This is a genomic window from Mycobacterium interjectum (genome assembly GCF_900078675.2).
Classification (GTDB): domain Bacteria; phylum Actinomycetota; class Actinomycetes; order Mycobacteriales; family Mycobacteriaceae; genus Mycobacterium; species Mycobacterium interjectum.
Genome location: NZ_LT546237.1, coordinates 4,411,333 through 4,469,003 on the forward strand (window position 1 = coordinate 4,411,333; position 57,671 = coordinate 4,469,003).

Sequence of the window (57,671 nt, forward strand, 5' to 3'; positions counted from 1 at the left end):
ACAGGCCAAGGCCAGCGGAGCGACGCCGCTGCTCGGCGCCGATCAGGTGGTCGCCGCCGTCGGGGACGGGTACGCCGCGCTGCGCCCGGCCGTGCACCTGCTGGCCGAACCGGATGTCGGCAAGCTCAACGTCGAGTTGCCGTTTCCGTGCGTGTGGGTGTCGCCGTGGTCGCGCGCCGCCGGCATCGAGCCGCTGCGGCACTCATTGGTCGTCACGGCGATCACCGGCGACGACCGGCTGCTCGAGGAGCTGCTCGACGAACCGACGATCACCAACGTCTACCGCGGCCCGCACCCGACCTTCTATGCGGCGCCCGAAATCCCGCACAACGGGTTCCTGGCGGATCACCTGATGCGCAACAAGGGCTTCGTCGGCGACTAGCGCGGGAGCCGCGCCTGGTAGACCGTCAGCTCAGCTGCCGAACCCTCCCCCGGGGGCCCCGGCCGGGGTGGCGCCGTTGCCGCCGAGCTGACTGGCAGCGAACGCGGCGCCCTTGTCGATGATCTGCCCGTCGGACGCGTACGTGTCGTGCGCGGCGAAGTTCATGCCGTCGGAGCAGACCGGGTCCTCGGGGGCGCACACCTTGATGGTCTTGGGCTGATAGAGCGGACCGATCGCGACCGGGGGCTCGTTGAGGAAATTCATCGCCCGGACGTTCGGCATGCCGAACAGCACCACCGACGAGACGTGGTCGGCCACGGACGGGTCCAGCGGCTTGGGCACCGTGTTGGGATCGACGCCGTCGGGCACGGCGGCCGAGGTGACGAAGCCCATCACGGCCGCGCCCTGGGAGTAGCCGCTGAGCACCATCTTGGTGTTGGGGCAGTCGTGCGCCGTCGACACGACGTGCGCGCCGGCGTCCCTGATCCCATCGAGGCCGGTGTCCCAGTCGTTGCTGGCGGGGTAGTTGACCGGATACACGTCGAGGGACTTTCCGCCGATGCGCGAGCGCAGGTCATCGACGAACGCCTGTCCGGTCGGCCCGACACCCGGGGGCTCACCGGTGCCGCGGGCGAACACCACCTGGACGTCCGGGCACTGGGCGGAGGCTAAGGGGAGGGCAGGCGCGAGAACCGAGGCGCTGAGGCCGGCCGCCGCGACCGCCGCGGAACCAAGGAAACGAGGGAGGTGACGTGCGATCATGCCGCAATTGTGCCCTTGTAAACGGTTGCCTAAACAGAGTTTTCTCCGACAATTGTTTCAGAGCCGTAAATTGGCCCGTCGGCTCGCCTCGGGACCGGCCGGGGACCGGACGAGAAACGCCGGGCCCGGGCGCGGGGCCGGAGCCCGGTGTGGTCTGCTAGCTGTAGCTCGAGTCGAGGCGCACGGTCAAGCCAGAGCCGCACCCTCGGCGCGCAATTCGGAGTGAGTGCGGCAGCGAACATGAACGTGATAGCACAGCCCTTCCAGCGAGCCCTTGCAGCGGTCGCCGACCGGGTGGCCAATCCGGCGCGGGTCTCGGACCCCGACAAGCTGCGCGAGACCGTCGCGGGCAAGACGGTATTGGTGACGGGCGCGTCCTACGGAATCGGCGAAGCGACGGCCCGCACGATGGCCGCCGCCGGAGCGACCGTGCTCGTCGTTGCCCGGTCGGCGGAAAAATTGGAGGACCTTGCGGCGGCGATCAACGCGGGCGGCGGCCGGGCCGTGGCCTATCCGACCGACCTCACCGACGAGGCCGCCGTCGGCGCGCTGACGAAACAGATCACCGAGGACCACGGCCCGCTCGACATCGTGGTGAGCAACGCCGGCAAGTCGTTGCGCCGCTCGCTGCATGACCAGTACGACCGCCCGCACGACTTTCAGCGCACCATCGCCATCAACTACCTGGGACCGATCTGGCTGCTGTTGGGGTTGCTACCGGCCATGCGCGAGCGCGGTGCCGGGCATATCGTGAACGTCTCGAGCGTGGGCGTGCGCGTCGTTCCCGGGCCGCAGTGGGGCGCCTACCAGGCGTCCAAGGGCGCGTTCGACCGTTGGCTGCGCAGCGTGGCGCCGGAATTGCACGCCGACGGTGTGGATGTCACGTCGGTTTACTTCGCTCTGGTCCGCACCCGGATGATCGCACCCACGCCGATCCTGGGCCGGCTGCCCGGCATGTCTCCGGACGAAGCCGCCGAGGCCATCGCCAAGGCGGTCATCGAGCGGGCCCGCACCAACGAACCGCCCTGGGTGTGGCCGGCCGAGCTGGCGTCGGTGCTGCTGGCCGGGCCCGCCGAACGCGCGGCCCGGCTGTGGCACCGCCGCTTCTTCGCCGATTCCGAAGCGCGCGAGGCCCACTCGTGACCGCGTTTGCCTCCCAGGACGGCGTGGTCGCCACGGCGGCGCGGGCGCTGCTGCGCTCCGGACTGCTCGGCCCGCCCTCCCCGGCCACGGTGGTGCGGGTGATCCGGGAGGCGCGACGCGGCGGAACGAATCCCTACACGCTGCTGGGCGTCACGGCGGCTCGGTGGCCAGACCGGGCGGCCATCGTCGACGACGACGGCGCCCTCACCTACCGGGAGCTGCGGTCGGAAGCCGAAGCGCTCGCCCGCGAGCTGTCCGACGCCGGGGAGGGACCCGGCCGCGCGGTCGGCGTCATGTGCCGCAACGGGCGGGGTTTCGTCAAGGCGTTCTTCGCCGTGGCCCTGGTCGGCGCCGACGTCGTGCTCGTGAATACGGATTTCCGCATCGATGCGCTGGCCGCCGCGCTGAGCGCACACCGAATCACCACGATCGTCGCCGACGACGAGTTCACTGAGCGGGCGCGTGCCGCCTCCGAAGCCGAAGCATCGGCCGCCCTCGTCGATCCGGCGAGGGTCGATGCGCGCGACGAGGGGCCGCGACCCCCGAGACCCCGGGTGGCCGCACCCGGCCGGATCGTTCTGTTGACGTCGGGCACGACCGGCAAGCCCAAGGGCGTGCCCCGCACCCCGCAGCTGCGTTCGGCGGTGGGCGTCTGGGTGACGATCCTCGACCGCACCGGGCTGCGAACCGGTTCGCGAATCTCGGTGGCGATGCCCATGTTTCACGGGCTGGGCCTCGGCATGCTGATGCTGACGGTGGCCCTGGGCGGAACCGTGCTGACGCATCGCCACTTCGACGCCGAGGCCGCGCTGGCGCAGGCGTCGCTGCACCGCGCCGACGCGTTCACCGCGGTGCCGGTGGTGCTCGCGCGGATCCTGGACCTGCCGCAGCGGGTGCGGGCGCGAAACCCGTTGCCCTATTTGCGCGTCGCGCTGTCCAGCGGAGACCGGTTGGATCCCACCCTGGGCCAGCGGTTCATGGATGCCTACGGCGACATCCTCTACAACGGCTACGGCTCCACCGAAGTCGGCATCGGGGCGTTGGCGACGCCGGCCGACCTGCGGGAGGCCCCCGAGACCGTCGGAAAACCGGTCGCCGGCTGCCCGGTGCGCATCTTCGACAAGAATGACCGACCCGTCGGGCCGCGCGTCACGGGACGCGTCTTCGTCGGCGGCGAGCTGGCGAGCGAGGGCTACACGGAGGGCTCGGGGGAGGCCAAGGCCGTCGTTGAGAACATGACGAGCACCGGGGACATGGGCTATTTCGACAATGCCGGACGGCTCTTCATCGTCGGTCGCGAGGACGACATGATCATCTCGGGGGGCGAGAACGTCTACCCGCGCGCGGTGGAGAACGCGCTCGCCGAGCACCCCGACGTCGCCGACAACGCGGTCATCGGCGTTCCCGACGAGCGGTTCGGCCATCGACTGGCCGCCTTTGTCGTCCCGCGGCCGGGACGCAGCATCGACCCGCCGGCACTGCGGGATTACCTGAAGGGCAGGGTTTCCCGCTTTGAACAGCCCCGGGACATCAACGTCGTCGACAGCATTCCGCGCAATCCGGCGGGCAAGGTCGTGCGCAAGGAGTTATCGAGCTGAGCCGGCCCAGGCCTCAATCTGCTTGGGTTCGAGCGCTGCAACCCTCTTGGCCAGCCAATTGGGCGCCAGGACCGTCACGGCCGTGGTGCCGGCGGTCGCGCCGATCACGCCGGACCACGCGACGGGACCCAGCGGTGTACAGCCGAAGAACTGGCTGACACCGGGGGTCTGCACGATGGCGACGAGCACCCCGGCGCTGCCCAGCGCCGTGGCGATGACCAGCGGGCTGTGGCGGCGTGTCAGCAGGGTCTGTGCGAGCTGCGTGGTGACCAGTGCGGTGAGACCCATTGTCGCCGTGCGGCGTTCGGTGCCCGGGGTCCAGCGGCCGATGGCCCAGGCTGCCGTCGCGCCGGCGGCGGTGACGGCGCCGCGGGTGACGATCTGGCGCATGAGCGGCGCGTCGAGCGACGGCGAGGGTTCGGACAGCGCCGCGAGCTGGAAGGCGCGCTGCAATTCCTCGGCGTCGCGGTCCGCGACGTCCTCGTCTTCGGGCTGCGGGTACTGCGGGGTGACGGCAACCGCGAGCGCGGGAAACATGTCGGTCAGCAGGTTCACCAACAGCAGCTGACGCGTGCCCACCGGCGCACGACCGGTCCCCAGCGCGGTGCCGATGATGGTGAAGAGCACCTCACCCACGTTGCCGCCGACGAGAATGCTGACCGCATCTTTCACGCCGCCCCACATCCCGCGGCCTTCGACCAACGCGTCGATCAACACGCCAAGGTCGTTGTCGGTCAGGACGATATCGGCGGCGCCGCGCGCGGCCGACGAACCGCGACCACTCACCCCGATGCCCACGTCGGCCATCCGGATCGCGGCGGCGTCGTTGGCCCCGTCACCGACCATCGCGACGGCCTGCCCGCTGTGCTGCAGCGCGGCGACGATCTGCACCTTCTGCTCCGGGCTGACGCGCGCGAAAACCTGGACGTCGGCGGCGAGTTTGGCCCGCTCGTCCTCGTCGAGGGCGGCGAGTTCGGCGCCGGTGATCTCTCGCGCGTCCGACGGCAGGCCGAGTTGACGGGCGATCGCGCGGGCCGTCACCGGGTGGTCGCCGGTGATCAGCACCACCCTGCGACCGGCCTCCACCAGCGTCTCGATCAGTGGCCGCGCCGACGCCCGTGCGGTGTCGGCCAAACCGACGTAGCCGACCAATTCCAAGTCGTGCGCGGCGGCGTCGACGTCATCGGCATCGGTGTCCTCCTCGGTGGTCTCGCCGTCCCAGCGGCGCTGCGCCACGGCCAGCACCCGCAGTCCTTGTTCGGCGAGGCGCATCACCAACGACTCCGCGTGGTTCTGATCGGCGTCCGCATCGGCGAACCGGCAACGCGGCAAGATCTGCTCGGGCGCTCCCTTGACCATCAGCATCGGCTCCGCCGAGTTCGCGGTGCCGATCGAGGCGGAGTAGCCGCGACTGGATTCAAACGGCACCTCCGCGAGCACTGTCCATTCCGAATCACCATGGCCATCAAGGGAATTGGCGGCCGTGAGGATGGCCTCGTCGGTGGCGTGAGCGTGGCCCTGCCCGTTGTGCGGCTGGGTGCATGCCCGCGCGGCGACGCGCAGCACCTCGGCGCCCTGCGGGTCGCCGGCGTCGGGGAGCGGGCCCCGCGCGCTGGTCCCGTGCGGCACCGCGGAGACGACGCGCAGATGGTTCTCGGTGAGCGTGCCGGTCTTGTCGAAACACACCGTCTGGACCCGGCCGAGCGCTTCGACGGCGCGCGGCGTGCGGACCAGCGCCCCCCGCCGTGACAATCGCTGGGCGGCGGCGAGCTGGGCAAGGGTGGCCACCAACGGCAGGCCCTCGGGAACGGCGGCCACGGCGATGGCGACGCCGTCGGCGACCGCCTGCCGCAGCGACCCACGGTGCGCCAGCGCCAAACCGGTCACCGCGGCACCGCCGGCCAGGGTCAGCGGAAGCACTTTGCTGGTCAGTTCCCGCAACCGGGCCTGCACACCCGCGGCCGACTCGACATCCGCGATCGCCGTCAGCGCGCGTTGCGCGGCGGTGCCGGCGCCGGTGGCGACGACGATCGCCCGCGCGCGCCCGGCGACGATGGTGCTGCCTTCGAACAGCATGCTGGCCCGGTCGGAGTCGGCGGCGGCGACGGGCTCGACCTGCTTGTCGACCGGCAGCGACTCGCCGGTGAGGAAGGACTCGTCGACCTCCAGGTCCTCGGCTACCAGTAGTCGTGCGTCCGCCGGTACCACCTCCGGCGCGGCGAGGTCGATGATTTCGCCCGGGCGCAGCGATTTCGCGCTCACCGTGACCGTTCGTTCGGTCGTGCGGGCCGCCTCGAGCCGGCGGTGCGCCGTTGCCACGGTGGGGAGCACGACGCGGCGCGCGTGCTTTTCCTGCTCGGCGAACAGTTCGGCGACCGCCGCCTCGGCGCGCAAGCGTTGCACCCCGCCGGCGATAGCGTTGGCGGTCATCACGCCGGCCACCAGCAGTGCGTCGACATTGCTGCCGACGATGGCCGACGCGGCCGCACCCACGGCCAGGATCGGTGTCAGTGGATCGGCGAGCTCGGCCCGCGTCGCCGACAGCAGCCGACCCACCCGGGCCGCCGGCCCCCGCAGCGGCGCGACGACCGGGTTGTAGGACAGGTCGTCGAGAACCTGTCTCCAGGGCGCGATTCCGGGCTCGACGGCAAGCGGTCGCGTGCGGCTGGTCAGGCGGGAGTAGACGATCTCGGGGTCCAGGGCATGCCACGCGGTCAGCGGCTGCGGCGTGGGATCGGCCAGCCGTAACACCCTGCTGGCCGAGAAGGTTCCCTGTATCAACGCGGCCGCGGCCGCGGCGTTGACCGGGTTGAGCCAGCGCTGCAGGGCCAGCGGGTTGGCAGAGCCGGGATCACCGGTGACCAGCAGCAGCCCGGCCAGGGTGCTGCCGCCCTTGGCAAGGCGCACCGCGGATTCCGTCGCCTCCCGGGCCACCGGCAGCGCCGACAAGATCCGAACCGCCGCCGCCAGATCGGTGCCAGTGATGATGTCCGCGGTCCACGGCGTCGCCGCCTGCGGATCGTCGAGGGCCACACCGACGTCGGCGATGGCCAGCGCCGCCAACGTGTCCGTCGACGCGAAGTCCCGGTGCAGCGCGGTGATCAGCAATACCGGCCCGCGATCCGTCCGCAAGTCGCGAACCAGCTGCAGTAACGGGGTGCCCGGCGGGTGACTCACCGCGACGCTGGCGGTCAGGTCTTCGGTGCCGGCGACGTGACGCAACACCACCCGCGCCCCGGTCCGGGCCGCGGTCTGCAGCAGCGGGATGGCGAACGGGTCGACCTCCCATCCCACGTCGACGCTGCCGACGCGTTCGCCGTCGACCACCAGGTCGGCATGCTCGAGCCCCTGGGCGGGCATCGCCGAGGGGCCCTGCGCACGGATCCAGTGCAGCCGCGCCCCGGTGGCCGGCAACTCATCCGGGTCCGGCTCGGGTGCCTCCTCGCCGTGCAGCAGCGCGTCGGCGACCTCGTAGACCCGGTCCTCGTCCCAGCCCGGGATGTCGCCATGAGCCCGCAACACCGCGNGTTGCGCGGCGGTGCCGGCGCCGGTGGCGACGACGATCGCCCGCGCGCGCCCGGCGACGATGGTGCTGCCTTCGAACAGCATGCTGGCCCGGTCGGAGTCGGCGGCGGCGACGGGCTCGACCTGCTTGTCGACCGGCAGCGACTCGCCGGTGAGGAAGGACTCGTCGACCTCCAGGTCCTCGGCTACCAGTAGTCGTGCGTCCGCCGGTACCACCTCCGGCGCGGCGAGGTCGATGATTTCGCCCGGGCGCAGCGATTTCGCGCTCACCGTGACCGTTCGTTCGGTCGTGCGGGCCGCCTCGAGCCGGCGGTGCGCCGTTGCCACGGTGGGGAGCACGACGCGGCGCGCGTGCTTTTCCTGCTCGGCGAACAGTTCGGCGACCGCCGCCTCGGCGCGCAAGCGTTGCACCCCGCCGGCGATAGCGTTGGCGGTCATCACGCCGGCCACCAGCAGTGCGTCGACATTGCTGCCGACGATGGCCGACGCGGCCGNGCGCCGGCCGCGTCTTCGGTGCCGCCGCCGGCCAGCAGCGCGCCGGCCGCGGCGATCAACGAGGCGTTCGCCGCCTGATCGACGTACTCCTCCACCGGCCCGGCCATCGATCCCTTCGCGGTGTCGATGGCTGCGTCGATGGCCCCGCCGACCACCACGTGGGAAACCTCACCCGCGGCGGCGGCGGCCCAATTGTGCCGGGGCGCCTGCGTTTTGGGCCCCGCCGAGGAGATGACGGGAACAACCGGGGCTTGCGGCCGCTTCGGGGAGGCCAGCTCGGGCTCGCGCTCTCGCCATCGCTGCCGGTGAGCGGACGCTTCGGAGATCTGCAGGCTGCGTTGCGCCAGATCGATCAGGGGCGTGCCCACGGCATGGGTCAGCCCGTTGGCCAGCGCCGTCGAGGCGCTGAGGGCGATGTCGGTGCCGACGCGACCCAGCCGCGACTCCAGCACGGCTACCACCCGCGGCTGATGATTGAGCAGGGCGGCCGCGGCGCGCGCGCTGCGCGGCGCGACGGGCAATCGCCCCAGCCAGCCGGTGACCGCCGCACCGATCGCCGCGACGTCCATCGCCGCCGCGGTCATCGGGACCAGGATCGCCAACGGATTGCCCGGGTCGGCGAACGGCGCGGTCCGGGGTGCCGACTTCGGTCCCGTCAGATTCAGATCGGCGGCGACATGGCACACCGTGTCTCGCACCTCGTCGAGCACTGCGCCGCTGTCGGCGTCGCTGTCGAGTTCGACCACGAGCCGGCCAAGCGCGCCCTCGACGTGGGCGCCGGCCACCCCGGGAATGCGGCGAACCGGCTCCTCTACCACCGCGGCATGCTCGTGCCAGCGCGGGAAAGGCAGCAACGGGTCGAGGTCGAAATGCACCCGCCGCCCGCTCTGCCAGCGCACCGGCGGGCTGACGGCGCCTGGGGAACCGTCGGATTCAGAGCCCACGCCGATCGCCCGGCCGGTCGTGCGCCCCATCGACTGGACCACCGGGCCGGCCAGCTCCACCACCGGGCTGGCGAGCATCTGCACCGCCCCCGCCGCGCCGGCCGCGGTGGAGATACCGGCCCGCACCACCTGTGCGGCCCCGCCGGTCACGCCGGCGACGACGCCGGCCACGCCCGGAACCTTCATTCCGTCACCCTTCACATACGTCTACCGCGCCTAATGATCCTGGCGCGTCACGGGCCTGTCCACAGCGGGGCTGCGTGGACGGCACACGATGACGCCGACGAGAGCGGCGCGTCGGGATTCGCTCGGTTACCAGGGGGGTGCAAATCGCTTCCTCGCAGAAAGGTTACCGGCTCGGAGCGCGGCCAAACCTGCCGAAAGATCACGCGTCGGGCCGCGCGGTGCGCGGCATCACGATCGCAAAACCATGGCCGCCGAACCGCGTTGGTGAAAAGGGCATTTCGGGTGGCGCCAGGCAGTGGGCGCCCAAAAACACCAATGCGCGGTAGCCGTCGACCGGCTACTCGCGCATGAGCGGTGCGGAAATTCTGCTACAAGATCCGGTGGTTCGCCTTGCCGACCTGGTAGCCCGCCGGGAAAGACTTCTCGATGACCTGCAACTGGTGGTCCACCCTGGACTCGAGCTCGAGAACCACGCAGCCGTCGCCGATGGTTTTCGATTCGAGGACTATGTAGCGCTGACCACAATCGGTGATCGGGTCGCCCGAGTGCAATTTCTCGACCGGCACCGACTCCGGGGTTCCGTCCGCCTCCATCCCTGACACGTTAGGTCAATTACGTGACCGAGGGAATAGACCTCTACCGGGTGTCGGCCCCGGGCTGCTTGAAGAACACGCTGACGTGAGAGATCAGGCCGTCATCGTCCTGCTCGAAAAGGATGCATTCGGGCCACGTCGCGGCGACCCCGTCGATCTCGAACGCCTCGGTCAACTCGGCGTATGACACCCGGGAGTCGACGTGCGAGACCCGCCGCACCTCCAGCCGGTGGCCCTGCAGCGTGGTGCATACCTTGCGCAGGTAGGCGACGTAGTGTCGCTTGCCCTCGACGACGTCGCAGAACGGGCCCTCACGGACCAGGGCTTCGTCGGAGATCGTTGCGGCCAGGCCGTCCCAATCGTGTCCGGCCAGGCAGTCCAGGTAGCGCTCGACAACGCCGGCGCCGACTCCCGTCATGTGGGTGACTCCACGAAAAACACAGTAAGGCACGGCCGGGCCCCGCAGGTACGGCGTCACGGGTGAGAATGATTCGATGAGCGCACCCAGCGCACCGGAATCGCCGGCTGAGACCCCGAGTTGCTACCGGCATCCCGGGCGCCGCACCTACCTCCGCTGTAACCGCTGCGAACGCTACATCTGCGCGGACTGCATGCGCAGCGCCGCGGTCGGTCACCAGTGTGTGGAGTGCGTGCAGGACGGCGCCCGAACGATCCGGCCACCGCGGACCCGCTTCGGCGGGCGGGAGCGATCGGGCACGCCGGTGGTCACCTACGCGCTCATCGCCGTCAACGTGCTGGTGTTCATCGCGCAGATGGCGGCAGGGAATTTGGAGAAGCAACTCTCCCTGTGGCCGCCGGCCGTCGCGGACGGCCAGCTGTACCGACTGGTGACTTCGGCGTTCTTGCACTATGGCGCGACCCATCTGCTGCTGAACATGTGGGCGCTGTATGTCGTGGGACCGCCGCTCGAAAGCTGGCTGGGCCGAATGCGATTCGGGGCGCTGTACGCGCTGAGCGGGCTGGGCGGCTCGGTCCTCGTCTACCTGCTGACGACGAACACCGCGACGGCGGGCGCGTCGGGCGCGATCTTCGGCCTCTTCGGCGCCACGTTCGTGGTCGGAAAGCGGCTGGCCCTCGACGTCCGCTGGGTCGTCGTGGTCATCGTGATCAACCTGGTCTTCACGTTCGTCGCCCCCGCGATCAGCTGGCAGGGGCACCTGGGCGGGCTGGTTACCGGTGTCGTGGTGGCCGCGGCCTACGTCTACCCGCCGACGCCGCGGCGCAACCTGATCCAGGCCGCGGCGAGCGTGCTGCTGCTGGGCGTGCTGGTCGCGTTGGTCTGGTGGCGCACGGGCGTTCTCGTTGCGGAGTGGTACCAATGAGCTGGTGGGTCGCCCACACCGAACAGACGCTGAGCGAAGACGTGCCCGCGCCGCCGGACGAGGTTCGCGATTTCTACGTGGATCTGGACAACATCAAGCTCGTGCACCCGTTGATCGTGTCCGTGCAGGCCACGTCGCGCACCGAAACGCCGGACGGTTACCTGCAGGGTTACCGTGTGGTGGACCGGATCCCGTTGGGGCCGTTCACTATGCGGATCACCTACCGCGCACGGCTGCACGTCCGCGCCGAGGGCGACGTGACAACGGAGGCCGACCAGTCACCGGGGGTGCGGTTGCGCGGAACGGTGAGCTTCGCACCCAGCGACGGCGGCACCCGGATCACCGAGCGGATACGGATAACCGCACCGCGGCCGCTGGCCCCGCTCACCACTCGTGAGGCGGTCAAGGCGCACGTCGAGATGCTGGCGGGCATCCGGCGCCACTTCGAATCCCGCTAATCGCGGCTGGTGATCATGGTGGCGAACTCGATGATCCCGCGAATGTTGCGGCCGTCCCGCAGGTCCGCGAACGCCTCGTTGATCTCGTCGAGCCGGTAGTGGCGGGTGACCAGCTCATCGAGCTTCAACGCGCCGGCCTGATACAACGACAGCAGCATCGGCACGCTCGTGCGGGGATTCATCCCGCCGTACAGCGCGCCCCTGAGTTGTTTGGCCGACAGCGTCATCTCCTGCAGGACCAACGGAACCGGCGGCTCGGTGAAGGGGGTGATGCCGGTGAGCACGCATATCCCGCCCTTGCGAAGCAGCGACATCGCAAACGGGATCAGGTCGACGCGCACGACGCCGGGACTGACGACGACACGGTCGGCCATGACGCCGGCGGTGATCTCTTTCACCAACGACATCGCCTCCTCGGCGGAGGCGGCGGTATGCGTGGCGCCGAAGAACTTGGCCGAATCCCGCTTGGAATCAACCGGATCCACGGCGACGACATATTGTGCGCCGACGGCGCGCGCACCCTGCAGGGCGTTCATCCCGACACCACCGGTGCCGATCACGACAACGGTGTCGCCGGGTTCGGTGCCCGCCGATATCGTCGCCGAGCCCCAGCCGGTGCTGACACCGCACGACACGAGGGAGGCCGCGTGGAACGGAATCGCGTCGTCGATCCTGATGACGGACCGCTCCGACAGCACCGCATATTCGGCGAAGGTGCCGAGTTGGCCATACGCCAACAGGTTTTCGTCGCCGAGATGCCGGCGGCACGTGCCATCGGTGGGCATCTCCTTGGTGAACAGGCTCGCACCCACATCGCAGATATAGCTCTGACCGTTCACGCAAAACCGGCAACTGCCGCAGGCGGGAATGAACGAAAGCGCCACGCGATCCCCCGGCCGCACCGTCGTCACGCCCGGCCCCACTTCTTCGACGACGCCGGCACCCTCGTGACCGCCGAGCAGCGGAAACCAGTCCGGCGCCGGCTGACCGCTCGCGGCCAGCGCCTCCGGCGTCGGCACCACATCGCCGGTGAACAGGTGATCGTCGGAGTGACAGATTCCGGCAACGGCCATCCGCACCAGGACTTCACCGCCGCGGGGCGGGTCGAGCTCGATGTCGTGGATCTCCCAGTCCCTGCCGACCCCGCGGATCACAGCGGCACGACACCTCATTGCGACCTCCTCGACGGGTTCACGGCGCGATCCATTGCGACGTCAACGCGAACTCCGACAGATACTTCGTCGAGCTCCAGCCGCCGTCGACGACGATTGTTTGCCCATTGATGAAACTTCCGCCCGGCGAACACAAGAACGCGACGGTGCTCGCAATGTCGTCGATGGTGCCCAACCGCTGGTGCGGGGTCATCTCGGTGTTGATCTTGCGGAATCGCTCGTCCGCGAGGCGTTTCTCGACCATCGGCGTCATCGTCACACCGGGAGCGACGGCGTTGCACCGGATGCCGGATGCCCCGTACTGACATGCGATGTGCGTGGTCAACGCGGTCAGCCCGCCCTTTGCCGCGGAATAGGCGCCGCCGCGAAGCCCGCCGATGACCGCAAAAGTGGACGTGATGTTGACGATCCCCGACCCGGGCCGCATATGGGGCAACACGTCACGCGCGAGCCGAAACGGCGCCCGCAGCATCAAACCCAGGAAGTAGTCCAGGGTTTCGTCGTCGGTTTCGTCTAGCGGCTTGGGGCTGCCGACTCCGGCGTTGTTGATCAGGAAGTCGATGTGGCCCCATCGAGTGACCGCGAGATCCACGATCCGTTGCGGCGCGTCGTCGTGGGTCAGGTCGACCGCCACCGTCGCGACGCGATCCGGATCGCCGACGGATTCTTCCAGCTCGGCCAGGCGGCCTTGATCGCGGCCCGTGCCCACGATCGCCATTCCCAGCTCGGCGAGCTTAGTCGCGCATCCCAGCCCGATGCCGCTGCTGGCTCCCGTAACGATTGCGACCTGCATCTCACCCATCCTTAATCAGCGCGACGACCCGCCGCGCCCGGCTTCGCCGCGCTTGCGATCGCCGCGGAAGTCAGCGCCGCCCGGATCTGATGCTTGAGTATCTTCCCGGCGTCGTTTTTCGGGAGCGACTCCCAGATGACCACCTGTTCCGGCGCTTTGAATTTCGCGACACCCCTGCTCTCCAGGAGCGAAACCAGGCTCGCGACGTCCGGCCACGCCGCACCCGCGGGCACGATCACCGCGCAGGCCCTTTCCCCGGTGCGTTCGTCGGGTACCCCGACGACCGCAATCTCAGCGATGCCCGGGTGCGCGGCGAGCAGGTCCTCGACCTCTTTCGCAGAGATGTTCTCGCCGTTGCGGATGATGACGTCCTTGGCCCGCCCGGTCACCACCAGGTACTCGTCGTCGATCCAGCGCCCGAGGTCCCCGGTGCGGAAGAACCCCGCCGCGTCGAACGAGTCGGCGTCGTCCCCGGGGTGCCGGTAGCCCAGCAGCATCTGCGGGCCCCGCACACAGATTTCCCCGTCGCCGGGCGGCGCGGCTTCATGCTCGGCGAGCTTGATCTCGGCGATGCCGGGCCGCCCGTCGGTCGCCGCGGCCCAACCGGCTTCGTCGCGCCGGGGTGCGCCGACCGTCGCTACGGGCACCTCCGTGCAGCCGTACACCCGGGTGACCACCGCCTGCGCGAAATACCCGGCGGCACGGCGGATCAGCGCGGGCGACACGGAGGCGCCGCCGCAGATGAACACCTTCAAGCCGGGCAGCCGGGTGCCGGTGCGCTCGGCGGCGGACAACAGCTGCTGCAGAAACGGGGTAGCGCCGGCCATGTGGGTGCACTGTTCGGCATCCATCAGCGCGACGGCCGCCGCGGGATCCCAGCGGTCCATCAGAACCGCGGTGGTGCCCAGCAGCAGCGGGCATTCGAACGCGTAGATCGAGCCGCCGATGTGGGCGATCGGTGAGGGGACCAGGAACGCGTCGCCGGGAGCGATGCTCCAGCTGTCGCGGATCTGACAGATCAGCGCATGCAGCGAGTTGTGGCTGTGCAGCACGCCTTTGGCACGGCCGGTGGTGCCGGACGTGTAGAGGACCATCCGCACGGCGTCGGGATCCAGGGCCGGCAGCGTTGGCGGATCCGAGCCCGGGGGCCCCACCAGGGCCGGGTAGGGCGTGTGTAGACCGGGATCGCCGCGCACCACCACCACCTCGGGGGCCGGGCTCATCGTTGTGGTGACGCGGTCCAGCATCGCCGTGTAGTCGTGTCCGCCGAACCGGTGCGGGACGAAGACCATTGCGGTTTCGGCATCTTCGAGGATCAAGCGCAGGTCATGGTCGCGCAGCGACGGCAGAATCGGGTTCACCACCATGCCGGCCAGCGTCGCGGCCAGGTAGATGACGGCGGCCTCGTGCCAGTTCGGCAGCATGAAGGACACCACACTTCCGGCGGGCATCCGCGCCAGCAGGGCGGTCGCCAACCCGGTGGCCTCATGGTAGAGCGTGGCGCAGTCCAGCCGAGTGTCACCGTCCACCAACACCGTTCGCTGTGGCGAGGCCTCCGCAGCCGCGCGCACTGAATCGGCCAGCGTGGTGTGCACCCACAATCCACGCCGGTACGCCTCCGCCGCGAGCGCCGCGTCGTGGTGGGCCCGGGCTATCACCGCCGCTTCACCTCAGTCCGCCTGATCGTTCACGCGGCGCATGGTCATCGCATACCGAAAGCTCGACGACAGGTGAGTGTTGATCGTCACCTGAGCGACCTCGCTGTCGGAGGTCTTATACGTGCGGCGCATCTGTAGCGCCGCCGTGCCCGCCTCGACTCCGAGATCGTCGGCCAGCTCGGGCGGGAGCAGCACGGCGGCGATTTCCTGGCGCAACTCGGCGATGCTCACGCCGAACAGGTCCTCGATCAACGGAAAAATCGGCCCCGTGTGCCGTTGCAGCAGCCTGCCGACCGCGGCGAAAGTGCGGTTGATGTAGTACTCCGTTCGGCACAGCGGCACCGACGCACCGTCGGCCCGTCGGTAGCCACGCACCGACAGCCACTGCGTGCCGGCCTCCAGCCCGGTCCGAGCGGCAAGTCCGTCGTCGATCGTCACCATCTCGTTGGATTCGATGGTCAACTGCGCGCCGGCGGCGAACGCGAGCAGGTCGTCGATCGACATCGTCTCCTGCGCATAGGAACTGGACGCCGGCCGGGGAACCACGCGGGTGCCCGCGCGGGGCCGCGACGCGACGAGGTTGTCCTCGCGCAACCGGCGCAGCGCTTCGCGGACCGTGTACCGGCTGACCGCGAATCGCTCACACAACTGGTGTTCGGTTGGCAGCTGCGAGCCCACCGGATACACGCCGTCGACGATCTCCTTGCGCAGCGTGCGCGCAATCTGCAAATAGCGGTGCTCGCTGGAGAGGGCTTGCGACATCAGCGGCCGCCCCCGGATCGGCGCACTGCCAGGACGCTGCCGTCACCATCGGCCGAGACATACAGAGTCCCATCGCCGGCGGCGGCGACGCCGGCGAACGGGCCCTGCGGACCGGAAAACGGCGGCATGCCTTTCAGCGGCTTGGGCACCACACCCGGCGGGGGGCCGACCGGTAGGCCCGACGCAACGGTCTGCCGGATCCGGGTGCTCAGATCGAACGCGATCAACTCCTTCGCGCCGGCGTCGACGACGTAGAGCACGCCGTCACGCACGCAAATGCCTTGGGGGCGTTCCAGGTCGGCGACCGCGGTGTCGACCCGCGATCCGTCCACCCTGACCACCCGTCCGGCGCCGGCCTCCGCCACCAGGCAGGCCCCGTCCGAGTCCATCGCGACACCGACCGGCTCACGCAGACCGGTCGCCAGCTCGTCGATGCGACCCGAGCGCAGCGACAGCAGCCGTCCCGTGCCCAACTCCGCGAAGACCACGCCGCTCGGACTCAGGGCGACACCATAGAGCTGGTCGAAACCATCGGCCAGCACGTCGCTTTCGCTCGCCTCCGGCCGGTAGCGGGCGACCTGGCCGCCCGACGTCGTGACGACGAACTCGCCGGGTCCGCTCGATACGACTCCGCGCAGGAATCCGGGATAGCCGGGGCTGAACAACATTCCCACGGTGTGCAGGGAGCCGTCGGGCAGGGCGGCGTAGAAGCACGTGCCGTCGGCGATGTACAGCCGGCCGTCGTGGCCCACCGCCAGGTCCATCGGCCAGTTGAGGCCGCCCGGCAGCACGGATCGCGTTGTGCCGTCGGGCGATATCTCGGTGATCTCGCCGGTGAAGTTGGAGACGAACAACCGGTCGCCGACGAAGGTGCAATTGTCCAGCCCGGGATTCAGCTGGGCGAGCAGACGCCGTTCGCCGCTGCGCGGATCGATGCGCAGCACCTGTCCGTTTGCCACCTGCGTCGAGACGATCTGGCCCTGCGCGTCGAACTTGACCGAGTCGGGCACGCCGAGATCGCTTGCGACACAGTCCGGCTCGCCGCCGTCGGGGTCTACGCGCCAGATCGCATTGGCGCCCATCACCGGGAAGTACAGCAGGCCATCCGGCCCGACCTCCATCGCGTTCGGTGACGGTACGTTCGCCAGGAGCACGCGTGGCGGTCCACCCGCCAAGTCGAATTCCAGCAGCCGCCCACCCTCGCGGCATTCACCGACGAACAAGCGGCCCCGGTGGAAGGTGATGCCGTTGGCCGACGGCACGTCGTCGCGCAGCACTCGCGTTCGGCCGCCGGTGTCGCGCACGCTGACCCGGCCGTCCATCACCTCGGTCGCGTAGAGGTTGCCGGCGGCGTCGAACGCGACGTCGTCGGGCGCGACGATGTCGCCGCCCTTGGGGCTGGCGGTCATCAGCTCCCCGGTGCGGTAATCCAGCGCGCTGATCTGGCTGCCGGTCACCTGGGCGATGTAAATGCGACCGTCCGGGCCGGTGCGCACGCCATTGGCGCCGAACAGCCGGCTGGGCGCGCTGACCCGCTCGATCTCCCAGCCCTCGGTCACATCCGGTGGCTGCGCCGCCGCACAGCGCGAGGGCTGCGTCGAGCTGGCCCGTGAAATGGACATGCCCTGCCGAGGTCCTTCCGTCAGCCGATTGAGCTGGACGTTATCAACTCCACTTAGTCCAGACAATAGCTGTCAACTCCTCGAGGTCTCGGCCTTGACAGCCAGCTCGACCGATGGGAATAGTGTTCTCCAAGGGACAGAACGCCGTATTTTGTCCAGACAAACTTGCGGTTCGTGGCGGCCGGCGTTGTCTGAGGCAGGGAAAGCAGGGCATGGACGATCGCGAGGATTTTCTGCGGCTCCGCGGTCGCATCGTGGTGGTTTCCGGCGCCGGCGGTGGCGGCATCGGTACGACCGTCACGGCAATGACGGCCCGGGCGGGCGCCACCGTGATCGCGGTGAGCCGGTCGAAGGAAAATCTCGACGAGCACGTCGCACCGTTGGCCCACGAGGGCCTGGCGGTCGTCCCCGTCGCGGCGGACGCGTCGACCGACGAAGGCATCGCCGCGGTCATCGACCGGGCACGGCGGGTCGACGGCAGCCTGTACGGTCTGGTCAATGTCGCGGGCGGCGCCGAGCCGTCGACGTGGATGCCGTCGACCCGGGTGACGCGCAGCGACTGGCGCAAGATCTTCGCCGACAATCTCGAGACCGCGTTTTTCATGAGCCAGGCCGTCGCGGCGGAACTCGTCGAACAACAGCTTCCGGGATCGATCGTGTCGATCTCCTCGATCAGCGGCATGAACACCGCGCCCTTTCACATCGCCTACGGGACCGCCAAGGCCGCCATCGTTGCGATGACGCGCACCATGGCGCTCGAGCTGGCGCCGGCGCGGATCCGGGTGAATGCCGTGGCGCCCGGCGTCACCGAGACCGCGGCCTCACGCACCTACGTCGACGAGGACCCGGATCGGGACAGGCAGGCCATCGCGATGGGCCGGCGCGGGCGCCCCGAGGAACAGGCCGGCGCGATCCTGTTCCTGCTCTCGGAGTTGTCCAGCTACATCACGGGCCAGACGCTGCTGGTCGACGGCGGGCTCGACCTGAGATGGAGCCATCTCGCCGCCGACAACACCTCCTTGTTCCTCAAAGACGAGTCCTTCCGCGCCGCCATGAGGAGGATGTGATGACCGATCTGGCCAAGGATGTGAAATCACCGACGGCCGAGGAACTCTCGAGGCCGATGACGGTCGGCGTCGAGGCATACATCAGCGAGGACTACGCCCGCGCCGAGCGCGACAAGCTGTGGCGAAAAGTCTGGCAACAGGTGGGCCGCGTCGAAGAGCTGCCCGAGGTGGGCAGTTACCTGACCTACGACATTCTCGACGACTCGATCATCGTCGTGCGCAGCGCCGAGAACGAATTTCGCGCACACCACAACGTCTGCATGCACCGTGGCCGGCGGCTGATCGATACACCGCAGGGCGCGAAGAACGCCCGCGGGCGCGCCCGCAAGTCGTTCGTCTGCGGTTTCCACGGCTGGACGTACGGCCTGGACGGGGCGTGCACGCACATCCGCGAACAGCAGGACTGGCAGGACGCGCTGACTCCCGACAACACCCATCTGCACCCGGTCAAAGTCGACATTTGGGGCGGTTGGCTGTGGATCAACATGGACCCCGACTGCGAGCCGCTGGCCGACTACCTGTTTCCCGCCGCGAAGATCCTCGACCCGTTCGGGCTGGAAAACATGCGCTTCAAATGGCGCAAGTGGCTGTCCTTCGACTGCAACTGGAAGGTCGCGTTGGAGGCCTTCAACGAGACCTACCACGTCTACACCACCCACCCCGAATTCAATAAGTTCGGCGAATTCAAGGGGTGGGCCAAGGCGCAGGGAAAGCACAGCAACATCGGCTATGACGCCCCCGACGATCTCGCGGCCACCAAGTCCAAGATCCGTCTTGGAACCGGCGCGGATCCCCGCGTATCGACCGCGGAGATGCAGATCTACACGATGGAGGAAACCAACACTTCCACCACCGAGACGCTGGTGAACGCCGCCAAAAGGCTGGTCGACGAACTGCCCGAGGGCACACCGGCCGACAAGGTCCTCGAGCACTGGCTGGCGTCCGCGCGCCGCGACGACGAGGCCCGCGGCGTGATCTGGCCGACGATTCCGTCCGACATCCTCGGGCAGGCCGGCACGGCGTGGCAGATCTTCCCGAACTTCCAGATCGGTCAGGGGCTGACGGTTGCGCTGTGCTATGGCGCCCGGCCCGATCCCAGCTATAACCCCGACAAGTGCATCTTTGAGGTGTCGGTTTTCGAACTGTTTCCCAAAGGCGAAGAGCCCCAAACGGAGTGGGAGTACACACCGGTCGGCGACCCGCGGTGGCGCTCGGTCTTGCCCCAGGACTTCTCCAACATGGCGGCGGTCCAGCAGGGCATGAAATCGCTCGGCTTCCCGGGCACCAGGCCCAATCCCTATCGAGAGCGAAGCACCGTCAACCTTCATTACCAACTCTCGAAGTACATGGGTACCGGCGAACCGCAGGAGCTTTAGTGCCGATCGCGAGCGCGGCGCCGGCGCCGCGCGCCGCGGGTCGGCCCCATCAGGTTGAGGAGACACATGCCAATGTTCGATAGCTGCGGGCCCACGCAGACGCCGGACGACATCGATATCGACGCGCTGCGCAAAAAGTATTTGCACGAGCGCGATAAGCGGCTGCGCCCGGAGGGCTCGAAGCAGTACTTGGAACTCAAGGACGACTTCGCCGAATTCGCCGAGGTCGATCCCCATACCCCGGTCACCCCGCGCACGCCGATCGACGAGGACATCGACGTGGCGGTGCTCGGTGGCGGCATCACCGGCCTGCTGGCCGGCGCGTACCTGAAGAAGGCCGGCGTCGAGGACGTGCACATCATCGAGATGGGCGGGGACTTCGGCGGGGTCTGGTACTGGAATCGCTTCCCGGGAATCCAGTGCGACAACGACGCCTACTGCTACATCCCGATGCTGGAGGAACTCGGCTACCTCCCGTCGAAGAAGTTCGCCGACGGCGCCGAGATCTACGAGCACTGCCGCCGCATCGCCAAGCATTTCGGGCTCTACGACGGCGCCATCCTCTCCACCCAGGTCCGCGCGGCGCGCTGGGATGAGACGATCAAGCGCTGGCGGTTGCGCACCAATCGCGGTGACGACATTCGAGCCCGGTTCGTGGTGATGGCGCAAGGCTCGTTCAATAGGCCGAAGCTGCCGGGCATCCCCGGGCTCAAGGATTTCACCGGGCACATGTTCCACTCCGCTCGCTGGGATTACGACTACACGGGCGGGGACGCCAACGGCGGACTGCATAAGCTGTACGACAAGCGGGTGGCGCTCGTCGGTACCGGTGCGACCGGCGTGCAGCTGGTTCCGCACCTGGGCCGAGACGCCCAGCATCTCTTCGTGTTTCAACGGACGCCGTCGTCGGTGGACGTGCGAGGCAACGAGCCGACGGACCCGCAGTGGGCGGCGTCGCTGCAGCCGGGCTGGCAGGAGCAACGCAAGCGCAACTTCCACCGCTGGTCACCGTTGGGGGAAGGTGCGGTGTTCGACGAGCCAGACCTGGTGTGCGACTTCTGGACCGAACTCGGGCGCAACCTGACCGCGCGGATCGCGGCCACCGACGATCCCGCCTCGCTGACCGTCGAGCAGGTCATGGCCATCCGCGAAGAAGAGGATTACAAGGTCATGGAGCGCTTGCGGCGGCGCGTCGATGAACTCGTCGACGACCCCGAGACCGCCGAGGCCCTCAAACCCTACTACCGGTTCATGTGCAAGCGGCCCTGCAGCAACGACGAATACCTTCCGACGTTCAACCGCCCCAACGTCACGCTGGTTGACGTGTCGGAATCCAAAGGCGTGGAACGGCTCACCGCGAAGGGGATCGTCGCGAACGGCATCGAGTACGAGGTCGACTGCATCATCTTCGCCAGCGGTTTCGAGATCACCACGGACATCAGCCGCCGGTACGCAATCGACGTGATCGAGGGCCGCGAGGGCCTGTCGCTCTTCGATCACTGGCGCGAGGGCTACAAGTCGCTGCACGGGATGACCAGCCGAGGCTTCCCCAATCAGTTCTTCACCGGATTCATCCAGGGCGGCGTGGCCGGGAATACCACCGCGATGCTCGAGCAGCAGGCCGAGCACATCGCCTACATCGTTTCTGAGGCCATCGCGCGCCGCGCGGTCACCGTCGAGCCGAGCCAACAAGCTCAAGACGATTGGGTCAGGACGATCCGCGAATCCTCGATAGACGCCACGGAATTCGCGGTTTCCTGCACTCCCGGCTATTACAACAATGAGGGCGGCGGAGGCGGCGAGGGCATCCGCTCGGCCATCGGCGATCCCTTCATGCCCGGCTTCTACGTGTTCGACGACCTGCTCAAACACTGGCGGGCCAAAGGCGACCTCGACGGTCTGGTGCTTGAGGACCTCGATGGCTGACTTGAGGTCCTTGGATTTCGACGGCAGGGTAGCGGTGGTCACCGGGGCTGGCCGGGGGCTCGGGCGCTCCTACGCCATGCTGCTGGCGTCGCGCGGCGCGAAGGTCGTCGTCAACGATTCAGGGGGTGGCCTCTCCGGTGACGGCACCGATGCCGGCCCGGCCGACAATGTGGTGCGTGAGATCCTCGCTGCCGGTGGTCAAGCCGTCGCGAGCACCCATTCGGTGGCCACCGCGGGGGGTGGCAAGGCGATCATCGACGCGGCGCTCGATACGTACGGCCGCGTCGACGTCCTCATCCACAACGCAGGCAACGTCCGCCGCGGGTCGCTGAAGGAGCTGAGCTACGAGGATTTCGACGCAGTGCTCGACGTCCACTTGCGCGGCGCGTTCCACGTTGTGCGGCCCGCATTCCCGGTGATGTGCGAGGCGGGCTACGGGCGCATCGTGCTGACCTCCTCCATCGGCGGGCTGTACGGAAACCAGGACGTGGCCAACTACGCCGCCGCGAAGGCCGGCGTGATCGGCCTGTCCAATGTCGCGGCCCTCGAAGGCGCGGCCGAGGGCGTGAGGTGCAACGTGATCGTGCCGGCCGCGGTGACAAGGATGGCCGCCGGTATCGACACGTCGGCCTACCCGCCGATGGGTCCGGAACTCGTCGCGCCCGTGGTGGGTTGGCTCGCGCACGAAAGCTGTTCGGTGACCGGGGAGGTATTCGTCGCGCTGGCGGGCCGGGTGGCGCGGGCGGTCATCGCCGAAAGCCCCGGCGTGCACCGGCCGGCCTGGACGGTCGAGGACGTCGGCGAACACCTCGATGCGATCCGAAACATCGCGGCGCCGTTGGTTTTTCCGGCGGTGCCCGACGGGCACCACCAGCACATCCGCTACAGTTTCGAGCTCGCGCGGCGCTCCAGCGAGCGGGGCGTGCTGCATGGCTAGCCGGGCGGGCACCGGACCGCTGGCCGGTTTGCGGGTCGTCGACCTCACCGCAATGGTGATGGGGCCGTACTGCACGCAGATCATGGCCGACATGGGCGCCGACGTGATCAAGGTCGAACCGCCCCAGGGCGACAACACCCGGTACATCTCGGTCGGCCCGGTTCCGGGGATGAGCGGGGTGTTCGTCAACGTCAACCGCGGCAAGCGCAGCGTCGTGCTGGACCTGCACACCGACGCCGGAACGCAAGCGCTGCGCGCGCTTATCGAGACTGCGGACGTGTTCATCCACTCGATGCGGGCCAAGGCGATCGCCAAGCTCGGCTTCGCCTACGACGACGTCGCCGCGATCAACCCGGCGATCATCTACACCAATTGCTACGGGTACGGGCGCCGCGGACCCGAACGGGACCGGCCGGCCTACGACGACACCATCCAGGCCGAGTGCGGCCTGCCCGCGGTGCAACAGCAACTTACCGGCGAGGCCGACTATGTCGGAACGATCATGGCGGACAAGGTCGCCGGGTTGACGGCGCTCTACGCGACGACCATGGCGTTGTATCACCGCGAGCGCACCGGCGAGGGGCAAGAGGTCGAGGTCGCGATGTTCGAAACCATGGCCTCGTTCATCCTCGTCGAACACGCCAACGGCGCCCTGTTCGACCCGCCCCTGGGGCCGGCCGTCTATCCGCGGACGGTGGCGCCCAACCGCCGCCCGTATCGCACCAGTGACGGCTACATCGCCGCGCTGATTTACAACGACAAGCACTGGGACGCCTTCATGAACGCCGTGCGGCCACCGTGGGCCAGCCAGCTGTATTCGACGCTGGAACAGCGCGCCCAACAGATCGACACCATCTACGGATTGGTCGCCGAAACGATGAAGCAGCGCTCGACGCGCGAGTGGCTGGAGCTGTTTGGAGAACTCGAGATACCCGCCGCACCACTGAACACGCCCGGCGCGCTGTTCGACGATCCACATCTGAACGCCGTCGGCATGTTCCAGACCGTGGACACCCCACACGGGCCGGTGCGCTTCCCGGGCGTACCCACCTGGTTCTCCCGGACACCCGGTCGCGTTGCCGGGCCGGCGCCGGAACTCGGCGCGGACACCGCACAAGTGCTCGAAGAGCTCGGTGCGAGCGTGGTGCCTCCAGCTCGCGATGGAAAGGAATTTTGACCATGGGCGTGCCCGTCTACAAGCGCATCCTCGACCTGTTCGAGGCCGAGGGTGTGAACACGTTGTTCGGCATCCCGGACCCGAACTTCGTGCACATGTTCACCGAGGCCGACGCTCGCGGGTGGTCGGTGGTCGCGCCGCATCACGAACTGAGCGCGGGATTCATGGCCGAGGCGGCGTCGCGCATCACGGGCAAGCCCGGCCTGTGCATCGGCACGCTCGGCCCGGGCATGGCCAACATCGCCGGAGCGATCCAGTGCGCGCTAGTGGAGAACTCGCCGGTCATCTTCCTCGGCGGCCAGCGCGCCCGCATCACCGAGCGCCGGGTCCGGCGTGGACGCATCCAATTCGTGCGTCAGGAGCCTCTTTTCGCACAGTCCGTCAAGTACAGCGCGTCGATCGAGTACGCCGACCAGACGGATGAGATCGTCCACGAGGCGATCCGCCGGGCCATGTCCGGCACGCCCGGCCCGGCCTACATCGAGTACCCGTCGCACGTCATCCTGGCCGAGCTCGACGTGCCGGATCCGCTGCCGCCCAACCGGTACCGACTCGTCAACCAGACCGCGGGCGGGCGCGAAGTGACCGAAGCGGCGCAGCTGATCCGCGCTGCCGAGAGCCCGATCCTATTGGTCGGGCACGGGGTCCACACCTCGCGCACCGGCGCGGCGGTCAGGGAGCTGGCCGACCTCATGGCTTGCCCGGTGATCCAGACCTCCGGCGGCACCTCGTTCATCGAGGGCCTCGAGGATCGCACCTTCGCCTACGGATTCTCGCCGGCGGCCGTTGAGGCGGTGGTGAAGTCCGATCTGTGCGTCGCGCTCGGCACGGAGCTCGGCGAACCGAGCCACTACGGCCGGACCCGCCACTGGGCGCAGAACGACGCAACGCGCAAATGGGTTCTGGTCGAACAGGACCCGGTGGCCATCGGCGTCAACCGCCCCATCGACGTTCCCCTGGTCGGTGACCTTCGCGGTGTGGTGCCCCAGCTGGTGGAAGCGTTGCGGGACACCCCGCGAAAGGCATCGGTCGATCTCGACCGCTGGATCAAGGAGGATGCGGCGGAGCTGGCCCAGCTCGCCGAGAACGCGCCGGCGGGCCGGACGCCCGTACACCCGGCACGCTTCGTCGTCGAGGCCACCAAAGCGTTCCCGAAGGACGGCATCCTGGTGCGCGACGGTGGCGCGACCGTCATCTTCGGTTGGACCTACTCGCAGGCCAAACCGCGCGACGTCATCTGGAACCAGAACTTCGGCCATCTCGGCACCGGCCTGCCGTATGCGGTCGGCGCTTCGGTCGCCGACGGTGGTAAGCGCCCGGTGATGCTGCTGACCAGCGATTCGGCGTTCCTCTTCCACATCGCCGAGTTGGAAACCGCTGCGCGGCAGAAGCTGCCGCTGGTGTGCGTGGTGGGTGTCGACCACCAGTGGGGCCTCGAGGTGGGAGTCTACAAGCGCACCTTCCCCCAGCCGTCGCCGCAGCCCGGCGTGCACTGGAGCAAAGACGTCCGCCTCGACAAGGTCGCCGAGGGCTTCGGCTGTTACGGCGAGTACGTCGAGAAGGAGGACGAGATCGGCCCCGCGATCGAGCGGGCCTACGCTAGCGGCAGGACCGCCGTCGTCCACGTCTGTATCGATCCGAAGGCCAATTCCGAGGAGATGCCAAAGTACGACGAATTCCGTACCTGGTACGCCGAGGGCACCCAATAGGAAAGGGATCATCTCATGCGGGAATACCTCAAGTTCTACATCGACGGGCGCTGGGTAGACCCGGTGCGGCCCAACACCTTCGACGTCGAGAATCCGGCGACCGAGCAGGTCTCCGGAAAGATCTCGCTCGGCTCGGCCGCCGACGTCGACGTGGCGGTCAACGCCGCCCGGCGCGCCTTCGCCGGCTGGTCTCAAAGCAGCCGCGAACAGCGCCTCGACCTGCTGGAGGCGATCCTCGCCGAATACGGCAAGCGTGCAGGCGATCTCGCCGACGCGGTCACCGAGGAAATGGGCGCGCCGCCCTCGCTGGCGGCTGGTCCGCAGGTCCAACTCGGGCTCGGTCACCTGGTGACGGCGATCGACGTGCTGAAGAACTTTCCCTTCGAGGAACAACACGGGGCAACCCTGATCGCCAAGGAGCCGATCGGGGTCTGCGGGCTGATCACGCCGTGGAACTGGCCGCTGAACCAAATCGCGGTCAAGGTGTATCCCGCGCTGGCCACGGGCTGCACGATGGTCCTGAAACCGTCGGAGGTGGCGCCCTTCTCGGCCCACATCTTCACCGAGATTCTGGACGCCGCGGGCGTGCCGGCCGGTGTCTACAACCTGGTCAACGGCGACGGGCCCGGCGTCGGCGTGGCCCTGGCGAGCCATCCCGACGTCGACATGGTGTCTTTCACCGGATCCACGCGCGCCGGGGTCGAGGTGGCCAAGAACGCCGCCCCGACGGTGAAGCGGGTGACGCAGGAGCTCGGCGGCAAGAGCCCCAACATCGTGCTCGACGACGCGGGCTTTGCCGACAGCGTTCGCGCCGGCGTGCTCAACATGATGCCGAACTCCGGGCAGAGTTGTAACGCGCCGTCGCGCATGCTGGTCCCCAATACGCGGATGGCCGAGGCCATCGACATCGCGCGTGGTGTTGCCGAACAGGTCAAGGTGGGCAGCACGGGCGACAAGACCGCGATCGGACCGGTGGCGTCGAGAGCGCAATTCGAGAAGGTGCAGCGCCTGATCCAGCAGGGCATGGACGAGGGCGCGACCGTCGTCGCCGGCGGCCCGGGCCGCCCGGCCGGGCTGAACACGGGGTACTACGTCAAGCCGACCGTCTTCGCCGGCGTCACCAACGACATGACGATCGCGCGCGAGGAGATCTTCGGTCCGGTGTTGTGCATCCTCGGCTATGACGACATCGATCAGGCCGTGCAGATCGCCAACGACACCGATTACGGTCTGGCCGGCTATGTGTCGGGCGCCGACCTCGACAAGGCCCGGGAGGTGGCCCGCAAGATCCGCGCGGGCTGGGTGACCATCAACCATGCGTTCGATATGAACGCGGCGTTCGGCGGCTACAAGCACAGCGGCAACGGCCGAGAGTGGAGCGAGTTCGGGTTTCACGAATATTTGGAGGTCAAGAGCACCTTGGGCTACGCGCCCTAAAAGGGCGCGCCTGGGGCACCCGTCCTCGCGTGTCTTCTGCTGAATCCGGCTGCGTCGCAATTAGGCTTGCTCCGATCACGAGGAGGGGCAGCGACGTATCGGCATCAACTTTGGCGCCGGGCGACAGGTCGGTAAGGGCGCGTTAACGGCGGACACCGAGCCGGGCGGGAGACACCCCGCGCCGGCGCGTTGTGCTCCGCGGCCACGGTGGGTAGCCCCGGTGCGCCGCGCCGGCCGGCTCGCAATCTGGGATCAACCGGACCGGCGCAGCGGGATTCCGGCGCTGGACGGGCTGCGCGCAATCGCGGTCGCGCTGGTGCTCGTCGGCCACGGCGGCATCCCCGGCGTGGGCGGCGGCTTCATCGGCGTCGACATCTTCTTCGTCCTCAGCGGGTTCCTCATCACCTCGCTACTGCTGGACGAGCTCCGGCGCACCGGTCGCATTGAGCTGACCGGCTTTTGGATCAGGCGCGCCCGACGGCTGCTGCCGGCGTTGCTGCTGATGGTGCTCAGCGTGGGCGCGGCCCGCGAGCTGCTTCCCAGCCAGTCGCTCACGGGGCTACGCGACGACGCGATCGCGGCCTTCCTCTGGGTGGCGAATTGGCGGTTCGTGGCCCAGAAGACGGACTATTTCACCCAGGGCGCCCCGCCATCGCCGCTTCAGCACACCTGGTCGCTGGGGGTGGAGGAGCAGTATTACTTCGTCTGGCCGGTGCTGCTGATCGCGGTGACCCTGGTGTTGGCCGCGCGCGCGAAGCGCTACTTCAGGCGGGCCACCGTCGGCGGGGTGCGGTTCGCCACCTTTGTGATCGCGACGCTGGGGGCGGTGGTTTCCGCGGCGGTCACCATTCTCCTTGCCTCCGACGGCGCGCGGGACCGGATCTATTTCGGCACCGACACCCGCGCGCAGGCCCTGTTGACCGGCTCCGCGGCGGCGGCTCTGCTGGTGCGGGATTGGCCGTCGATGAACCGCGGCTGGTGCCTGGTCCGCACCCGCTGGGGACGGCGGGTGGCACGCTTTCTTCCCCTGCTCGGCCTGGCCGGCCTGGCGGCGGCGTCCCACTACGCGACCGGTGGCGCCGGCGAGTTTCGCCATGGCCTGCTGATCGGGGTGGCCGTCGCGTCCGTCCTCGTGGTCGCCCCGGTGGCGATGGAGCAGCGCGGGGCAATCGCCCGCATGCTTGCCCTGCGCCCCTTGGTGTGGCTGGGTACCATCTCCTACGGCGTCTACCTGTGGCACTGGCCAATCTTTTTGGCGCTCAACGGCGAACGTACCGGATGGTCGGGGCTGCCGCTGTTCGCCGCCCGGTGCGCAGCCACCGTGGTGGTCGCCGCCGCGTCATGGTGGCTGATCGAACAACCGATCCGGCGCTGGCGGCCGGCGCGGGTGCCGCTGTTGCCGCTGGCGGCGGCTACCGTGGCCAGCGCCGCCGCGATGACGCTGCTGGTGATCCCGGTGGGCACCGGACCCGGCCTGCGCGAGGGCCTGCCGCCGGGTGTGTCGGCGGTCGCCGCGGTCTCTCCCTCGCCACCCGCCGGCGGCCGCCCGGCGCCCCGCGATCCGCACCGGCCGTTCACGGTTTCAGTGTTCGGCGATTCGATCGGGTGGACCTGGATGCACTACCTTCCGCCCACACCCGGGTTCGCCTTCCTCGACCACACCGTCATCGGCTGCAGCTTGGTGCGCGGCACCCCGTACCGGTATATCGGCCAAACCCTTGAGCAGAGACCGGAATGCGACGGCTGGCCCATCAGATGGTCGGCCCAGGTCGGCCAGGACCAGCCGGACGTCGCGCTGCTGATCATCGGGCGCTGGGAGACGGTCGATCGCGTCAACGAGGGTCAATGGACACACATCGGCGATCCCACGTTCGACGCCTACCTCAACGGCGAACTCGAGCGGGCGCTCAACATCGTGGGGTCCACGGGTGTCCGCGTGGTGGTGGCCACCGTGCCCTACAGCCGGGGCGGCGAAAAGCCGGACGGTCGCCTGTATCCGGAGGATCAACCCGATCGCGTCAACCTGTGGAACAGCATGCTGCGCAAAACCGTTGCCCGCCACCCAGGGGTGCAGATCCTCGACCTGAACAAGAAGCTGTGCCCCGATGGCGTCTATACCGCCAAGGTCGACGGCATCAAGGTACGCAGCGACGGCGTGCACCTCACCCCAGATGGGGTGAAATGGCTGACGCCATGGCTCGAGGAATCCCTGCGATAGCGGTTAATCGCCAGTGCGGCAGCTGATTTCCATGCTGTCGCTCTCCCGGACGGAGAAGTTGAAGCTCACATACCCGTTGTCCGGGTTGCGAACCCGGTCGAGGTAGGGCCGCATGTCCGCGGCACTGGCGTTGTCGGCGACGATCAGTGCGCCCGTCGCGAGGCGCGGTTGGAGCAGCTCGAGCACCGGCAGGTAGAGGTCCTTCCACCCGTCGAGCAGGACGAACTCAACGGGTCCGTCGAGGTTGTCCAGCGTGGTCAGCGCGTCACCCTCGAGGATGGTGATGACGCCATCCAAACCGGTCTCGGCGAATGTCTGCTTAGCCGCGGCGATCTTGGGGGCGCTGAGCTCGGTGGTCACCACCCGGCCGGCGCCGTTGTCGCGCACCGCGGACGCCAGGTGCACGGCGGAGATTCCGAAGGACATGCCGAATTCGACGATCGTCGCCGGCCGGGTGGCGCGTACCAGCGCATACAGCAGGCGGCCGGCTTCCGGCGTGACGGGGATGTAGAACTCGCTCATGGCGTCGGCGCGCTCCTGCGCGCTCATCGGGCGGTCGAAATCGCCAACCCGCTCCCGCAACCGCGACATCTGATCTTTCGTTTCGGCGTACATCCGGTCGAGCACCGTCGCGACGGTGGGCGCCTGCAAAGTATTGGCCATGCTGTCGAGGGTAGGCCTCGGCCGACGGGCCGACGGAGGGTCCCGGCGGGCGTGGGTTAACGCAAACCGACGTCAAGGTTGCGTAAACGCGTTTGACGAGTACGAGGGCTGCCATGCAAGATGGACAAGCAAGCACCTCGGTAGGTGAGGCGTCTGCATGGATACAGGCCACTGACCCCGAACGTCGAGAGACGCCCCGGGTCAGGACAGCTCTTCCCGGACCCAAGGGTTGAGCCCAAGTGGCTTCCGGAACTAGGAGCGAATCGCAAGCGCGGCGAAGCCGGGCGAGACGGGTCGCGACCATCGGTTATGTTCCGGATACGCCGTGCAGTGCCGAAGCTCCGACGAGAGGGGTGCGGCCGGCGGTCTGCCGCCGGCCATTCGTGCCTCTCCCGTGCAGGTGAACGCGATGACACCCGCGTGTGTCCCGGCCGTGAGGAGGTGAGGGCGAGATGAGTCCCGGCGACAGTCCCTATCCGAATTCCGTCTTGTCCCGATCCGGTTCCGGCATTCCTTTCACCGCCTGACTTCTCGGGTGCCCGTGCGACCCTGCGCGTGACAACGCGTTGCGGGCGTCGCTGCGGATGCCATGAGCCGATCGGACTTGCGTCAGGAGAAGATCATGGCTTTTGGTGTTACACAGCGTCTTTCCAATGTTTCTCGGCTGCGCGGCGGGTCGATGCTGCGTGCGGGTCGGCAATTTGCGACCAAGTTGGCCGCGCGCAGCGCACTGACTCCGCAGGAACGCGCCAACCTGTACGTCTCGCGGATGCCGATCGCGGTGGTCACGGCCTCGCTCGGCGGGCATCCGTCGGACCGGCCCGCCGACCACCGGTGACCAGCTCGATCCCGACCCGCGGGGGTGTGAGGGAGCAGGCCGTGCTGGATTCCGCGCACGCCGGCGACATCGTCGGTGCGTTCGGCCGCATCCGGCGTGACGGCGCCGGCGCGCACGGGCCCGCCGCGGGGGGCTGGGCGCGCCTGCGGACGTTGCTCGTCATCACCGGTCCTGGCCTGATCGTCATGGTGGGCGACAACGACGCCGGCGGCGTGGCGACCTACGCGCAGGCGGGGCAGAACTACGGGATGGGCCTGTTGTGGACGCTGGCGATGCTGATCCCGGTGTTGTACGTGAACCAGGAAATGGTGCTGCGGCTGGGGGCGGTCACGCGGGTCGGTCACGCCCGGTTGATCTTCGAGCGCTTCGGCAAGTTCTGGGGCGCCTTCAGCGTCGGTGATCTGCTGATCCTCAACGCCCTGACCATCGTCACCGAATTCATCGGTGTATCAATGGCGCTCGGCTTTTTGGGCTGTCCCAAGGCGGTCGCCATCCCGGCCGCCGCGGTGTTGTTGTTCGCCGTGGTGGCCGGGGGCTCGTTCCGCCGCTGGGAAAGCCTGATGTTCCTGCTGATCGCGGTGAATGTGCTGATCATTCCGATGGTGCTGATGGTGCATCCCGCGCTCAAGCAAACAGCGGCCGGGCTGATGCCACAGTTCCCGGGTGGGCCCAATTCCACGGTCCTGCTGTTGGTCGTCGCCATCGTGGGCACCACGGTTGCGCCGTGGCAGCTGTTCTTTCAGCAGTCCAATGTTGTGGACAAGCGCATCACGGCCCGCTGGATCGCCTACGCGCGAGCCGATTTGGTGATCGGCATCGTCGTCGTGATGGCCGGGGCGACGGCCTTGATGGCGGTGACGGCGTTCGGGTTCGCCGGCACCGCCGGCGTCGGTGGTTTCACCGACGCCGGGGCGGTCGCGTCGGGGCTGGCCACGCACCTCGGTAGCACGGTCGGGTCGCTCTTCGCGATCATCCTGCTGGACGCGTCGCTGATCGGGGCCAACGCGATCGGGCTGGCCACCACCTACGCCATCGGCGATGCGTTGGGCAGGCGGCACTCCCTGCATTGGAAGGTCAGCGAGGCCCCACTGTTTTATGGTGGCTACGCGTTACTGCTCGCCGTGTCCGCCGCAATCGCGTTCAGCCCCGACCACATCCTCGGACTGGTGACCCAGGGCGTGCAGGCCCTCGCCGGCGTCCTGCTGCCCTCGGCGACCGTGTTTCTGGTCTTGCTGTGTAACGACCGCGCGGTGCTCGGCCCGTGGGTAAACACGGTGCGGCAGAACATCGTCGCGTGGACCATCGTGTGGTGTCTGGTGCTGTTGTCGCTGGCGCTGACGGCGACGACTTTCTTTCCGGGCCTTTCCACGACCACCATCGAGGCCGGCCTGGCCGTTGGCGCGGCGACCGGCATCGTGGGCGGCGCCGCCACGATCGTCGCCGGCCGGCGAGACCGGGACCGGCGCGACGCCGAGGCGATCGTGGGGGCACTCGGCGGTGCCCTGGATCCCGAGGAGGTCGACGAGCTCGACGACGCCCCGTCACTGACGCCCGCCGAACGGCGCGCCGTCCGCCGACAGGACCGGTCGAGGTGGCAGACTCCCAACCTCGCCACGCTTCCCCGGCCGCGCCTGTCGCCGTCCCGTCGGGCGGGACTGCTCACCCTTCGCGGTTACCTGGTGGTGGCGGTCGTATTCGTGATCGTCAAGATCGTGCAGGCCGGGATGGCCTGATGCGCGGTGACTAAGGCGAACCGTTCGGCAGCAGAACGATTTTCCCGCGGGTGTGCCGCTTCTCGAGTTCTTCGTAGGCTTCGGCGACCCGATCGAGCGGATAGGTCGCGGCGACCTCGAAATCGATGGCGCCGGTGACGATCAGGTCGGCCATCTCGGAGAGCACCTCCGGGGTCGACGCGTCGGCGCTGCCTTCGGTCTTGGCGCCGACCTCGGCGGCCTTCTGGAACGCGATGATCGTGTCGATGCGCTCGGGCGCGACACCGAGATCCACGGCGAGTTGGACGTACTCGGGGCCGAACAGGTCGATGAACGCGTCGATACCGTTCGGTGCAGCCTCTCGCAGCCGATCGGGCAATCCGTCCCCGTACGCGATCGGGGTGACGCCGTGGGCACGCAGCCAGTCGAAGTTGGCGGGCCCCGCGATGCCGAGCACCCGGGCCTTGCGCAGGACCAGCAACTGCACGACAAGGCCCCCGACCCCGCCCGCGGCGGCCGAAACGGCTACGGTCTCGCCCGGTTGGGGGTCGACCGCACGGACGGCGGCGTACGCGGTCACACCGACCACGTAGAGCGAACCCGCGGTCTCCCAACTCATTTGGGCAGGTTTGCGAATCAGTTGATCCACCGGGACGGCGGTATGGGTGGCGTGGCTGGACCGGCGGAAGCTGAACCCCAGCACCTCGTCGCCGACGGAAAACTCCGTCACTCCGGGTCCTGCGGCGATCACGACGCCCGCGAGGTCGCTGCCCTCACCGGAGGGAAAGGTGGCGGGGAACATGTCGTGCAGCGCGCCGGTTCGGATGGCGGCTTCGCCGGGATTGATCCCGGCGGCGCGAACCTCGATGACCACTTCGCCCGGGCCCGGCGACGGCATCTCCACGTCCGCTACGTACAAGACGTCACGGCCCCCGTAACGATCGAACCGTACGGCGCGCGCCACCGCAGATCTCATCGTTCCTCCCTACCCTCGCGCAATCGCCCGCCCCCGCCAGCATAGGCGCGAACCTGAGCCGACCGGCGGGTATGTGCGGGCCGCCGCGCGCCGTCCCGCCCTTGTTCCCGTCGGCATTTCGCAGTAGCGTCAGGCGGCCGACTGTGGATCGACGCGGGAGGAACGCCATGGAGCTCGCCAGGATTGCCGCCGCTTGGGCGGTCGCCAGCATGGTGGTCGGCACCGTCGTATCCGGCTGCGGCAACGACCAAAAGGCGTCGACGCCCACGTCCTCGACGACATCGGGTGCCGTCACTTCATCGAGCGGTTCGAGCATGGTGACGGCTCCTTCGCAGGGCCAGCCCACCGATTACAGTTCCTTGCTGATCAAGCCCAGCGACATCGGCGGAGACTTCAAATCCCCCCAGCCCCCCGTCCTGAATCCCAACAATGCGACCGGTGTCGCACAGCTTTTCGCCAATCCCGACAACAGCCGCCGGATCGGCGACACCATCCTGATCGTCGCCGACCCCGCTGTGGCGAAGACGGGCATCGAGAACACCAAGGCCAACTATGCGGGGAAGGTCAGCGGCACGTGGCAGCCGGTCGACGTCGGCTCCAACGGATTCATGATTTCCGGTAACTCGCCGGACAACTCCCAAGCGGTGACGGTGTTGCTGTTCAGCGAGGGCCGGGCGGTCGTCAACATCGAATTCGACAGCGCGCCCAATGATCCGATCGATCCGGCCATCGCGATCGATGTCGGACGCAAGCAGGACGCCGCAGTCAAAAGCGGGTTGCCCAGCTAGCGTCGCCCTGGTGCTCGGCGGGCCTCAGGCCACGACCTGGATGGGGTCGCCGACGTTGACCTGGTTGAAATACCATGCGGCGTTGTCCGGGCTCAGGTTGATGCATCCATGGCTGACGTTGGTGTGGCCCTGAGAGTCGACCGACCATGGGGCCGAGTGCACATACACGCCGCTCCAGGTGACCCGGACCGCGTATTGCGCCGTGATCTTGTATCCCTCTGGGGAACTCAGCGGGATGCCAATCGTCCGCGAGTCCATCACCACGGTGCGATCCTTCTCCAGGGCGGTGAAGTTGCCGATCGGTGTCGGGCGACTGGGCTTACCCATCGACGCAGGCATGGTGCGCAGCACCTCGCCGTTGCGGCTGACGGTGAAGGTGTGCCCGGACAGGCTGGCGACACCGAGTAGTTCGTCGCCGGTGTCGAAGCCCGTCGTCAGGGCCTGCACACCCGCCGAGACGTGGGTGTGGGCGGGCCAGTAGTGGTTCGGAACCCACTGGACGACGTCGTTGCGGACCCACTCGAAGTGTCCCGGTGTATCGCTCGGCGACCAGACGTGGATGGTCCGTTCGGCGGCACCGCGATCGGTGACCGGCGCGGTGAACGTGACGACCAGTGGGTGCGCCACGCCTACCACCGCCCCGTTAGCGGGCGAAACCGAGGCAACTGCAGGGACCGGCTCGGGCAGGGGGACGGACGCCACGCCGCGTGCGGAGCTCCCCAAGGCGCCCATCCCGGCAATCGCTACCATAACGAACAGATAACGAAACGCTCGGTGCATGGCGCTTACCCTTTGCGATGGTTCAACTGACACAACGATATTCTACTGGCTGTCGACTCATTGCGGTTTTCAGCAAACATCCGTGGCTTCGCTGGGTCGCCACGGCAGCGGCGCGTTCGCCGGATGAGCGGAAGCAGGACAAGGGCAAGCACGGCAAGGGGCGGACATGATCGCAGACGATCGCTATACGCGTCCGAGGGCGGATACGGCGGCCCTGCTCCTTATCGACGTGCAGCGCGACTTCATAGATGCCCCCCGGCACGCCCGGCGATGATGCCCCGATGCCGGTTGCGGGCACGCGTGCCGCGATACCGGCGATGGCGAAGTTGGCGGCGGCGTTCCGGCAACGGGGACGGCCCATCGTGCACGTCGTCCGGCTCTATCTGCCGGATGGGTCGAACGTTGACCTGGTGCGGCGCCGATCGATAGAGGCGGGCGCTCGAATTGCCGTGCCCGGCAGCGCCGGTTCGCGGATTGTCACGGAACTCTTGCCCAAATCTGTTGACGTGGACCACGATCTGCTCTTGGCCGGCGGTTTCCAACAGGTGGGTGCCGCCGAGCACGTGATGTACAAACCGCGGTGGGGCGCATTCTACGGCACCGCCCTCGAGCGGCATCTGCGCGAGACTGGCAGCGACACCGTCGTTTTCGGGGGCTGCAACTTTCCCAACTGCCCTCGCACGTCTATCTTCGAGGCGTCCGAACGCGACTTCCGGCTTGTCCTGGTGTCCGACGCGATCTCCGGCCTCTATGAGCGCGGCGTCGCGGAATGCCGTGCTATCGGAGTGGACGTGCTGGGCTTGTCGGAGACACTCGATTGGCTGGGGTGCTAGGCGCGCGTTAGCCTCAGCGGAGTCGGTGCCCGAAGGCCGAGCCCGAACAAAGAGGAGTGCGGGTGCTTTTCCGTCAACTGGAGTACTTCGTTGCGGTCGCCCAGGAGCGCCACTTCGCCCGGGCGGCCGAGAAGTGCTACGTCTCGCAGCCCGCGCTGTCCGCCGCCATCGCCAAGCTCGAGCGGGAGCTGAACGTCACGCTGATCAATCGCGGGCACAGCTTCGAGGGCCTCACCCCCGAGGGGGAGCGATTGGTCGTGTGGGCCAAACGGATTCTGGCCGAACACGATGCCTTCAAGGCCGAGGTGCACGCCGTGCGATCCGGCATCGCAGGAACGCTTCGGCTGGGTACGGTGCCGACCGCCTCGACGACGGCGTCCCTGGTACTCTCCGCGTTCTGTTCGGCGCATCCGCTGGCGAAGGTGCAGATCCTTTCCCGGCTGGCCGCCACCGAGCTGTACCGGCGCGTGCGCGAGTTCGACCTGGACGCCGCCATCGTGCACACCCCCACCGATGACCCTCACGACGTGAACCTGGTGCCGCTCTATGAGGAACACTATGTGCTGCTCTCGACGGCGAACATGTTGCCCGCCGGGGCATCGACGCTGACGTGGCCCGAGGCGGCGCAACTGCCGCTGGCGCTGCTCACCGCCGACATGCGCGACCGCCAGATCATCGATGAGGCCTTCGCCGGCCACGCGATCACCGTCACCCCGCAGGTCGAAACCGACTCTGTTGCTTCGCTATTAGCGCAGGTGGCCACCGGCAACTGGGCGTGCATCGTCCCGCATACCTGGCTCTGGACCTCGCCGCTGGGCGCGGAGATCCGCGCGGTCGAGATGGTCGAACCGGTGCTCAAGGCCGAGATCGCGCTGGCCACCAACTCTTCCGGCCCCGGCTCACCCGTAGCGCGTGCGCTAAGTACATGCGCTCAGGAGCTGGCGCTGGGCGAATTCTTCGACGCGCAGTTGTTGGGCATCACGCGCCGGCGCTGATCGGGGGTGTGGCCGCGCTGGTCGGGTTGAGGCTCGCCAGATGGCCGCTTTCCACGCCGGCCGCCGGGTCGAGCTCGCAGTCGACGACCGACGGCCCGCGGGAGACGATCGCCTCGGCCAGCGCCGCCCGCAGCTCCGCCGGTGTGGTGACGTGATATCCCTTGCCGCCGAACGCCTCCGCGATGAGCCCGTGGCGCGCCCGCGCGTTGAGCACCGTCGGCGCGGGATCGCCGCCCATGGGCGCTTCGTCGCCGCGGTACACCCCGCCGTTGTTGAGGATGACCACGGTCACCGGCAGGCGGTGTCGGCAGATCGTCTCGACCTCCATGCCGGAGAACCCGAACGCGCTGTCACCTTCGATCGCGACGACCGGCTGGCCGGTCTCCACCGCGGCGGCGATGGCGTATCCCATGCCGATGCCCATCACGCCCCAGGTGCCCGTGTCGAGCCGGCGCCGCGGCAGCTCCATGTCGATGACGTTGCGGGTCAAATCCAGCGCATTGGCGCCCTCGTTGACCACGTAGACTTCCGGGTTTTCCCGCAGCACAGCCCGAATTGCACCCAGCGCGTTGTAAAACCGCATGGGGTGGGGGTTTTCGGTCAGACGCTCACGCATCTTGGCCTCGTTGCGGGTCCTGCGCTCGGCCAGCTCGTCGACCCATTCCACCGGCGCGACGAGCGGATGCGCGGCCACCGCGTCGCACAGCGCCGACAGCACCGAGCCGATGTCGCCGGACAGCGGCGCCGCGATCGGCCGGTTGCTGTCGAATTCCGCCGCCGCGATGTCGACCTGAATGAACTTGGCGTCGGCGGACCATTGCGGCGACTCCCCGTGGCCGAGCAACCAATTCAGCCGGGCGCCCACCAGCAAGACCGCGTCCGCGCGGGCGATCGCCAGTGAGCGGGCGGCTCCGGCCGACTGCGGGTGCGAATCGGGCAACAGCCCCTTGGCCATCGACATCGGCAGGAACGGAATCCCGGTGGTCTCCACGAACTTCCGGATCACGTCGTCGGCCTGCGCGTACGCGGCTCCCTTGCCGAGCACGATCAGCGGCCGCCGCGCCTGTCCGAGCACCTGCAGCGCGCGGTCGATGGCTGCTGGCGCCGGCAGCTGCCGGGGCGCGGGGTCGACGACCCGCCAAATCGTGCCGGCCGCGGCGGAGGCGTCCATGGCCTGGCCCAGGATCTCGCCGGGAATGTCGAGGTAAACCCCGCCCGGCCGCCCGGAGGTCGCCGTCCGGATGGCGCGTGCCACGCCCCGGCCGATGTCCTCGATCCGGCCGATCCGATATGCCGCCTTCGCGAAAGGCTTTGCGGCGGCGAGCTGATCGAGGTCCTGGTAGTCACCGCGCTGCAAATCCACCATCGCCCGGTTGCTCGAGCCCGAAATCTGGATCATCGGGAAGCAGTTCGCGGTGGCGTTCGCCAGGGCGGGCAGCCCGTTGAGGAAGCCGGGCCCGGACGTGGTGAGGCACACGCCGGGGCGCCGGGTGAGAAACCCGGCGGCGGCGGCCGCGTTGCCCGCCGAGGTCTCCTGCCGAAAGCCGATGTAACGGATTCCCGATGCCTGAGCGGTGCGGGCGAGGTCGGTGATCGGGATGCCGACGATGCCGTAGATGGTGTCGACGTCGTTGGCCTTCAGCGCGTCGACGACGAGATGGAAGCCGTCGGTCAAGCGAGTCGCGTCGCCGGAAGATGCCGAAACGGTGGACATGGTGGCGGCCTCCTTGTGAGCGTGATGCCGGGTTTGCCCGTGACTGCCTACGCCATCACTGTTGTGCCGGTGCGCGCGACTGTCCAAGACTAAGCCGCTATGCAGCGATTCACGCCGTCTATCGATAGCCCCCACTTATCGATAGTGAGCGGATCGGTATTGGACGGACACCCGTGTGTCACGGCATGGTGCCAGCAGGAGCTTTCACACGCGACGAAAGGGGTTGGGCGATGAGGACGAGCAATCACGTTGTCACCGGTCTGGTCGAGGTGGCGGCGGGCCGGCAGCCGGACGCACCGGCGCTCGTCGTCACGCCCGATCGCCTACCGGTGAGTTACCGCGACCTGGTTCGACTGGTTGACGACCTGGCCGGGCAGCTGAAGCGGAATGGACTGCGGCCCGGTGATCGCGTCGCGCTGCGCGCCGGCAGCAACGCCGAGTTCGTCGTCGCCCTGTTGGCCTCGCTGCGGGCCGAGCTGGTCGTGGTCCCGTTGGACCCGGCGCTGCCGGTCAGCGACCAGCGCTCCCGAAGCGAGGCGGTGGGCGCGCGGGCGGTGCTGGTGGACGGTGACGGGCCCGGCGACGAGCGGGAACCGGCCCTGCGCCGGTGGCCGATCGCGGTGACGGTCGGCGGTGAGGGCACGCCGGCGGTGCACCTTGACGCCGCGAGGCCGCCGGAGCGAGACGTCTCGACGCCCGCGGGGCTGCGCGACGACGACGCCATGATCATGTTCACCGGCGGAACCACGGGGGTGCCGAAGATGGTCCCGTGGACGCACGACAACATCGCCAACTCGGTGCGGGCGATCGTCGCCGGCTACGGGCTGGGGCCCCAGGATGCGACGGTGGCGGTGATGCCGCTCTACCACGGTCACGGGCTGATCGCCGCATTGCTGTCCACCCTGGCGTCCGGGGGCACCGTGCTGCTCCCGGCTCGTGGGCGGTTCTCGGCGCACACCTTTTGGGACGACATCGACGCCGTCGGAGCCACCTGGTACACCGCCGTCCCGACGATCCATCAGATCCTGTTGGAGCGCAGCAGGACTGAGCGGCGGGGAAGCGAACGTGCGACGCTTCGGTTCATCCGCAGCTGCAGCGCCCCCCTCACCCGGGAAACGGCTCAGTCGCTGCACGAGACGTTTGCAGCGCCGGTGGTGTGCGCGTTCGGCATGACCGAGGCGACCCATCAGGTGGCAACAACGGGCATCGGCCAGACCGAAAACCCTGCCGCCACAGGTGGTCTCGTCGGCGGGTCGACCGGGCCGGAGATCCGGATCGCGGGGCCCGACGGCCAGCCTCTGCCGACGGAAGCCGTCGGCGAGGTCTGGTTGCGCGGGCCCACCGTGGTGCGCGGCTACCTCGGCGACCCGGCGATCACCGCCGCCAACTTCACCGACGGGTGGCTGCGCACAGGCGATTTAGGCTCGCTGTCGGCGGCCGGGGACCTGATCATCCGGGGCCGGATCAAGGAACTGATCAACCGGGGCGGTGAGAAGATCTCGCCGGAACGCGTCGAGGGCGTGCTGGCCACCCATCCCAACGTCCTGGAGGTGGCCGTGTTCGGGCTGCCGGACAAGATGTACGGGGAGACGGTGGCCGCGGTGATCGTTCCGCGGGAATCGCCGGCGCCCACCCCGGCCGAGCTCGCGGTGTTTTGCCGCGAGCGCCTCGCGGCCTTCGAGGTGCCCGCCACCTTCCGGGAGGCCGGCGCGCTGCCGCATACCGCGAAAGGCTCGCTGGACCGCCGCGCCGTGGCCGGCCAATTCGGGGGTGGGGCCTAAGCCCGTCGAAGGCCCGTCGAAGTCCCGTGGAACGCCGACACGCGCCGATCGATTGTCACGCCGTGGTTTTCACGCGGGCGGCCGCGGTTTCCGGCATGGGTTCGTAGCGGGCGAAGGAGCGGGTGAACGACGCGGCCCCGTGCGAGAGCGAGCGCAGGTCGATCGCGTAGCGGGTGAGCTCGACCTGAGGCACCTCCGCCTTGACCACCGTGCGTTCGTGGCCGGCGGTGTCGCTGCCGAGCACCCGGCCGCGACGTCCCGACAGGTCGCCCATCACCGCGCCGACGTAATCGTCGGGCACCAGCACCGAGATCTCATCGATCGGCTCGAGCAGGGCCACCCGTGTCGCCGCCGCCGCCTCCCGCAGCGCCAGCGCCCCCGCGGCCTGGAACGCGAAGTCCGACGAGTCCACGCTGTGCGCCTTGCCGTCGAACAGCGTGACCCGGATGTCCACGACCGGGTAACCGGCGTGCACGCCCTTTTCCATCTGGGCGCGCACACCCTTTTCGACGCTCGGGATGAACTGGCGCGGCACCGACCCGCCGACCACCTTGTCGACGAACTCGAACCCCGTGCCCTCCGGCAGTGGCTCCACCTCGATGTCGCACACCGCGTACTGGCCATGCCCACCCGACTGCTTGATGTGGCGGCCGTGCCCTTTCGCCTTGCCGCCGAACGTTTCCCGCAGCGGGACGCGCAGGTCCACCGTGTCCACGGTGACGCCATACCGGTGGGCCAACGCCTCGAGGACGACGCCGGCATGGGCCTCACCCATGCACCACAGCACGATCTGGTGCGTTTCCTGGTTCTGCTCGATCCGCAGCGTCGGGTCCTCGGCGGCCAGCCGTCCCAGTCCGACCGACAGCTTGTCTTCATCGGTCTTGGCATGCGCCTGAATGGCCACCGGCAGCAGCGGCTCCGGCATCGTCCAGGGCTTGAGAACCAGCGGCTCGGACTTGTCCGACAGGGTGTCGCCGGTTTCGGCGCGGCTCAGCTTGCCGATGGCGCAGATGTCGCCCGCCACCACGGCGGCCGCGGGGCGCTGCTGCTTGCCGAGGGGAAAGGACAGCACACCGATCCGTTCGTCCTCGTCGTGATCGGGGTGCGAATTCCCGTTCCCGTTGGTCCCGCCGAAGAACGACGCAAAATGGCCCGACACATGAACCGTCGTGTCGGGCCTGATGGTCCCGGAAAAGACCCGGACCAGGCTCACCCTGCCGACGTAGGGGTCCGACGTGGTCTTCACCACCTCCGCGAGCAACGGCGCGCCGGCGTCGCAGGCCAGCGTTGCGTGCGTGGCGCCGTTCGGCGTGAAGACCTCCGGTAGCGGGTGTTCCATCGGAGATGGGAATCCCCGCGTGGCGACCTCCAGCAGTTCCAGCGTGCCGACCCCGGTGCCGCTGCACACGGGGATGACCGGGAAAAAGGAGGCCCTGGCGACGGCCTTCTCCAGGTCGGCGATGAGCACCGCCTCGTCGATCGACTCCCCGCCCAGGTAGCGCTCCATCAGGGACTCGTCCTCGGACTCCTCGATGATCCCCTCGATCAGGGTGCCCCGCGCTTCCTCGATCCGGTCGGCGTCGGACTCGTCCGGCGGCTGGATGGTCCGCTTGCCGTCGGAGTACAGGTAACGCTGCTGCGACAGCAGACCGATCAGGCCGTCAGAGGTCGGCAGGTACAGCGGTAAGACCTTGTCGCCGAACGCGCTTTGCGCGGCGGCCAGCGCCTCTTGATAGTTCGCGCGCGCGTGGTCGAGCTTGGTGATCACGACGGCGCGGGGCATCCCGACCTGGCTGCATTCCTGCCAGAGCGACTTGGTCGGCTCGTCGACGCCCTCGTTCGCCGCGATCACGAACAGCGCGCAATCGGCGGCGCGCAGGCCGGCGCGCAACTCGCCGACGAAATCGGCGTACCCGGGCGTATCCACCAGGTTGATCTTGATGCCGTCGTGCGAAAGGGACGCGACGGCGACGCCCACGGAGCGTTGTTGCCGGATCTCGGCCTCGTCGTAGTCGCAGATCGTGCTGCCGTCGGTGACCGAGCCCGCGCGGGACAGCACGCCGCCGGCGACCAGCAGGGCCTCGACCAGGGTGGTCTTGCCGCCGCTCGAGGGACCCACCAGGACCACGTTGCGAACGTCGCCCGGACCGTTCGCGGTGGGGGCGGCCCCCGCGCCCTGGGACGCGTTCGCCTTGTCCGCCATAACTTTCCTCCAGTTCTGCAACGCTGCGGCGCGCTGTGGCGCGGTGTGGCCTGGGCCACAGGACGCTGCAAGCAACTTTTCCCCCAACTGCCGCCCAACACAAGGCCACCGGCCGGCCACAATTGAGGCTGTCGGCCTCGGCCGCGTCAGGCGTGCCAGCTGGACCAGCGCCGCACCGTGACCGCGATCACCGGGCCGTCCAACGAAACGGACTGGTACTGAGGGTATTTGGCGCGCAGCAACCGAAACCCGGTCGCCATCGGCTCGCCGGCGGCGTGAATCGCGGCGACGCCGTCGGCCCGGACCCACCACAGCTGCGCCCAGTCGTCGTCGTAGTGGTCGACGAGCAGGCTGACCTGGGGATTGCGCTCGATGTTGGCCAGGCGCCGCAGCCGCCGCGTGGCCTTGGGCTTGGCGTCGACGGCGGTGTACACGACGTCGGGGTCGCCGCGCGAATCGTCGACGGCGAACACCACCGGCACCAGGTGCGGCGCGCCCCCGGGCGTGGCCGTGGCCAGCCGGGCTATCTGGGATTGTGTGAACCTGACCTTCGGGTCGAATTCGCCCACGCTGTCAGCTTAAGGGCCGGACCGAGGGGTTACGTTTGACCGCATGCCGGCGCAGACCCGCGACCGCACGCTCATCGACATGGTCGGCGACGTCAGCCTGCACCTCACCCACGCGATCACGCGGCCCGGGGGCCTGAGCGGGGCCGGGTCAAACAGGGACTGACCACGGTCCCGCATAGCTATCTGCATTACGGTTATACGGATTGAGTTGTGTCGCCCAGACGCGGAGGCTGGGCCGATTCTGGTTCTGATCGCGAAGCAGGAGGTGACGGGGATGGGCAAATGGCACCACCGCTCAGTTCGGTGGTCATGGTTGGTCAGCGTGCTGGCCGTGATCGGCCTGGGCCTGGGCCTGGCCACGGCGCCGGCGTCCGCCGCACCTCCCGGGCCTTCCCACGGCCGGCCACTGGCACCGCTCGACCCGTCGGGCATCGTCGGCCAGGTAGGGCCGCAGGTCGTCGACATCAGCACCAAGTTCGGCTACAACAACGCGATCGGCGCGGGGACCGGCATCATCATCGATCCGGGCGGCGTCGTGCTGACCAATAACCATGTCATCTCGGGCGCCACCGATATCAGCGCCTTCGCGGTCGGCAACGGCCAGACCTACGCCGTCGACGTGATCGGTTACAACCGGACCGCGGACGTCGCCGTCCTGCAACTTCGCGGTGGGGGCGGCCTGCCCAGCGCCAACATCGGTGGCGGTGTCTCGGTCGGCGATCCGGTCGTGGCGTTGGGCAACGCCGGGGGTCAGGGCGGAACTCCCAGCGCGGTGGCCGGCAAGGTCGTCGCGCTCAACCAGACCGTCTCGGCCACCGACACGCTGACCGGCGCCGAGGAGAACCTGGGCGGGTTGATCCAGGCCGACGCCGCGATCCGGCCCGGTGACTCGGGTGGGCCCATGGTCAACCAGGCCGGGCAGGTGATCGGCATGAACACCGCAGCCACCGACAGCTACAAGATGTCCGGCGGTCAGGGCTTCGCCATCCCGATCGGCACCGCGATGGGGGTGGCCGGGCAGATCCGGGCAGGTGCCGGCTCGAACACGGTGCACATCGGCCCGACGGCCTTCCTCGGCCTGGGCGTCACGGACAACGGCGGCAACGGCGCGCGGGTCGAACGCGTGGTCGGCAGCGGTCCCGCGGCGGCGGCCGGCATCTCGGCCGGCGACGTCATCACCGGGGTCGACAACACGCCGATCACCGGGGCCACCTCGATGACGGATGTCCTGGTCCCACACCACCCCGGCGACACCATCATCCTGCAGTGGCGCGCCAATGCGGGCGGCGACCGCAGCGGACCGGTGACGTTGGTCGACGGGCCGCCGGCCTGATATCCGCGCGGATAATGCCCGCCTTCCGCCCAGTCTGGCTGCGGCACAGCGTGATTCGTCCCCTGGTAGCGGCGGTGATTCCCGATGTGCCGCGTCGGGTACACGTGGCATCGTGGAATTGATGAACGACGCACGAGACGCTGTCGAGCACGATCCAGCCGCGGGAAGTCACGTCGAAGACGGCGTGGTCGAGCACCCGGACGCCGAGGACTTCGAGAACGCCGCCGCGCTGCCCGCGGACCCGACGTGGTTCAAGCACGCGGTTTTCTACGAAGTCCTGGTCCGCGCGTTCAGTGACGCCAACGCCGACGGGCAGGGCGACCTGCGCGGCCTGCTGGACCGCCTGGACTACCTGCAATGGCTCGGAATCGACTGCATTTGGCTGCCCCCGTTCTACGACTCACCGCTGCGCGACGGCGGCTATGACATCCGGGACTTTTACAAGGTGCTGCCCGAATTCGGGACCGTCGAGGACTTCGTCGCGCTGCTCGACGCGGCTCACGAGCGGGGGATCCGGGTGATCACCGACCTGGTGATGAACCACACCTCGGAGTCGCATCCCTGGTTTCAGGAGTCGCGGCGCGATCCCGACGGGCCGTACGGCGACTACTACGTGTGGAGCGACACCAGTGAGAAGTACACCGACGCCCGCATCATCTTCGTCGACACCGAAGAATCGAACTGGACGTTCGACCCGGTGCGCCGCCAGTTCTACTGGCACCGGTTCTTTTCCCACCAGCCCGACCTGAACTATGACAACCCGGCCGTCCAGGAGGCGATGATCGACGTCATCCGCTTCTGGCTGGGCCTGGGCATCGACGGGTTCCGGCTGGACGCGGTGCCCTATCTGTTCGAACGCGAGGGCACCAACTGCGAGAACCTGCCCGAGACGCACGCGTTCCTCAAGCGCGTGCGCAAGGTCGTCGACGACGAGTTCCCCGGCCGGGTGCTGCTGGCCGAGGCCAATCAGTGGCCGGGCGATGTGGTCGAGTACTTCGGCGACGCCAGCACCGGCGGCGACGAATGCCACATGGCGTTCCATTTCCCGCTGATGCCGCGCATCTTCATGGCGGTCCGCCGGGAGTCTCGGTTCCCGATCTCGGAGATCATGGCGCAGACGCCGCCGATCCCCGACATGGCTCAGTGGGGGATCTTCCTGCGCAACCACGACGAGTTGACGCTGGAGATGGTCAGCGACGAAGAGCGCGACTACATGTACGCCGAGTACGCCAAGGACCCGCGGATGAAGGCGAACGTCGGCATCCGCCGCCGCCTGGCGCCCCTGCTGGACAACGACCGCAACCAGATCGAGCTGTTCACGGCGCTGCTGCTGTCGCTGCCGGGCTCGCCGGTCCTCTACTACGGCGACGAGATCGGCATGGGCGACGTGATCTGGCTCGGGGACCGGGACGGTGTGCGCACCCCGATGCAGTGGACACCGGACCGCAACGCCGGGTTTTCCACCGCCAACCCGGGCCGGCTCTACCTGCCGCCCAGCCAGGACCCGGTCTACGGCTACCAGGCCGTCAACGTGGAGGCCCAGCGCGACACCTCGACGTCCCTGCTCAACTTCACCCGGATGATGCTGTCGGTGCGCGGGCGGCACAAAGCTTTCGCGATCGGCAATTTCGAGGAGCTGGGCGGGTCGAACCCCTCCGTGCTGGCGTTCGTGCGCCAGGCGGGGGACGGGGTCGACGGCGGAGACGTCGTGCTGTGCGTGAACAACCTGTCGCGGTTCCCCCAGCCGATCGAGCTGAACCTGCAGCACTGGAGCGGCTGCACGCCGATGGAGCTGACCGGCCACGTGGAGTTTCCCCGCGTCGGTCACCTGCCCTACCTGCTGACGCTGCCGGGACACGGGTTCTACTGGTTCCAGTTGTCCCCCGCTTGTGAGGAGAACGCATGACTGTCCCTTCTGGGGGCCCCGCCAGGCTGCCCTGGTCTGAGTGGCTGCCGCAACAACGTTGGTACGCCGGACGCAACCGGGAACTGTCGAGTGCCGAGGCTGCCGTCGTCGTCCCGCTGCGGGAGGACCTCGACCTGGTGCTCGTCGACGTCGACTATGTCGACGGCTCGGCGGAGCGCTATCAGGTGATCGTCGGGTGGGATTCCGCGCCGGTCTCGGAGTACAGCACCGTGGCGACCATCGGCGCCGCGGACGACCGGACCGGCTTCGACGCGCTGTACGACGTCGACGCGCCGCGGTTCCTGCTCTCGCTGATCGACTCCGCGGCCGCCCGCGGTGCGTCCGGCGTCGAGGTGGCGTTCGCCAAGGAACCCGGTGTCGAGCTGCCGCTGGACGCGATGCCGCACGTTTCCGACGCCGAGCAGAGCAATAGCAGCGTGATCTTCGATCGGCGTGCCATCTTCAAGGTGTTCCGCCGCGTCAGCAGCGGCATCAACCCCGACATCGAGCTGAACCGGGTGCTCGGGCGCGCGGGCAACCCGCACGTGGCCCGGTTGCTCGGCACGTACGAGATGGTGCCGCCGGACGACGATGTCTGGCCCCTGGGCATGGTGACCGAGTTTGCGTCGAATGCCGCCGAAGGCTGGGCCATGGCCACCGCCAGCATCCGGGATCTGTTCGCGGAGGGCGACCTGTATGCCCACGAAGTCGGCGGCGACTTCGCCGCCGAGTCCAACCGGCTGGGCGAAGCCGTGGCCTCCGTGCACGCCACGCTCGCCGAGTCCCTGGGGACGGCCGAGACCACCTTCCCGGTGGACACGGTGCTGGCACGGCTGTCGTCGACCGTCGCGAAGGTTCCTGAACTCGAGGAGTACGCGGCGACGATCGAAGAGCGGTTCGGCAAGCTCGCCGGCGAGACGGTCACCGTGCAGCGCGTGCACGGCGACCTGCACCTCGGGCAGGTGCTGCGGACCCCGGAGAGTTGGCTGTTGATCGACTTCGAAGGGGAGCCGGGGCAGCCGCTCGACGAGCGGCGGGCGCCGGACTCGCCGTTGCGCGATGTTGCCGGCGTCCTGCGCTCCTTCGAGTACGCCGCCTACGGGCCACTGCTTGATCAGGGTGGCGACAAGCAACTAGCTGCCCGAGCCCGGGAATGGATCGAGCGCAACTGCGCGGCGTTCTGCGACGGCTACGCGGCCGTGTCGGGGATCGACCCGCGGGATTCGGCGCAGCTGCTGGCCGCCTACGAACTCGACAAGGCGGTCTACGAGGCCGGTTACGAGGCGCGGCACCGGCCGGGCTGGCTGCCGATCCCGCTGCGCTCCATCGCCCGGCTGACCGCCGCCTAGGTCGAAGGTGGCGACCCGCCGCGCCCGGCTTCGCCGCGCTTGCGATCGCCTGGATGCGGCTGCGCGGACGGGCCGTGTCTGACAACATGTCCCGCGTGGGGAGTCGGATATTCAATAGCGAGTCGAGGTTGTCGTGGGTGCTCGCCGGGCTGGCCGGCGTGCTGGGGGCGACGGCGTTCACCCATTCCGCCGGCTACTTCGTCACGTTCATGACGGGAAATGCCCAGCGGGCCGCGCTGGGCTATTTCCGCGGCGACGTGCTGCTCTCGGTGACGGCGGCGCTGCTGCTGGTGTGTTTCGTCGCGGGCGTGGTGATCGCGTCGGTGTGTCGACGGCACTTCTGGGTGGCGCATCCGCACGGTCCCACCGTTCTCACGACCTTCAGCCTGCTGGCCGCCACCGTGGTGGACGTCCTCGATGAGGGATGGGAAGAAAATCTCCTCGACTTCGCACCGATTATGTTGGTGGCCTTTGCGATTGGCGCGTTGAACACCTCGTTCGTCAAGGACGGCGAGGTGTCGGTGCCGTTGAGCTATGTGACCGGCACCCTGGTCAAGATGGGCCAGGGTATCGAACGCCACATCGCCGGGGGAACGGCGGCGGACTGGCTCGGCTACTTCCTGCTGTTCACCAGCTTCGTCCTGGGCGCCGTGGCCGGCGGCGGCATCAGCCTGGTCGTCAACGGCACCTGGATGCTGGTGGTCGCCACGGCGGTGTCCGCGTTGACCACCGGGTACACGTACTTCCACCAGGACCGGCGGGCGTTGTTGAACGACCGGACAGAGAAAAAGCATCGGCAGTAGCGCTGACCGGTGCGCTACTGCCGATGCTGGCTCGGAGGGTTTAGGCCGCCGGTTGCGCTGGTGCCGCCGGCTGGGCGGTGGTGTTGACGGCGTTGAGGACCTGCAGGATGTCCGGCTTCATGGCGACCAGCTGCTGGTTCCAGTAGGGCCACGAGTGGGTCCCATTGGCCGGGAAGTTGAACGTCCCGTTGCGACCGCCCGCGGCCACGTAGTTGTTCTGGAACTGCTGGTTGGTGCGCAGCGTCAGGCCCTCCAGGAACTTCGCCGGCATGTTGTCGCCGCCGAGGTCGCTGGGCGTGCCGTTACCGCAATACACCCAGATCCGGGTGTTGTTGGCGACCAGCCGCGGAATCTGGACCATCGGGTCGTTGCGCTTCCACGCGGGGTCGGAGGACGGGCCCCACATGCTGTTGGCGTTGTAACCGCCCGCGTCGTTCATTGCCAGACCGATCAGGGTCGGCCACCAGCCCTCGGACGGGTTGAGGAAGCCCGAAAGCGAAGCGGCGTAAGGGAATTGCTGCGGGTAGTACGCCGCCATTATCAGCGACGAGCCGCCTGACATCGACAGGCCCACCACGGCGTTGCCGAACGGTGACAACTGCTTGTTGGCCTGCAGCCAAGCGGGCATCTCCTGGGTCAGGAACGTCTCCCACTTGTAGGTGTAGTTCTGGCCGTTGCCCGAGGACGGCTGGTACCAGTTGCTGTAGAAGCTGGACTGGCCGCCGACCGGCATGATCACCGACAGGCCGGACTGGTAGAACTCCTCGAAGGCGGGGGTGTTGATGTCCCAGCCGTTGTAATCGTCTTGCGCCCGCAGGCCGTCGAGCAGGTAGACCGAGTGCGGTCCGCCCCCCTGGAATTGGACCTTGATGTTGCGGCCCATCGACGGCGACGGCACCTGCAGGTATTCCACCGGCAGACCGGGCTTCGAGAACGCCCCCGCGGTAGCCGAGCCGCCGCCGGCGGCGATCAGGCCGGACAACAGGGCGGCCCCGGCAGCCGCGATAGCCAGCCGGCGCGGCGCACTCGCTGCTGCGCCACGCAACTTCCGCACCTCTTCGAAGAACGACATAGCTCCCTACCCATCCCAACTTTCATCTGCCGCATGACGCGGGCGATTTCGTTCGCCAGCGCAGTGAAACACAGGGGGAGGGCGCAATTCGTGCGTCGCGGCCGCGGGAGTAGATCGCGGTTACCTAACGATTGGGCCTCGGCGCGGAATCGTCACATTCAGGTCACGGTTGGCGCCTCGGGACAACTAAGCGACCAGGCGTCGTAAAAGCGTTGATGCCGTGGCGATTCCGACCACCGCAGCCACCACCAACACCACGACGTCGACCGGATTGAACGGGGTGCCGATCAACAGCGCCCGCAGCGCGTCCACCTCGTAGCTGAGCGGGTTGACCTTGCTCAGCGCGTGCAGCCAGGAGGGCATCACGTCGACCGGATACAGCGCGTTGGACGCGAAGAACAACGGCATGGTGATGGCTTGCCCGATGCCCATCAGGCGATCGCGACTGAGGACCAGGCCGGCCAGGGTCATCGACAGGCAGGCGAAGAACCCGGCGCCGAGCATGACCACGGCCATCGCCGCCAGGATCCGCAGCGGATTGACGGTCAGGCCGACGTTCATCAGGTAGGCCAGCGCCATCACGCCGACGACCTGGGCGACCGATCGCACTCCGGCCGCGAACGCCTTCCCGGTGATCAGCGCGGATGCCGGAGCCGGCGTCACCATGAGCTTGGCCAGCACTCCGGCATCCCGATCCCAAATGATCTGTATGCCATAGAAAATCGAGATGAACAACGCCGACTGGGCGATGATCCCCGGCGCCAGGAAGGCGAGATAGGACACCCGTCCCGTATGGATGACGTGCAGCTTGCTGAAGGTCGTACCGAAGATCAGCAGCCACAGCGCGGGCTGCACCATCCGGGTGACGAGCTCGGTCCGGTCGTGCTGCAGCTTCTGCAGTTCGACGATCGCGAACGCGCCGATGCGCGCCAGGGTCGCCTGGACGCGTTGCCATCCGCGCGGGGCGCGAACCAGGGTGGCCGCGGGGGCCTTGCGGGCGCTATCAACTGGCACGGCTGGCAACCTTTCTGCTGGACCGGATTTCACGGAAAGACGCGGAAGCTTCCGACTCCTCGGAGAGGCCCGATGCCGCGTAGTGGCGGAACACATCCTCGAGCGTGGCGCCCGGCGACACCCGCGATTTCAGCTCGGCGGGCGTGCCCACGGCGCGCAACTTACCCCGGTGCATCAGCGCGACCCGATCACACAGCGCGTCGGCCTCTTCCATGTAGTGGGTGGTGAGCAGCACGGTCATGCCGAACTGGGCCTGCATGCTCTGTACCTGCCGCCAGACGCCGTCCCGGGCGATCGGGTCCAGCCCGACGGTCGGTTCGTCGAGCACCAGCAACGACGGCCGGTTCACCAGCGCCTGGGCCACCTCGAGGCGGCGCACCATGCCGCCGGAATAGGTTCCAGCGCGCCGGTCGGCCACGTCGAGAAGCTCCATGGCCTCCAGCGCCAGCGCCACCCGCTCGGCCCGGCAGGCGCGCGGCACGCCGTACAGGCGAGCGAACCATTGCACATTCTGCCGGCCCGTCAAAGACGGCTCGATCGAAAGTTGTTGCGGGACATAACCGATGTTGCTGCGGATGTCCACGGTCTGATTGTGGGCGTCCATGCCGAAAATGCGCAGTTCGCCCTGCTGCACCGGCGTCAGGGTGGTGAGCATGCGGACCAGCGTCGTCTTTCCCGCGCCGTTGGGCCCCAGCAGGCCCATGGTCTCGCCGGGCCGGACCTGCAGCGTCACGTCGTCGACCGCGCTGAACTGGCCGTAGCGGTAGGTCAGGTTTTGGCAGTCGATCGCCATCGGCAGTCGTTCGCTCATGATCGCCGCTCCTGTAGTCGTCGGGTCATCGTGTCAAGGACCTCCAAGCCCTTTGCCAGGGAGTCGATTTGGTCGTCATCGAGTTCGCCGAGCACGTCCGACAGCAGTGCCCGCCGCGCGGCCCGAGACGCGTCGACGAGTTGCTGGGTGGGCTCGGCGAGCCGCAGCCGGCCGACGCGGCGGTCCGTCTCGCCGACGGTCCGGATCAGCAAGCCGTTGCCGACCAGCTTGGAAACCAGGGTGGACGCGGTGTTGGGTACCAGGCCGAGCTCCGCGGCGGCGACGCTGACCGAGATCCCCGGTCGCCGGCCGACGAGCCACAGCAGCTCCGCCTGCGCCTCGGACAGCCGGGCGGAGTCCAGCCCGCGGCCGGCCGAGCGGCGAAGTTGCCGGCGAAACCTGCCCACGACGCCGAAAACCTCGGTGACCAGATCGGTGCCCACGGTCGCTGCGGCCATATACCTCTGTTTACGAGCTAAATATGTGTGCAGGCTGTGTGGGGGCTAGCTCCCAGCTACTTGTCGAGGAAATGCAGGACGACGTCGGCCAGCTTCCCGTTTACGACCTGGGCCGTCATGTAGCTGCAGTGCGGTTGCCGGCGACGATCCGTCGGCGACCCCGGATTGAGCAGGCGCAGGCCCGTTTCTGTCGTCGTGTCCCAGGGGATGTGGCTGTGACCGAACACCAGCACGTCGCTGTCCGGGTAGAGGCGCGACATCCGCGCGCCGCGCCCGGTCGCCGCCCCCGTCTCGTGGACCACGGTCAGGCGCAATCCGTCCAGCGTGGCGTCGGCCCGCTCCGGCAGCCGCGCCCGCAATGCCGGCCCGTCGTTGTTTCCCCAGCAGGCGATCAGCCGCGCGGCCCTGGATTCCAGGTCGTCGAGCAATTCCGGCGATACCCAGTCGCCGGCGTGCACGACGACATCGGCGCCGGCAACCTCGTCCCATACCCGCGCGGGCAGGTCGCGGGCGCGCCGGGGAACGTGGGTGTCGGCGATCAGCAGCAGCCTCACACAGTCATCTTGCGCTACCGCTAGCCGTCCTGGCTGCGGGCTTCAGCGCCCGTTTCGCCGGCATCGATGGCATCGTCAGGACCGGACGCCCCGACGTACGAGCCGTCCTCGCCCTCGGCGGCACGCGACCGAGCCTCGTGCGCTTCGGGTTCTACATCGTCCTCGGCTCGGTGACCCTTGTTTTCCGGCATGGGATCCAGGTTCCCCGCGCAGCGGCGTGCGAAACGGCCACGATCCGGCTCCGATAGGGTGCATGCGGGCATCGTCAGCACCCCGAGGAGAACCAATGCGCACCTTCGATTCAGTGGCCGACCTCGCCGCCGCCACGGGCGAACAGATCGGGCAGAGCGACTGGGTGACCATCACCCAGGAGGACGTCAACCTGTTCGCCGACGCGACCGGCGATCACCAATGGATCCACGTCGACCCGGAGCGGGCGGCGGCCGGTCCGTTCGGCACGACCATCGCCCACGGTTTCATGACCCTGGCGCTGCTGCCGCGGCTGCAGCACGAGATGTACACCGTCAACGGCATCAAATTGGCAATCAACTACGGCCTGAACAAGGTTCGCTTTCCCGCCCCGGTGCCGGTGGGCTCCCGGGTGCGCGCGCAAAGCTCGCTGGTCAGCGTCGATGACCTCGGCGACGGCGCCGTGCAGGCCACGGTGTCGACCACCGTCGAGATCGAGGGTGCCGCCAAGCCGGCGTGCGTGGCCGAAAGCATCGTCCGCTACATCTCCTGATCGAGATCACCGGCAGCCGCGAAATATCAACTGTTGCTACGTTTTCCGGGGCGTGTCGTCGCAGATGTTTATGTGTCGCGAATGGGGACGCGACGCGAGGGCCTAAAACTCGGCGATCGAGTGTTCCAGGCGCTCGGCCAGGCGGGCCTGGGCCTCGGCGCGCCGGGTCGGGATGTGCTGCGACGGGAAAGGCGTTGCCACCGGCTGGTATTCGCGCAATGTGCGGCGCGCCACCGTCATCTTGTGCAGCTCGGTGGCTCCGTCCGCGATGCCCAGCGACTCGGCGGCCACCATCATCTTGACGAACGGCATCTCGTCGGAGACGCCGAGCGCGCCGTGCAGGTGCATGGCCCGCTGCACGACGTCATGCAGCACCTGCGGCATCGCGACCTTCACCGCCGCGATGTCGCGGCGCACCTTCTGGTAGTCGTGGTGCTTGTCGATGAGCCACGCGGTGCGCAACACCAGCAGCCGGAACTGCTCGATCTGGATCCAGCTGTCGGCGACCTTCTCCTGGGTCATCTGGAAATCGGACAGCCGACCATGCCTGGTCTTCCGCGACACGGCGCGCTCGCACATCATGTCAAACGCGCTGCGCGCCAACGCGATTGTGCGCATTGCATGGTGGATGCGGCCACCCCCGAGCCGCGTCTGAGCGATCATGAATGCCTGGCCCTCGCCACCCAGCACGTGGTCGGCCGGCACGCGGACATCCGTGTAGCGGACGTAGCCGTGGCTGGCCCGCTTCGAGGACTCGGCGCCCACGCCGACGTTGCGCACGATCTCGATGCCGGGGGTCTCGGCGGGAACGATGAACAGCGACATCTTGTCGTAGGTCCGGGATTCGGGGTTCGTGACGGCCATCACGATGAAAAACGACGCGTGCTTGGCGTTCGTGGAAAACCACTTCTCCCCGTTGATCACCCAGTAGTCGCCGTCACGGGTCGCGGCCGTGACGAACTGGCCGGGGTCGGAACCCCCCTGCGGTTCGGTCATCGAATAGCACGACGTGATCTCGCCGTCGAGCAGCGGTTGCAGGTAGCGGGCCTTCTGCTCATCGGTGCCGAACAGCGCGAGGATCTCGGCGTTGCCGGAATCGGGGGCCTGGCAGCCGAACACCGACGGTGCCCAGCGGGAGCGACCGAGGATCTCGTTGAGCAGTGCGAGCTTGACCTGGCCGAAACCCTGGCCGCCGAGGTCGGGCCGCAGGTGCGCGGCCCACAGTCCCTGGTCCTTCACCTGCTGCTGCAATGGCCGCAGGATGGCCATCATCTCGGCGTTCTTTTTGTCGTACGGGTCGAGCGCGACGAGATCGAGTGGTTCGAGTTCGTCCGTCATGAATTTTTCGACCCAGTCCAGCTTCGCCTGGTATTCCGGGTCCGTTTCGAAGTCCCACACCGTGGCCAACCGTTCCCCGGCGCAGCGCCGCACCGGACTCGTTGATAACGCCACCTCATCCTAGATGGCGGCGGCGCAGGATCAGCCTTCGCCGCGGGTCTCGATGACGCGCTCGGCGATGTCGACGAGCTTCGTCTGGCCCTCCTGCGAGAGGGCCCGCAGCATCTCGAAGGCGCGCACATCGTCCACGCCGTAGCGTTCCATGATGATGCCTTTGGCCTGGCCGATGCGGTCCCTGCTCGACAGCGCCGATTCCATCTGCTGCCCGTGGCGCCCGGCCATGATCGCCGCGGCTGCATGCGCGGCGAACACCGACCCGATCGTCTCGGCGTCGGTGTCCCATGCATCGACTTTGAAACTGAACAGGTTTAGCGCGCCGGCGGTGCGGTCCGCGGTGTACAGCTTGAACGACAGACTACTGAGAACGCCATGTTCAACCGCCGCGGGCGCATATCGGGGCCAGCGCGGCTCATCACGCATGTCGTCAGATCGCACAATGGTCTGTTTGAGCGCGGCGTCCGCACAGGGCCCTTCGCCGAAATCGTGCTGCAGCTTGTCGAGCTGCGCGGCCAAGCCGTCCGTATCCGCAAGGGATTCGAAGTCCCCACCCTTTTTCACAAGCAGCACTCCCGCGACGTCAGCTCCCGGTATCAGCTTTACCGCCGTGGCCGTGACGTCGGCGAGAACCTGCTCGAGCGGGCGAGGCGCGGCCATCTCGCGGGAAAGCTGCGCCATGCGCTCAGCCAGCTCGTGCCTGAAGTTCGGGCTTGAAAGATCCATGGGACCCGATTCTGTTGCGATCTGTCGGTGGCTTTGACCCAGCCCAATCTAGGCACGAATCAACGTCGCGGCAAAAATCGTCGGGGCCGAAATTGCCGTGTTCGGCGTTTCGCCACATAGCTCACGGGTACCCGCCGTCGACCAGGAATATCTCAACCCCGCAGGGGAGGCCCAATGTTCGTGCACAACAAAGATCTTCAATTCGAGGTTCGCGTCGACCGGCCGGATCCACGCTTTGCGACGTTGCTGCAGGAGCAGTTCGGCGGCGCCAACGGCGAACTCAAGGCCGCGATGCAGTACTTCACCCAGGCGTTCGCCCTGCGGGGGAAGAACCCCAAGATGTATGACCTGTTCATGGACATCGCCACGGAGGAACTCAGTCACCTCGAAATGGTCGGCTCCATGATCACGATGTTGCTCGACGGGCTCAACGACAACTTGAAGATCGCCAACGAGAAGTGCGACTGGATGCCCGCGGTGGCCAGCAACGACGGTCGCGAGCAGATCATTCATCAAGTTGCGGTCAACCCGCTGTATTTCGCGCTGAACGGGGGAACGCCCGACGTGAGCAACTCGCAGGGGGTGCCGTGGATGGGGTCCTACGTCAATGCCAATGGCGATCCGACGGTGGACCTGCGCAGCAACCTGGCCGCCGAGTCCCGGGCGAAGATCGTCTACGAATACCTCAAGCAGTTCACCGACGATCCGGGTGTGCAGGACACCTTGTCCTTCTTGATGACCCGCGAAGTCACCCACTACCAGCAGTTCACCGCCGCGCTCAACGAACTGCCGGTGAACTTCCCACCGGGGCAGTTGCCGGCGGACCCCCGCTTCCAAAACGTCGCGTTCAACATGTCCGACGGTGGTGGCGAGTCGATTCGCGGACCCTGGAATCAGGGACAGGGCCCGTGGCCCGAGGGCATGGAGTGGGAGTACGTGGAGAGGCCGGAGCAGCAGTGGCTGGGCGGCACCGCTCGCCAGAACAAGGGCGCCGAGCAGAACCCGTCGGGGTCACCCGCCATCAACGCCGAGAAGCCGTTCACCCACGAACAGCGAACTCCCACAAGCTGATTGGATGCAAAAGGCCGGGTGTCGATCCGTTTCGACGCCCGGCCTTTCGCTTGGCCCCGAGTGCACCTGCGGGTCCGGCGGGTTGTCCCCCATGCCTTGCCTTACGGGGGATTGCCTGCGAATGCCCCGGTGGGATGTGTTGAAACGCAAGGGAAGGCGGGTTAAGAGCCTGGAGGATCCTTCAGTGCAGTTTGGGCAAGACGTTGGTGCGGTAGAAGTCGATGGCGGTGATGGGGTCATCCTGCGGGAAGTGCAGAAACGGTACGGCTCCGGCGTCGAGGACCTTCTGCGCGGCTTCGACGTGCGGGGCGGGATCGGTGCCGACCGTCCAGTTGCCCAGGACCTTGTCGATCGGATTCGACTGCGCGGCGCGTTGGATCTCCACGGGATTGGGTTGATCGACGGCCCCGGCGGTGAAGCGCCACAGGGTGGCGGCGCGGGTGGCCTGGCTGTTGTCCCCGACCACGGCGAACAACTCGGCGCGCTTGCCCATGTTGGCGGGATCGCGTCCGGCGGCCCGGGCGCCGGCGCCGAACGCGGCCAACAGCTTCGGATTAATGACATCGCGTGCCTGGGTGATCCAACCGTCGCCGTATTGGCCGGCCAGCTTTGCGCTCTTGGGGCCGCTGGCGGCTACGAAGATCGGCGGCGGAGTGGCCGGGACGTCGTAAAGCTTCAGGGAATTGGTCTGAAAGTAGCGGCCGGCAAAGGATATTCGTGAACCGCTCCACAGTTGCCGGATCATTTCGATCGCCTCGATCAGCCGATCGTGTCGCTCGCGGTAGTTGCCGTAGGCGTTGGTGGCGGCCTGCTCGTTGAGTCGCTCGCCGGTGCCCAACCCCAGAAACACCCGGCCCGGGCTGAGGATGGCCAGGGACGCGAACGCCTGGGCCACCGTTGCCGGGTTATAGCGATAGGTCGGGCAGGTCACCCCGGTGCCGAACGAGATGCGGCTGGTGCCGTTGCCGACCAGGGCCAGGGTCAGCCACGGAAACATCGAGTGCCCCTCGTTGTCCTGCCACGGCTGGATGTGGTCGCTGGCCCAGGCGTACTGGAAGCCGGCCTGCTCGGCGGCCTGCGCCTGCGCCACCAGCTGATCGGTGCGGAATTGTTCGTGCGAGAGGACGACCCCCACACCCCTGCCCGCCGGTGGGGGAGCGGTGGGCTTTTGACCGGATCCCGATTTGCGGCAGGCTTCCGACAGCCCGGCGGGGCCGAGCGCTCCCGCGCCGGCGGCCATTCGCC

47 protein-coding genes, 3 pseudogenes and 1 riboswitch (1 of these 51 running past the window's edge) are annotated in these 57,671 nt (G+C 68.0%); of the genes and pseudogenes, 25 read left to right on the forward strand and 25 right to left on the reverse strand.

Going from position 1 to position 57,671, the window contains the following annotated elements:
- Positions 1-382, forward strand: a pseudogene (locus BN4348_RS55890) (aldehyde dehydrogenase); the annotation flags it as partial.
- 30 nt (positions 383-412) lie between these two features.
- Here BN4348_RS55890 and BN4348_RS55895 read toward each other — a convergent pair.
- Positions 413-1,144, reverse strand: coding sequence for a cutinase family protein (locus BN4348_RS55895; protein ID WP_066917255.1), 732 nt, complete (start codon positions 1,142-1,144; stop codon positions 413-415).
- 240 nt (positions 1,145-1,384) lie between these two features.
- On the opposite strand from BN4348_RS55895, the gene BN4348_RS55900 reads away from it, so the two are divergent.
- Positions 1,385-2,287, forward strand: a complete 903-nt coding sequence (locus BN4348_RS55900) for an SDR family NAD(P)-dependent oxidoreductase (RefSeq protein ID WP_066917256.1) — start codon at positions 1,385-1,387, stop codon at positions 2,285-2,287.
- Complete coding sequence (locus tag BN4348_RS55905) at positions 2,284-3,885, forward strand: AMP-binding protein (protein ID WP_066917257.1); 1,602 nt, start codon at positions 2,284-2,286, stop codon at positions 3,883-3,885. The genes BN4348_RS55900 and BN4348_RS55905 overlap by 4 nt, the downstream gene beginning before the upstream one ends.
- Here the strand turns inward: BN4348_RS55905 and BN4348_RS55910 are convergent.
- From BN4348_RS55910 to BN4348_RS55930, 3 genes and pseudogenes are all read right to left on the reverse strand, one after another.
- Positions 3,874-9,035 (reverse strand): annotated as a pseudogene (locus BN4348_RS55910) (HAD-IC family P-type ATPase). The gene BN4348_RS55905 and the pseudogene BN4348_RS55910 overlap by 12 nt on opposite strands.
- Positions 9,036-9,403: 368 nt before the next feature.
- Complete coding sequence (locus tag BN4348_RS55925) at positions 9,404-9,628, reverse strand: hypothetical protein (protein ID WP_066917259.1); 225 nt, start codon at positions 9,626-9,628, stop codon at positions 9,404-9,406.
- A gap of 43 nt (positions 9,629-9,671) precedes the next feature.
- Entirely contained in the window at positions 9,672-10,046 is a 375-nt protein-coding gene (locus tag BN4348_RS55930) for a nuclear transport factor 2 family protein (protein WP_066917260.1), read from the reverse strand.
- Positions 10,047-10,122: 76 nt separating this feature from the next.
- Between BN4348_RS55930 and BN4348_RS55935 the strand changes: the two genes are divergently transcribed.
- Together BN4348_RS55935 and BN4348_RS55940 are read left to right on the forward strand one after the other, a co-directional pair.
- Entirely contained in the window at positions 10,123-10,971 is an 849-nt protein-coding gene (locus BN4348_RS55935) for a rhomboid family intramembrane serine protease (RefSeq protein WP_084454656.1), read from the forward strand.
- A complete protein-coding gene (locus BN4348_RS55940; RefSeq protein WP_066917262.1) occupies positions 10,968-11,429 on the forward strand; it encodes an SRPBCC family protein in 462 nt (153 codons plus the stop codon). The genes BN4348_RS55935 and BN4348_RS55940 overlap by 4 nt, the downstream gene beginning before the upstream one ends.
- Here BN4348_RS55940 and BN4348_RS55945 read toward each other — a convergent pair.
- From BN4348_RS55945 to BN4348_RS55965, 5 genes are read right to left on the reverse strand one after another with little or no spacing between them, the layout of a single operon-like run.
- Entirely contained in the window at positions 11,426-12,583 is a 1,158-nt protein-coding gene (locus BN4348_RS55945) for an NDMA-dependent alcohol dehydrogenase (protein ID WP_066917263.1), read from the reverse strand. The genes BN4348_RS55940 and BN4348_RS55945 overlap by 4 nt on opposite strands.
- Before the next feature lie 37 nt (positions 12,584-12,620).
- Positions 12,621-13,403, reverse strand: coding sequence for an SDR family NAD(P)-dependent oxidoreductase (locus tag BN4348_RS55950; protein WP_084454657.1), 783 nt, complete (start codon positions 13,401-13,403; stop codon positions 12,621-12,623).
- Positions 13,404-13,405: 2 nt separating this feature from the next.
- Complete coding sequence (locus tag BN4348_RS55955) at positions 13,406-15,052, reverse strand: AMP-binding protein (RefSeq protein WP_066917264.1); 1,647 nt, start codon at positions 15,050-15,052, stop codon at positions 13,406-13,408.
- Positions 15,053-15,064: 12 nt separating this feature from the next.
- A complete protein-coding gene (locus BN4348_RS55960) occupies positions 15,065-15,814 on the reverse strand; it encodes a GntR family transcriptional regulator (protein WP_066917265.1) in 750 nt (249 codons plus the stop codon).
- The gene (locus tag BN4348_RS55965) at positions 15,814-17,436 is read right to left on the reverse strand and encodes a Vgb family protein (RefSeq protein WP_066917266.1); all 1,623 of its coding nucleotides are present in this window, start codon (positions 17,434-17,436) and stop codon (positions 15,814-15,816) included. Before BN4348_RS55965 ends, BN4348_RS55960 begins: the two co-directional genes overlap by 1 nt.
- Positions 17,437-17,648: 212 nt before the next feature.
- Between BN4348_RS55965 and BN4348_RS55970 the strand changes: the two genes are divergently transcribed.
- The 8 genes from BN4348_RS55970 (at position 17,649) to BN4348_RS56005 (ending at position 29,283) form a co-directional block, all read left to right on the forward strand.
- Complete coding sequence (locus BN4348_RS55970) at positions 17,649-18,503, forward strand: SDR family NAD(P)-dependent oxidoreductase (protein ID WP_066917267.1); 855 nt, start codon at positions 17,649-17,651, stop codon at positions 18,501-18,503.
- Positions 18,503-19,879 (forward strand): aromatic ring-hydroxylating oxygenase subunit alpha, encoded by a 1,377-nt coding sequence (locus tag BN4348_RS55975; protein ID WP_066917268.1) that lies wholly within the window; start codon positions 18,503-18,505, stop codon positions 19,877-19,879. Before BN4348_RS55970 ends, BN4348_RS55975 begins: the two co-directional genes overlap by 1 nt.
- A 66-nt stretch (positions 19,880-19,945) precedes the next feature.
- Positions 19,946-21,805, forward strand: a complete 1,860-nt coding sequence (locus BN4348_RS55980) for a flavin-containing monooxygenase (RefSeq protein ID WP_211145785.1) — start codon at positions 19,946-19,948, stop codon at positions 21,803-21,805.
- The gene (locus BN4348_RS55985; RefSeq protein ID WP_066917270.1) at positions 21,798-22,742 is read left to right on the forward strand and encodes an SDR family NAD(P)-dependent oxidoreductase; all 945 of its coding nucleotides are present in this window, start codon (positions 21,798-21,800) and stop codon (positions 22,740-22,742) included. The genes BN4348_RS55980 and BN4348_RS55985 overlap by 8 nt, the downstream gene beginning before the upstream one ends.
- Positions 22,735-23,919 (forward strand): CaiB/BaiF CoA transferase family protein, encoded by a 1,185-nt coding sequence (locus tag BN4348_RS55990; protein WP_066917271.1) that lies wholly within the window; start codon positions 22,735-22,737, stop codon positions 23,917-23,919. The genes BN4348_RS55985 and BN4348_RS55990 overlap by 8 nt, the downstream gene beginning before the upstream one ends.
- Before the next feature lie 2 nt (positions 23,920-23,921).
- Positions 23,922-25,628: a thiamine pyrophosphate-binding protein gene (locus tag BN4348_RS55995; protein ID WP_066917272.1), complete on the forward strand. Its 1,707-nt coding sequence runs from the start codon at positions 23,922-23,924 to the stop codon at positions 25,626-25,628.
- A 15-nt stretch (positions 25,629-25,643) separates the two neighbouring features.
- A complete protein-coding gene (locus BN4348_RS56000; protein WP_066917273.1) occupies positions 25,644-27,065 on the forward strand; it encodes an aldehyde dehydrogenase family protein in 1,422 nt (473 codons plus the stop codon).
- Between the two features lie 220 nt (positions 27,066-27,285).
- Positions 27,286-29,283, forward strand: coding sequence for an acyltransferase family protein (locus BN4348_RS56005; protein ID WP_066917274.1), 1,998 nt, complete (start codon positions 27,286-27,288; stop codon positions 29,281-29,283).
- Between the two features lie 3 nt (positions 29,284-29,286).
- Here BN4348_RS56005 and BN4348_RS56010 read toward each other — a convergent pair whose 3' ends face one another.
- The gene (locus tag BN4348_RS56010) at positions 29,287-29,946 is read right to left on the reverse strand and encodes an O-methyltransferase (protein WP_066917275.1); all 660 of its coding nucleotides are present in this window, start codon (positions 29,944-29,946) and stop codon (positions 29,287-29,289) included.
- A 129-nt stretch (positions 29,947-30,075) separates the two neighbouring features.
- A riboswitch (M-box (ykoK) riboswitch) is annotated at positions 30,076-30,306 on the forward strand.
- Between the two features lie 262 nt (positions 30,307-30,568).
- Here BN4348_RS56010 and BN4348_RS59770 point away from each other — a divergent pair.
- Positions 30,569-30,784 (forward strand): hypothetical protein, encoded by a 216-nt coding sequence (locus BN4348_RS59770; protein WP_142308771.1) that lies wholly within the window; start codon positions 30,569-30,571, stop codon positions 30,782-30,784.
- The gene (locus BN4348_RS56015; protein WP_066917276.1) at positions 30,781-32,517 is read left to right on the forward strand and encodes an NRAMP family divalent metal transporter; all 1,737 of its coding nucleotides are present in this window, start codon (positions 30,781-30,783) and stop codon (positions 32,515-32,517) included. The genes BN4348_RS59770 and BN4348_RS56015 overlap by 4 nt, the downstream gene beginning before the upstream one ends.
- A 10-nt stretch (positions 32,518-32,527) precedes the next feature.
- Here the strand turns inward: BN4348_RS56015 and BN4348_RS56020 are convergent, their stop codons facing one another.
- Together BN4348_RS56020 and BN4348_RS61960 are read right to left on the reverse strand one after the other, a co-directional pair.
- Positions 32,528-33,472 (reverse strand): NADP-dependent oxidoreductase, encoded by a 945-nt coding sequence (locus tag BN4348_RS56020; protein ID WP_066917277.1) that lies wholly within the window; start codon positions 33,470-33,472, stop codon positions 32,528-32,530.
- Positions 33,420-33,788 carry a hypothetical protein gene (locus tag BN4348_RS61960; RefSeq protein WP_235852827.1) on the reverse strand — a complete coding sequence of 123 codons (369 nt, stop codon included), beginning with the start codon at positions 33,786-33,788 and terminating at the stop codon, positions 33,420-33,422. Before BN4348_RS61960 ends, BN4348_RS56020 begins: the two co-directional genes overlap by 53 nt.
- A 1-nt stretch (position 33,789) precedes the next feature.
- Between BN4348_RS61960 and BN4348_RS56025 the strand changes: the two genes are divergently transcribed.
- On the forward strand, positions 33,790-34,260 hold the full coding sequence (locus BN4348_RS56025) for a hypothetical protein (RefSeq protein ID WP_235852828.1): 471 nt from the start codon (positions 33,790-33,792) through the stop codon (positions 34,258-34,260).
- A gap of 24 nt (positions 34,261-34,284) precedes the next feature.
- On the opposite strand, the gene BN4348_RS56030 is transcribed toward BN4348_RS56025, so the two are convergent.
- Entirely contained in the window at positions 34,285-35,040 is a 756-nt protein-coding gene (locus BN4348_RS56030; RefSeq protein ID WP_066917279.1) for a L,D-transpeptidase, read from the reverse strand.
- Positions 35,041-35,284: 244 nt separating this feature from the next.
- Between BN4348_RS56030 and BN4348_RS56035 the strand changes: the two are divergent.
- Positions 35,285-35,873, forward strand: a pseudogene (locus BN4348_RS56035) (cysteine hydrolase family protein).
- Positions 35,874-35,935: 62 nt separating this feature from the next.
- On the forward strand, positions 35,936-36,868 hold the full coding sequence (locus BN4348_RS56040; RefSeq protein ID WP_066917359.1) for a LysR family transcriptional regulator: 933 nt from the start codon (positions 35,936-35,938) through the stop codon (positions 36,866-36,868).
- Here BN4348_RS56040 and oxc read toward each other — a convergent pair.
- Positions 36,852-38,582 (reverse strand): oxalyl-CoA decarboxylase, encoded by a 1,731-nt coding sequence (gene oxc, locus BN4348_RS56045; RefSeq protein WP_066917280.1) that lies wholly within the window; start codon positions 38,580-38,582, stop codon positions 36,852-36,854. The two genes, BN4348_RS56040 and oxc, sit on opposite strands and share 17 nt — an antisense overlap.
- A 230-nt stretch (positions 38,583-38,812) precedes the next feature.
- On the opposite strand from oxc, the gene BN4348_RS56050 reads away from it, so the two are divergent.
- Positions 38,813-40,363, forward strand: a complete 1,551-nt coding sequence (locus tag BN4348_RS56050) for a FadD7 family fatty acid--CoA ligase (RefSeq protein ID WP_066917281.1) — start codon at positions 38,813-38,815, stop codon at positions 40,361-40,363.
- A 55-nt stretch (positions 40,364-40,418) separates the two neighbouring features.
- On the opposite strand, the gene BN4348_RS56055 is transcribed toward BN4348_RS56050, so the two are convergent.
- Entirely contained in the window at positions 40,419-42,566 is a 2,148-nt protein-coding gene (locus BN4348_RS56055; protein ID WP_066917282.1) for an elongation factor G-like protein EF-G2, read from the reverse strand.
- A 146-nt stretch (positions 42,567-42,712) separates the two neighbouring features.
- The gene (locus tag BN4348_RS56060; protein WP_066917283.1) at positions 42,713-43,135 is read right to left on the reverse strand and encodes a TIGR03668 family PPOX class F420-dependent oxidoreductase; all 423 of its coding nucleotides are present in this window, start codon (positions 43,133-43,135) and stop codon (positions 42,713-42,715) included.
- 274 nt (positions 43,136-43,409) lie between these two features.
- On the opposite strand from BN4348_RS56060, the gene BN4348_RS56065 reads away from it, so the two are divergent.
- The 4 genes from BN4348_RS56065 to BN4348_RS56080 all read left to right on the forward strand — a co-directional run bounded on the left by BN4348_RS56065 (position 43,410) and on the right by BN4348_RS56080 (position 48,526).
- Positions 43,410-44,468, forward strand: a complete 1,059-nt coding sequence (locus BN4348_RS56065; protein WP_066917284.1) for a S1C family serine protease — start codon at positions 43,410-43,412, stop codon at positions 44,466-44,468.
- Between the two features lie 121 nt (positions 44,469-44,589).
- Entirely contained in the window at positions 44,590-46,374 is a 1,785-nt protein-coding gene (gene treS, locus BN4348_RS56070) for a maltose alpha-D-glucosyltransferase (protein ID WP_066917285.1), read from the forward strand.
- Positions 46,371-47,723, forward strand: a complete 1,353-nt coding sequence (locus BN4348_RS56075; protein WP_066917286.1) for a maltokinase N-terminal cap-like domain-containing protein — start codon at positions 46,371-46,373, stop codon at positions 47,721-47,723. Before treS ends, BN4348_RS56075 begins: the two co-directional genes overlap by 4 nt.
- A gap of 86 nt (positions 47,724-47,809) precedes the next feature.
- A complete protein-coding gene (locus tag BN4348_RS56080; RefSeq protein ID WP_276002720.1) occupies positions 47,810-48,526 on the forward strand; it encodes a YoaK family protein in 717 nt (238 codons plus the stop codon).
- Positions 48,527-48,566: 40 nt separating this feature from the next.
- On the opposite strand, the gene ag85C is transcribed toward BN4348_RS56080, so the two are convergent.
- The 6 genes from ag85C to BN4348_RS60600 all read right to left on the reverse strand — a co-directional run bounded on the left by ag85C (position 48,567) and on the right by BN4348_RS60600 (position 52,626).
- Positions 48,567-49,598, reverse strand: coding sequence for a diacylglycerol acyltransferase/mycolyltransferase Ag85C (gene ag85C, locus BN4348_RS56085; protein ID WP_066917287.1), 1,032 nt, complete (start codon positions 49,596-49,598; stop codon positions 48,567-48,569).
- 186 nt (positions 49,599-49,784) lie between these two features.
- Complete coding sequence (locus tag BN4348_RS56090) at positions 49,785-50,612, reverse strand: ABC transporter permease (RefSeq protein WP_066917288.1); 828 nt, start codon at positions 50,610-50,612, stop codon at positions 49,785-49,787.
- Positions 50,602-51,423 carry an ATP-binding cassette domain-containing protein gene (locus tag BN4348_RS56095; RefSeq protein WP_066917289.1) on the reverse strand — a complete coding sequence of 274 codons (822 nt, stop codon included), beginning with the start codon at positions 51,421-51,423 and terminating at the stop codon, positions 50,602-50,604. Before BN4348_RS56095 ends, BN4348_RS56090 begins: the two co-directional genes overlap by 11 nt.
- Positions 51,420-51,881 carry a MarR family winged helix-turn-helix transcriptional regulator gene (locus tag BN4348_RS56100; protein WP_066917290.1) on the reverse strand — a complete coding sequence of 154 codons (462 nt, stop codon included), beginning with the start codon at positions 51,879-51,881 and terminating at the stop codon, positions 51,420-51,422. The genes BN4348_RS56095 and BN4348_RS56100 overlap by 4 nt, the downstream gene beginning before the upstream one ends.
- Before the next feature lie 56 nt (positions 51,882-51,937).
- On the reverse strand, positions 51,938-52,435 hold the full coding sequence (locus BN4348_RS56105) for a metallophosphoesterase family protein (RefSeq protein ID WP_066917291.1): 498 nt from the start codon (positions 52,433-52,435) through the stop codon (positions 51,938-51,940).
- 20 nt (positions 52,436-52,455) lie between these two features.
- Positions 52,456-52,626 carry a hypothetical protein gene (locus tag BN4348_RS60600; protein ID WP_167670488.1) on the reverse strand — a complete coding sequence of 57 codons (171 nt, stop codon included), beginning with the start codon at positions 52,624-52,626 and terminating at the stop codon, positions 52,456-52,458.
- A gap of 95 nt (positions 52,627-52,721) precedes the next feature.
- Between BN4348_RS60600 and BN4348_RS56110 the strand changes: the two genes are divergently transcribed.
- Complete coding sequence (locus BN4348_RS56110; RefSeq protein ID WP_066917292.1) at positions 52,722-53,177, forward strand: MaoC family dehydratase; 456 nt, start codon at positions 52,722-52,724, stop codon at positions 53,175-53,177.
- 102 nt (positions 53,178-53,279) lie between these two features.
- Here BN4348_RS56110 and BN4348_RS56115 read toward each other — a convergent pair whose 3' ends face one another.
- Both BN4348_RS56115 and BN4348_RS56120 read right to left on the reverse strand, forming a co-directional pair.
- On the reverse strand, positions 53,280-54,575 hold the full coding sequence (locus BN4348_RS56115; protein WP_066917361.1) for an acyl-CoA dehydrogenase family protein: 1,296 nt from the start codon (positions 54,573-54,575) through the stop codon (positions 53,280-53,282).
- A gap of 81 nt (positions 54,576-54,656) precedes the next feature.
- Positions 54,657-55,355, reverse strand: coding sequence for a GAF and ANTAR domain-containing protein (locus BN4348_RS56120; RefSeq protein WP_066917293.1), 699 nt, complete (start codon positions 55,353-55,355; stop codon positions 54,657-54,659).
- Positions 55,356-55,529: 174 nt separating this feature from the next.
- Between BN4348_RS56120 and BN4348_RS56125 the strand changes: the two genes are divergently transcribed.
- The gene (locus BN4348_RS56125) at positions 55,530-56,426 is read left to right on the forward strand and encodes a manganese catalase family protein (RefSeq protein ID WP_066917294.1); all 897 of its coding nucleotides are present in this window, start codon (positions 55,530-55,532) and stop codon (positions 56,424-56,426) included.
- 181 nt (positions 56,427-56,607) lie between these two features.
- Here BN4348_RS56125 and BN4348_RS56130 read toward each other — a convergent pair whose 3' ends face one another.
- Positions 56,608-57,671: the 3' portion of a F420-dependent hydroxymycolic acid dehydrogenase gene (locus tag BN4348_RS56130; protein ID WP_066917295.1), read on the reverse strand. The gene runs 28 nt beyond the window's last position; the window shows 1,064 of its 1,092 coding nt (coding positions 29-1,092); the start codon falls outside the window, past its right edge; its stop codon occupies positions 56,608-56,610.

Coding starts and splice junctions, on each gene's coding strand:
- BN4348_RS55895 (WP_066917255.1), bottom strand. CDS start 1,144: ATGATCGCACGTCACCTCCCTCGTTTCCTTGGTTCCGCGGCGGTCGCG.
- BN4348_RS55900 (WP_066917256.1), top strand. CDS start 1,385: ATGAACGTGATAGCACAGCCCTTCCAGCGAGCCCTTGCAGCGGTCGCC.
- BN4348_RS55925 (WP_066917259.1), bottom strand. CDS start 9,628: ATGGAGGCGGACGGAACCCCGGAGTCGGTGCCGGTCGAGAAATTGCAC.
- BN4348_RS55930 (WP_066917260.1), bottom strand. CDS start 10,046: ATGACGGGAGTCGGCGCCGGCGTTGTCGAGCGCTACCTGGACTGCCTG.
- BN4348_RS55935 (WP_084454656.1), top strand. CDS start 10,123: ATGAGCGCACCCAGCGCACCGGAATCGCCGGCTGAGACCCCGAGTTGC.
- BN4348_RS55940 (WP_066917262.1), top strand. CDS start 10,968: ATGAGCTGGTGGGTCGCCCACACCGAACAGACGCTGAGCGAAGACGTG.
- BN4348_RS55950 (WP_084454657.1), bottom strand. CDS start 13,403: ATGGGTGAGATGCAGGTCGCAATCGTTACGGGAGCCAGCAGCGGCATC.
- BN4348_RS55960 (WP_066917265.1), bottom strand. CDS start 15,814: ATGTCGCAAGCCCTCTCCAGCGAGCACCGCTATTTGCAGATTGCGCGC.
- BN4348_RS55965 (WP_066917266.1), bottom strand. CDS start 17,436: ATGTCCATTTCACGGGCCAGCTCGACGCAGCCCTCGCGCTGTGCGGCG.
- BN4348_RS55970 (WP_066917267.1), top strand. CDS start 17,649: ATGGACGATCGCGAGGATTTTCTGCGGCTCCGCGGTCGCATCGTGGTG.
- BN4348_RS55975 (WP_066917268.1), top strand. CDS start 18,503: ATGACCGATCTGGCCAAGGATGTGAAATCACCGACGGCCGAGGAACTC.
- BN4348_RS55980 (WP_211145785.1), top strand. CDS start 19,946: ATGCCAATGTTCGATAGCTGCGGGCCCACGCAGACGCCGGACGACATC.
- BN4348_RS55985 (WP_066917270.1), top strand. CDS start 21,798: ATGGCTGACTTGAGGTCCTTGGATTTCGACGGCAGGGTAGCGGTGGTC.
- BN4348_RS55990 (WP_066917271.1), top strand. CDS start 22,735: ATGGCTAGCCGGGCGGGCACCGGACCGCTGGCCGGTTTGCGGGTCGTC.
- BN4348_RS55995 (WP_066917272.1), top strand. CDS start 23,922: ATGGGCGTGCCCGTCTACAAGCGCATCCTCGACCTGTTCGAGGCCGAG.
- BN4348_RS56000 (WP_066917273.1), top strand. CDS start 25,644: ATGCGGGAATACCTCAAGTTCTACATCGACGGGCGCTGGGTAGACCCG.
- BN4348_RS56010 (WP_066917275.1), bottom strand. CDS start 29,946: ATGGCCAATACTTTGCAGGCGCCCACCGTCGCGACGGTGCTCGACCGG.
- BN4348_RS59770 (WP_142308771.1), top strand. CDS start 30,569: ATGGCTTTTGGTGTTACACAGCGTCTTTCCAATGTTTCTCGGCTGCGC.
- BN4348_RS56020 (WP_066917277.1), bottom strand. CDS start 33,472: ATGAGATCTGCGGTGGCGCGCGCCGTACGGTTCGATCGTTACGGGGGC.
- BN4348_RS61960 (WP_235852827.1), bottom strand. CDS start 33,788: ATGCTCGAACCGCTCGATGAAGTGACGGCACCCGATGTCGTCGAGGAC.
- BN4348_RS56030 (WP_066917279.1), bottom strand. CDS start 35,040: ATGCACCGAGCGTTTCGTTATCTGTTCGTTATGGTAGCGATTGCCGGG.
- oxc (WP_066917280.1), bottom strand. CDS start 38,582: ATGTCCACCGTTTCGGCATCTTCCGGCGACGCGACTCGCTTGACCGAC.
- BN4348_RS56050 (WP_066917281.1), top strand. CDS start 38,813: ATGAGGACGAGCAATCACGTTGTCACCGGTCTGGTCGAGGTGGCGGCG.
- BN4348_RS56055 (WP_066917282.1), bottom strand. CDS start 42,566: ATGGCGGACAAGGCGAACGCGTCCCAGGGCGCGGGGGCCGCCCCCACC.
- BN4348_RS56065 (WP_066917284.1), top strand. CDS start 43,410: ATGGGCAAATGGCACCACCGCTCAGTTCGGTGGTCATGGTTGGTCAGC.
- treS (WP_066917285.1), top strand. CDS start 44,590: ATGAACGACGCACGAGACGCTGTCGAGCACGATCCAGCCGCGGGAAGT.
- BN4348_RS56075 (WP_066917286.1), top strand. CDS start 46,371: ATGACTGTCCCTTCTGGGGGCCCCGCCAGGCTGCCCTGGTCTGAGTGG.
- BN4348_RS56080 (WP_276002720.1), top strand. CDS start 47,810: ATGTCCCGCGTGGGGAGTCGGATATTCAATAGCGAGTCGAGGTTGTCG.
- ag85C (WP_066917287.1), bottom strand. CDS start 49,598: ATGTCGTTCTTCGAAGAGGTGCGGAAGTTGCGTGGCGCAGCAGCGAGT.
- BN4348_RS56095 (WP_066917289.1), bottom strand. CDS start 51,423: ATGAGCGAACGACTGCCGATGGCGATCGACTGCCAAAACCTGACCTAC.
- BN4348_RS56100 (WP_066917290.1), bottom strand. CDS start 51,881: ATGGCCGCAGCGACCGTGGGCACCGATCTGGTCACCGAGGTTTTCGGC.
- BN4348_RS60600 (WP_167670488.1), bottom strand. CDS start 52,626: ATGCCGGAAAACAAGGGTCACCGAGCCGAGGACGATGTAGAACCCGAA.
- BN4348_RS56110 (WP_066917292.1), top strand. CDS start 52,722: ATGCGCACCTTCGATTCAGTGGCCGACCTCGCCGCCGCCACGGGCGAA.
- BN4348_RS56120 (WP_066917293.1), bottom strand. CDS start 55,355: ATGGATCTTTCAAGCCCGAACTTCAGGCACGAGCTGGCTGAGCGCATG.
- BN4348_RS56125 (WP_066917294.1), top strand. CDS start 55,530: ATGTTCGTGCACAACAAAGATCTTCAATTCGAGGTTCGCGTCGACCGG.